General features: G+C 74.2%; 59 protein-coding genes (1 of these 59 only partly in view). 10 read left to right on the top strand and 49 right to left on the bottom strand.

Annotated features, from left to right (window positions below; all coding sequences use genetic code 11):
• Nucleotides 1-928, top strand: the 3' portion of a protein-coding gene (locus VGL20_07260; protein HEY2703473.1) for a lysylphosphatidylglycerol synthase transmembrane domain-containing protein. 131 nt of this gene lie to the left of the window's left edge; only the last 928 of its 1,059 coding nucleotides appear in the window; the start codon falls outside the window, past its left edge; its stop codon occupies nucleotides 926-928.
• Here the strand turns inward: VGL20_07260 and VGL20_07255 are convergent.
• The 27 genes from VGL20_07255 to VGL20_07125 form a co-directional block, all read right to left on the bottom strand.
• On the bottom strand, nucleotides 877-1,809 hold the full coding sequence (locus VGL20_07255) for a lysylphosphatidylglycerol synthase transmembrane domain-containing protein (GenBank protein ID HEY2703472.1): 933 nt from the start codon (nucleotides 1,807-1,809) through the stop codon (nucleotides 877-879). The genes VGL20_07260 and VGL20_07255 overlap by 52 nt on opposite strands.
• A 53-nt stretch (nucleotides 1,810-1,862) precedes the next feature.
• Nucleotides 1,863-2,531, bottom strand: coding sequence for a glycerol-3-phosphate acyltransferase (locus tag VGL20_07250; GenBank protein ID HEY2703471.1), 669 nt, complete (start codon nucleotides 2,529-2,531; stop codon nucleotides 1,863-1,865).
• Nucleotides 2,531-3,415: a DegV family protein gene (locus VGL20_07245; protein ID HEY2703470.1), complete on the bottom strand. Its 885-nt coding sequence runs from the start codon at nucleotides 3,413-3,415 to the stop codon at nucleotides 2,531-2,533. Before VGL20_07245 ends, VGL20_07250 begins: the two co-directional genes overlap by 1 nt.
• Nucleotides 3,412-4,545, bottom strand: a complete 1,134-nt coding sequence (locus VGL20_07240) for a glycosyltransferase family 4 protein (GenBank protein ID HEY2703469.1) — start codon at nucleotides 4,543-4,545, stop codon at nucleotides 3,412-3,414. The genes VGL20_07245 and VGL20_07240 overlap by 4 nt, the downstream gene beginning before the upstream one ends.
• A gap of 135 nt (nucleotides 4,546-4,680) precedes the next feature.
• Nucleotides 4,681-5,490 carry a lysophospholipid acyltransferase family protein gene (locus VGL20_07235; GenBank protein HEY2703468.1) on the bottom strand — a complete coding sequence of 270 codons (810 nt, stop codon included), beginning with the start codon at nucleotides 5,488-5,490 and terminating at the stop codon, nucleotides 4,681-4,683.
• Nucleotides 5,491-5,543: 53 nt separating this feature from the next.
• Nucleotides 5,544-6,995: an NADH-quinone oxidoreductase subunit N gene (locus VGL20_07230; protein HEY2703467.1), complete on the bottom strand. Its 1,452-nt coding sequence runs from the start codon at nucleotides 6,993-6,995 to the stop codon at nucleotides 5,544-5,546.
• Nucleotides 6,996-6,998: 3 nt separating this feature from the next.
• Nucleotides 6,999-8,594, bottom strand: a complete 1,596-nt coding sequence (locus VGL20_07225; protein ID HEY2703466.1) for an NADH-quinone oxidoreductase subunit M — start codon at nucleotides 8,592-8,594, stop codon at nucleotides 6,999-7,001.
• Nucleotides 8,591-10,618 (bottom strand): proton-conducting transporter membrane subunit, encoded by a 2,028-nt coding sequence (locus VGL20_07220; protein ID HEY2703465.1) that lies wholly within the window; start codon nucleotides 10,616-10,618, stop codon nucleotides 8,591-8,593. Before VGL20_07220 ends, VGL20_07225 begins: the two co-directional genes overlap by 4 nt.
• A gap of 9 nt (nucleotides 10,619-10,627) precedes the next feature.
• Nucleotides 10,628-10,945 (bottom strand): NADH-quinone oxidoreductase subunit NuoK, encoded by a 318-nt coding sequence (nuoK, locus tag VGL20_07215; GenBank protein HEY2703464.1) that lies wholly within the window; start codon nucleotides 10,943-10,945, stop codon nucleotides 10,628-10,630.
• The gene (locus VGL20_07210; GenBank protein ID HEY2703463.1) at nucleotides 10,942-11,634 is read right to left on the bottom strand and encodes an NADH-quinone oxidoreductase subunit J; all 693 of its coding nucleotides are present in this window, start codon (nucleotides 11,632-11,634) and stop codon (nucleotides 10,942-10,944) included. Before VGL20_07210 ends, nuoK begins: the two co-directional genes overlap by 4 nt.
• 4 nt (nucleotides 11,635-11,638) lie before the next feature.
• The gene (locus tag VGL20_07205; protein ID HEY2703462.1) at nucleotides 11,639-11,941 is read right to left on the bottom strand and encodes a hypothetical protein; all 303 of its coding nucleotides are present in this window, start codon (nucleotides 11,939-11,941) and stop codon (nucleotides 11,639-11,641) included.
• Between the two features lie 50 nt (nucleotides 11,942-11,991).
• Nucleotides 11,992-12,402, bottom strand: coding sequence for a hypothetical protein (locus VGL20_07200; GenBank protein ID HEY2703461.1), 411 nt, complete (start codon nucleotides 12,400-12,402; stop codon nucleotides 11,992-11,994).
• An 18-nt stretch (nucleotides 12,403-12,420) separates the two neighbouring features.
• Complete coding sequence (mnmA, locus tag VGL20_07195; protein ID HEY2703460.1) at nucleotides 12,421-13,563, bottom strand: tRNA 2-thiouridine(34) synthase MnmA; 1,143 nt, start codon at nucleotides 13,561-13,563, stop codon at nucleotides 12,421-12,423.
• Nucleotides 13,560-13,799, bottom strand: coding sequence for an NIL domain-containing protein (locus tag VGL20_07190; GenBank protein ID HEY2703459.1), 240 nt, complete (start codon nucleotides 13,797-13,799; stop codon nucleotides 13,560-13,562). The genes mnmA and VGL20_07190 overlap by 4 nt, the downstream gene beginning before the upstream one ends.
• Nucleotides 13,800-13,806: 7 nt before the next feature.
• The gene (locus VGL20_07185) at nucleotides 13,807-14,097 is read right to left on the bottom strand and encodes a MoaD/ThiS family protein (protein HEY2703458.1); all 291 of its coding nucleotides are present in this window, start codon (nucleotides 14,095-14,097) and stop codon (nucleotides 13,807-13,809) included.
• A gap of 75 nt (nucleotides 14,098-14,172) precedes the next feature.
• A complete protein-coding gene (gene thrC / locus VGL20_07180) occupies nucleotides 14,173-15,471 on the bottom strand; it encodes a threonine synthase (GenBank protein HEY2703457.1) in 1,299 nt (432 codons plus the stop codon).
• A 43-nt stretch (nucleotides 15,472-15,514) separates the two neighbouring features.
• Nucleotides 15,515-16,213 (bottom strand): hypothetical protein, encoded by a 699-nt coding sequence (locus tag VGL20_07175; GenBank protein ID HEY2703456.1) that lies wholly within the window; start codon nucleotides 16,211-16,213, stop codon nucleotides 15,515-15,517.
• Nucleotides 16,214-16,270: 57 nt separating this feature from the next.
• A complete protein-coding gene (locus tag VGL20_07170) occupies nucleotides 16,271-17,302 on the bottom strand; it encodes a hypothetical protein (GenBank protein HEY2703455.1) in 1,032 nt (343 codons plus the stop codon).
• 96 nt (nucleotides 17,303-17,398) lie between these two features.
• Nucleotides 17,399-19,024: a citramalate synthase gene (cimA, locus tag VGL20_07165; GenBank protein HEY2703454.1), complete on the bottom strand. Its 1,626-nt coding sequence runs from the start codon at nucleotides 19,022-19,024 to the stop codon at nucleotides 17,399-17,401.
• On the bottom strand, nucleotides 19,021-20,157 hold the full coding sequence (leuB, locus tag VGL20_07160) for a 3-isopropylmalate dehydrogenase (GenBank protein HEY2703453.1): 1,137 nt from the start codon (nucleotides 20,155-20,157) through the stop codon (nucleotides 19,021-19,023). The genes cimA and leuB overlap by 4 nt, the downstream gene beginning before the upstream one ends.
• A complete protein-coding gene (locus tag VGL20_07155) occupies nucleotides 20,154-21,728 on the bottom strand; it encodes a 2-isopropylmalate synthase (GenBank protein ID HEY2703452.1) in 1,575 nt (524 codons plus the stop codon). Before VGL20_07155 ends, leuB begins: the two co-directional genes overlap by 4 nt.
• Nucleotides 21,728-21,928, bottom strand: a complete 201-nt coding sequence (locus tag VGL20_07150; protein HEY2703451.1) for a hypothetical protein — start codon at nucleotides 21,926-21,928, stop codon at nucleotides 21,728-21,730. Before VGL20_07150 ends, VGL20_07155 begins: the two co-directional genes overlap by 1 nt.
• 2 nt (nucleotides 21,929-21,930) lie before the next feature.
• Nucleotides 21,931-22,524 (bottom strand): acetolactate synthase small subunit, encoded by a 594-nt coding sequence (ilvN, locus tag VGL20_07145; GenBank protein HEY2703450.1) that lies wholly within the window; start codon nucleotides 22,522-22,524, stop codon nucleotides 21,931-21,933.
• Nucleotides 22,521-24,293, bottom strand: a complete 1,773-nt coding sequence (ilvB, locus tag VGL20_07140; protein ID HEY2703449.1) for a biosynthetic-type acetolactate synthase large subunit — start codon at nucleotides 24,291-24,293, stop codon at nucleotides 22,521-22,523. The genes ilvN and ilvB overlap by 4 nt, the downstream gene beginning before the upstream one ends.
• Before the next feature lie 446 nt (nucleotides 24,294-24,739).
• On the bottom strand, nucleotides 24,740-26,407 hold the full coding sequence (gene ilvD, locus VGL20_07135) for a dihydroxy-acid dehydratase (protein HEY2703448.1): 1,668 nt from the start codon (nucleotides 26,405-26,407) through the stop codon (nucleotides 24,740-24,742).
• Between the two features lie 133 nt (nucleotides 26,408-26,540).
• Nucleotides 26,541-27,011, bottom strand: a complete 471-nt coding sequence (locus tag VGL20_07130) for a hypothetical protein (protein ID HEY2703447.1) — start codon at nucleotides 27,009-27,011, stop codon at nucleotides 26,541-26,543.
• Between the two features lie 175 nt (nucleotides 27,012-27,186).
• On the bottom strand, nucleotides 27,187-28,446 hold the full coding sequence (locus VGL20_07125) for a hypothetical protein (protein HEY2703446.1): 1,260 nt from the start codon (nucleotides 28,444-28,446) through the stop codon (nucleotides 27,187-27,189).
• Between the two features lie 229 nt (nucleotides 28,447-28,675).
• Here VGL20_07125 and VGL20_07120 point away from each other — a divergent pair, with 229 nt between their 5' ends.
• Nucleotides 28,676-29,086, top strand: a complete 411-nt coding sequence (locus VGL20_07120; GenBank protein HEY2703445.1) for a helix-turn-helix domain-containing protein — start codon at nucleotides 28,676-28,678, stop codon at nucleotides 29,084-29,086.
• A gap of 21 nt (nucleotides 29,087-29,107) precedes the next feature.
• Here VGL20_07120 and leuD read toward each other — a convergent pair whose 3' ends face one another.
• Genes leuD through VGL20_07100 form a run of 4 tightly spaced genes read right to left on the bottom strand, consistent with a single transcriptional unit; the run spans nucleotide 29,108 to nucleotide 33,359 of the window.
• Nucleotides 29,108-29,728: a 3-isopropylmalate dehydratase small subunit gene (leuD, locus tag VGL20_07115; GenBank protein HEY2703444.1), complete on the bottom strand. Its 621-nt coding sequence runs from the start codon at nucleotides 29,726-29,728 to the stop codon at nucleotides 29,108-29,110.
• A gap of 2 nt (nucleotides 29,729-29,730) precedes the next feature.
• Complete coding sequence (gene leuC / locus VGL20_07110; protein HEY2703443.1) at nucleotides 29,731-31,152, bottom strand: 3-isopropylmalate dehydratase large subunit; 1,422 nt, start codon at nucleotides 31,150-31,152, stop codon at nucleotides 29,731-29,733.
• 29 nt (nucleotides 31,153-31,181) lie between these two features.
• A complete protein-coding gene (locus tag VGL20_07105) occupies nucleotides 31,182-31,970 on the bottom strand; it encodes a hypothetical protein (GenBank protein ID HEY2703442.1) in 789 nt (262 codons plus the stop codon).
• A gap of 45 nt (nucleotides 31,971-32,015) precedes the next feature.
• Nucleotides 32,016-33,359, bottom strand: coding sequence for a GAF domain-containing sensor histidine kinase (locus VGL20_07100; protein ID HEY2703441.1), 1,344 nt, complete (start codon nucleotides 33,357-33,359; stop codon nucleotides 32,016-32,018).
• A 123-nt stretch (nucleotides 33,360-33,482) separates the two neighbouring features.
• Here VGL20_07100 and VGL20_07095 point away from each other — a divergent pair, with 123 nt between their 5' ends.
• Nucleotides 33,483-33,941: a hypothetical protein gene (locus VGL20_07095; protein ID HEY2703440.1), complete on the top strand. Its 459-nt coding sequence runs from the start codon at nucleotides 33,483-33,485 to the stop codon at nucleotides 33,939-33,941.
• A 3-nt stretch (nucleotides 33,942-33,944) separates the two neighbouring features.
• Here VGL20_07095 and aroA read toward each other — a convergent pair whose 3' ends face one another.
• From aroA to VGL20_07030, 13 genes are all read right to left on the bottom strand, one after another.
• Nucleotides 33,945-35,258, bottom strand: coding sequence for a 3-phosphoshikimate 1-carboxyvinyltransferase (gene aroA / locus VGL20_07090; GenBank protein ID HEY2703439.1), 1,314 nt, complete (start codon nucleotides 35,256-35,258; stop codon nucleotides 33,945-33,947).
• Complete coding sequence (locus VGL20_07085) at nucleotides 35,255-36,145, bottom strand: prephenate dehydrogenase/arogenate dehydrogenase family protein (GenBank protein ID HEY2703438.1); 891 nt, start codon at nucleotides 36,143-36,145, stop codon at nucleotides 35,255-35,257. Before VGL20_07085 ends, aroA begins: the two co-directional genes overlap by 4 nt.
• Before the next feature lie 27 nt (nucleotides 36,146-36,172).
• A complete protein-coding gene (gene aroF, locus VGL20_07080) occupies nucleotides 36,173-37,219 on the bottom strand; it encodes a 3-deoxy-7-phosphoheptulonate synthase (protein HEY2703437.1) in 1,047 nt (348 codons plus the stop codon).
• A gap of 8 nt (nucleotides 37,220-37,227) precedes the next feature.
• Nucleotides 37,228-37,674: a chorismate mutase gene (aroH, locus tag VGL20_07075; protein ID HEY2703436.1), complete on the bottom strand. Its 447-nt coding sequence runs from the start codon at nucleotides 37,672-37,674 to the stop codon at nucleotides 37,228-37,230.
• Nucleotides 37,671-38,480, bottom strand: a complete 810-nt coding sequence (gene trpA / locus VGL20_07070) for a tryptophan synthase subunit alpha (GenBank protein HEY2703435.1) — start codon at nucleotides 38,478-38,480, stop codon at nucleotides 37,671-37,673. Before trpA ends, aroH begins: the two co-directional genes overlap by 4 nt.
• Nucleotides 38,477-39,676: a tryptophan synthase subunit beta gene (gene trpB, locus VGL20_07065; protein ID HEY2703434.1), complete on the bottom strand. Its 1,200-nt coding sequence runs from the start codon at nucleotides 39,674-39,676 to the stop codon at nucleotides 38,477-38,479. The genes trpA and trpB overlap by 4 nt, the downstream gene beginning before the upstream one ends.
• Nucleotides 39,673-40,335 (bottom strand): phosphoribosylanthranilate isomerase, encoded by a 663-nt coding sequence (locus tag VGL20_07060; GenBank protein ID HEY2703433.1) that lies wholly within the window; start codon nucleotides 40,333-40,335, stop codon nucleotides 39,673-39,675. Before VGL20_07060 ends, trpB begins: the two co-directional genes overlap by 4 nt.
• Nucleotides 40,332-41,138 (bottom strand): indole-3-glycerol phosphate synthase TrpC, encoded by an 807-nt coding sequence (locus tag VGL20_07055; protein ID HEY2703432.1) that lies wholly within the window; start codon nucleotides 41,136-41,138, stop codon nucleotides 40,332-40,334. The genes VGL20_07060 and VGL20_07055 overlap by 4 nt, the downstream gene beginning before the upstream one ends.
• Entirely contained in the window at nucleotides 41,135-41,755 is a 621-nt protein-coding gene (locus VGL20_07050; GenBank protein HEY2703431.1) for an aminodeoxychorismate/anthranilate synthase component II, read from the bottom strand. Before VGL20_07050 ends, VGL20_07055 begins: the two co-directional genes overlap by 4 nt.
• On the bottom strand, nucleotides 41,752-43,275 hold the full coding sequence (trpE, locus tag VGL20_07045; GenBank protein HEY2703430.1) for an anthranilate synthase component I: 1,524 nt from the start codon (nucleotides 43,273-43,275) through the stop codon (nucleotides 41,752-41,754). Before trpE ends, VGL20_07050 begins: the two co-directional genes overlap by 4 nt.
• A 10-nt stretch (nucleotides 43,276-43,285) precedes the next feature.
• A complete protein-coding gene (locus VGL20_07040; GenBank protein ID HEY2703429.1) occupies nucleotides 43,286-44,476 on the bottom strand; it encodes a pyridoxal phosphate-dependent aminotransferase in 1,191 nt (396 codons plus the stop codon).
• On the bottom strand, nucleotides 44,473-44,757 hold the full coding sequence (locus VGL20_07035) for an acylphosphatase (GenBank protein HEY2703428.1): 285 nt from the start codon (nucleotides 44,755-44,757) through the stop codon (nucleotides 44,473-44,475). The genes VGL20_07040 and VGL20_07035 overlap by 4 nt, the downstream gene beginning before the upstream one ends.
• A gap of 68 nt (nucleotides 44,758-44,825) precedes the next feature.
• Nucleotides 44,826-45,620: a ferritin-like domain-containing protein gene (locus tag VGL20_07030; protein ID HEY2703427.1), complete on the bottom strand. Its 795-nt coding sequence runs from the start codon at nucleotides 45,618-45,620 to the stop codon at nucleotides 44,826-44,828.
• Between the two features lie 96 nt (nucleotides 45,621-45,716).
• Here VGL20_07030 and VGL20_07025 point away from each other — a divergent pair, with 96 nt between their 5' ends.
• A complete protein-coding gene (locus tag VGL20_07025) occupies nucleotides 45,717-46,916 on the top strand; it encodes a helix-turn-helix domain-containing protein (GenBank protein HEY2703426.1) in 1,200 nt (399 codons plus the stop codon).
• Between the two features lie 27 nt (nucleotides 46,917-46,943).
• On the opposite strand, the gene VGL20_07020 is transcribed toward VGL20_07025, so the two are convergent.
• The 4 genes from VGL20_07020 to VGL20_07005 all read right to left on the bottom strand — a co-directional run bounded on the left by VGL20_07020 (nucleotide 46,944) and on the right by VGL20_07005 (nucleotide 50,677).
• Entirely contained in the window at nucleotides 46,944-48,044 is a 1,101-nt protein-coding gene (locus tag VGL20_07020) for an aldo/keto reductase (protein ID HEY2703425.1), read from the bottom strand.
• Nucleotides 48,041-48,583, bottom strand: a complete 543-nt coding sequence (locus VGL20_07015) for a cob(I)yrinic acid a,c-diamide adenosyltransferase (GenBank protein ID HEY2703424.1) — start codon at nucleotides 48,581-48,583, stop codon at nucleotides 48,041-48,043. The genes VGL20_07020 and VGL20_07015 overlap by 4 nt, the downstream gene beginning before the upstream one ends.
• Nucleotides 48,580-49,596 carry a thioredoxin-disulfide reductase gene (trxB, locus tag VGL20_07010; GenBank protein HEY2703423.1) on the bottom strand — a complete coding sequence of 339 codons (1,017 nt, stop codon included), beginning with the start codon at nucleotides 49,594-49,596 and terminating at the stop codon, nucleotides 48,580-48,582. Before trxB ends, VGL20_07015 begins: the two co-directional genes overlap by 4 nt.
• Nucleotides 49,597-49,699: 103 nt before the next feature.
• On the bottom strand, nucleotides 49,700-50,677 hold the full coding sequence (locus tag VGL20_07005; GenBank protein ID HEY2703422.1) for a serine protease: 978 nt from the start codon (nucleotides 50,675-50,677) through the stop codon (nucleotides 49,700-49,702).
• A gap of 87 nt (nucleotides 50,678-50,764) precedes the next feature.
• On the opposite strand from VGL20_07005, the gene rph reads away from it, so the two are divergent.
• From rph to VGL20_06975, 6 genes are all read left to right on the top strand, one after another.
• The gene (gene rph, locus VGL20_07000) at nucleotides 50,765-51,490 is read left to right on the top strand and encodes a ribonuclease PH (GenBank protein HEY2703421.1); all 726 of its coding nucleotides are present in this window, start codon (nucleotides 50,765-50,767) and stop codon (nucleotides 51,488-51,490) included.
• Between the two features lie 17 nt (nucleotides 51,491-51,507).
• Complete coding sequence (locus tag VGL20_06995; protein ID HEY2703420.1) at nucleotides 51,508-52,119, top strand: non-canonical purine NTP pyrophosphatase; 612 nt, start codon at nucleotides 51,508-51,510, stop codon at nucleotides 52,117-52,119.
• 54 nt (nucleotides 52,120-52,173) lie between these two features.
• A complete protein-coding gene (locus VGL20_06990) occupies nucleotides 52,174-52,710 on the top strand; it encodes an RNA polymerase sigma factor (GenBank protein ID HEY2703419.1) in 537 nt (178 codons plus the stop codon).
• Entirely contained in the window at nucleotides 52,707-53,360 is a 654-nt protein-coding gene (locus VGL20_06985) for a Rieske (2Fe-2S) protein (GenBank protein HEY2703418.1), read from the top strand. The genes VGL20_06990 and VGL20_06985 overlap by 4 nt, the downstream gene beginning before the upstream one ends.
• Complete coding sequence (locus tag VGL20_06980) at nucleotides 53,357-53,746, top strand: cupredoxin domain-containing protein (protein ID HEY2703417.1); 390 nt, start codon at nucleotides 53,357-53,359, stop codon at nucleotides 53,744-53,746. The genes VGL20_06985 and VGL20_06980 overlap by 4 nt, the downstream gene beginning before the upstream one ends.
• 109 nt (nucleotides 53,747-53,855) lie before the next feature.
• Nucleotides 53,856-54,728 carry a hypothetical protein gene (locus VGL20_06975; GenBank protein ID HEY2703416.1) on the top strand — a complete coding sequence of 291 codons (873 nt, stop codon included), beginning with the start codon at nucleotides 53,856-53,858 and terminating at the stop codon, nucleotides 54,726-54,728.
• On the opposite strand, the gene tatC is transcribed toward VGL20_06975, so the two are convergent.
• Nucleotides 54,718-55,452, bottom strand: coding sequence for a twin-arginine translocase subunit TatC (gene tatC, locus VGL20_06970; GenBank protein ID HEY2703415.1), 735 nt, complete (start codon nucleotides 55,450-55,452; stop codon nucleotides 54,718-54,720). The two genes, VGL20_06975 and tatC, sit on opposite strands and share 11 nt — an antisense overlap.
• Nucleotides 55,453-55,521: the final 69 nt, after the last annotated feature.

The following is a 55,521-nucleotide window of genomic DNA, read 5'->3' as shown; positions in this document are numbered from 1 at the left end:
CCACGTCTCGCCCTGGTGGACGCTGCTCGCGGTGGCCCTCGCCGCCATGTCGGTGATCTCGAGCGTGCTCGAGTGGGGGGTGCTGCTGCGCGGCACCGGCCACGGGCTCGACTGGCCGTTCCTCGGCTCCTGGTACCTCAAGGGCCTGTTCGTGAGCCAGGTGCTGCCCGCCGGGGTGGGCGGCGACGCGATGCGGGCGCTGCGCATCGGCCGGATCACCGGCCACGGGCCGATGGTCGCCTCGCTGATCGGCGGCCGGATGGCCGGGACCCTGGGGATGTCGCTCTGGGCGCTCGCCGCGGCGGTGCTCCTCCGCGATCTCCTCCACGTGCCGGTGTTCGCCGGCTTCATCGCCTTCGCCGCCTTCATGCTGGTGGCCTGGGTGCTGGCCCTGCTCGCCGAGCACGTCCGCTGCCGGATCCCCGAGAACCGGCGGGTCGCCCACGCCGTGGGCCGCTTCCTCGGCCCCTTCACCCGCACCTTCGCGAGCTATCGCAACCGCCCCCGGGTGCTCGCCCAGAGCATCGCGGCCGGCGCCGTCGGCTGGGGGCTGAACCTCTTCTCGATGGAGGCCTTCGCCATCGCGCTGGGGCGCGACGTGGCCTGGTCGGTGTTCGCCGTCGCCCTGCCGATCTCGCTGCTCGCCACCTTCGTGCCGATCTCCGCCAACGGCCTCGGGGTGCGCGAGGGGATGGTCTTCGCGCTCCTGGTCCACGCCCATGTGAGCCCGGCGATGGCGGCCGCGCTCAGCCTGTTCGTCGACCTGCAGATGATCCCCTTCGCCGTCCTCGGCGGCCTCGTCCTCCTGCTCGAGCACCGCCTGCCGGCCCGGCCGGCGCGGCTGATGGGGCGGCTCGACCTGGTGCCGGTCCCGGCCTACCCCGACGCCGCCGGGTGGCGGAACAGGTCGCGACCCCCGAACGAGTAGCGGCGCCGGGCGAAGACGAAGGCGATCAGCCCGGCGAGCGTCGCCAGCCCCTTGTCGGCGGCGCGCTGCACCAGTGCGGCCGCCGCGGCGGTGCCCGGGTCGGCGCCCACGGCGATGAGCAGGCCGGCGACGCTCGCCTCGAACCCGCCGAGCCCGCCCGGGCTCAGGGTGATCGCCCCGACGATGTGGGAGACCGCGTAGACGAAGGCGGCGTCCTGCCAGCTGAGGAACCCCGGCCGGAGGCTGTCGACCACCAGCCAGAAGAGGGTGATCGCCACGATCGCGCCGGCGAGGCTGAGCAGCGACCACACCCAGGTGTCCCAGCGCCGCAGCAGCACCACGGTGTCGCGCTGCAGCTCCTCGGCCTGGGGGACGATCCCGCGCACCACGGGGATGCGGCGGACCAGGCCGATCACCCTCCGGAAGAGGGCGCGGTTGGTGAGGATGAGGAGCACCACGACCGTCCCCACCAGGGCGGCGATGATGCCCCCGGCGGCGGCGCGATGGCCGAGCGCGCCGGGCACCGCCGCGGCGACGATGATCAGGGTGTAGACCAGCTCCTGCACGGTGATGGTCGCGACCACCGCCCCGAACTCGCCCCCGGTCGCCTCGCTCACCAGCACCGCCCGGGTGAGCTCGCCGAGGGGGAGCAGGCCGGTCGACTGGCCCGCCAGGTTGAGCAGCAGGGTCCGGCCGAGGGGAAGCCGCACCCCGACCGCCCGCAGCAGCGGCTGCCAGCGCAGCCCCTGGAGCAGGTAGTAGAGCATCGACAGGCCGATGATCCCGGGGATCGACCAGAGCCGGAACCCGGCCACCGACCGCGCCAGCTGGGCCGGGTTGAGGGCCACGATCAGGGTGACGATCGCCGCCACGCCGAGCACCGCCGGGATCAGCGACTGCGGCCGGCGCCACCGCGGCGGCCGGGGCCGGGCGGCTACCCGTCCGTCCTCCGGCCCACCAGCGGCCGCCCCGGGCGCTGGTCGCGAGTGAGCCGCAGCGCCAGCATCCGCCAGGGGTCGCCCTCGCGGCGGGCGTCGGTGAGCGCCCCCTCGAGGCGCCGGAGCAGCACCAGCACCAGCAGCGCGGCGAAGGCGGTCGCCTGCGCCCGGCCCGCCAGCAGCGCCCCCACCGGCGGGAGCAGCAGGAACCCGGCGAGCACCCCGACGGCGATCTGGCGGCTGAGCGCGCCGAGGGCGAAGCAGGCGAGCAGCGCGGCCAGCCCGGCGAGGCTCATCGCCGCCACCGCGCCGGTGGCGACGGCGATGCCCCGACCCCCGTGGAAGTGGGCGTAGACCGGCCAGCCGTTGCCGATCACCGAGCACACCGCGGTGAGGCCGACCACCGCGAGGGGAAAGCCGGCGCGGGTGGCGAGCCACACCGGCAGCAGCCCCTGGAGGAACTGCAGCGGCCCCACCGCGATCGCCAGCCCCGCGTCGACGTTGCGGTAGATGTTGGAGGTGCCGATGTTCCCGCTGCCGAGGGTGCGGACGTCCACCCCGGGACGGGTGATCCGCACCAGCAGCAGACCGACGGGGATGCCCCCGACCAGGTAGGCGAGCAACCCCATCGCCGCCACCGTCCAGGTCGTCACCGGCGCATGCATCAGGGGACGCCCTCGGCCTCGAGGCCCCGCAACGGCATCGCCGCGAACCCGGTCATCCCCGGCCCGGTGTAGGCGCCCATCACCGGGGTGAGCGACGCCACCTCGCTGCGGCCCACCGGCAGCACCTGGTGGAGGGCGTCGCGGAGCAGGGCGGCCGCCTCGGCGGCGGCGGCGTGGACCACGAGCAGCCACACCGGCGCGGTGCTCTCGCCGTGCTGCTCGAGGGCGAGCCGCTGGAAGGTGCGCAGCATCATCCGCTGGCCCCGGACCAGGGCGGCACGGCGTGCCTGGCCGTCACGGAGCTCGAAGATCGGCCGCACCCCGATGAGGTCGGAGATCCCCGCCGCGATCGACGGGACCCGGCCGCTGCGGGCGAGATGCTGGAGGGTGCTGAGGGTGCCGTACATCCGCACCTCCCGCCCCGCCTGGAGCACCCGCTCGCGCACCGCCTCCGAGGACGCCCCGGCGGCGCAGAGGAGGGCCGCCGCCCGGGCCACCAGCCCGTGACCGGCGGCGGCGTTGCCGGTGTCGATGACCTCGACGCTGCAGCCCCTCTGCTCGTCGGCGAGCAGGCGGGCGGCGAGGCTGGCCGAGTCGTGCATCGCGCTCAGCGAGGCCGGGATGGTCAGGCAGACGACGTGGTCGGCCTCCGCCGCCCGGAAGGCCTCGAGGTACTCACCGGGGCTGGGCGTCGAGGTGGTCGGGGTCTCGCCCCCGGCGAGGCGGGCGTAGAACTCCTCGGAGGTCATGTCGACGCCGTCGTGGAAGGCCCGATCGCCGAAGACGATGCGCAGCGGCACCACGTGGACCCCCTGGGCCGGCATCGCCGGGATCACCGCGCCGCTGTCCACCACCAGGGCGCAGCGGCGGCGCGGGGATGTCACGCTGCCGCCCGGGCGGCGCGCAGCCGGGTGTAGAGGTCGACGAGCCGGTCGACACCGGTGCTGAGCGCGTAGTGGTCCAGCACCCGGGCGCGAGCCCGGGCCCCCAGCTCGGCGCGCAGCCCGGGATCGTCGCGCAGCCGGCACAGCGCGTTGCCGAGATGGGGCTCGAGCGGGGTCACCGGGAGGCGGATGCCGGCGTCGCCGAGGGCGGGACCGTCCTCCCCCGCCTCGGTGGCGACCACCGCGCAGCCCGCCGCCATCGCCTCGAGCATGCTCAGGGCCAGCCCCTCGGCGGTCGACGGGAGCACGTAGACGTCGGCGGCGCGGAGCAGCTCGAGGCGCAGCGCCGGGTCGGTGACCACCCCGAGGATGCGCACGTTGGGACGGTCGCCGACCAGCCGGCGCAGCCGCCGGAGGTGGACGCCGCCACCGGCGATCACCAGCACGTGGTCGTCGGGCCAGCCGAGGTCGAGGAAGCTGCGGACCAGCGCGGGGATGCGCTTCTCGGGATCGAGGCGGCCCATGTAGGCGACCACGAACGCGGCGCCGAGCCGCCGCCTGAGGTCGGACTCGCCGGGGCTGATCGCTGCGGTGTCGACGGCGTTGTGGACGACCGTGACCCGGTCGGCGGGGTAGCCGGCGGTGGTGATGAGCTGGCGCTGGTCCTCGCTGAGGGCGACGCAGTGGTCGTAGGCGGAGAGGTTGCGCACGTGCCAGCGGTAGAGGCCGCGGAGCACCCGCCCCCGGGCGCTCCGGGGCTCGGCGTAGGGCAGGTGGAAGGTGGCCACGGTGGCCGCCCCGGCGGCCCGCGCCATCCGGGCGATCTCGCCGTCGAGGTGGGAGAAGCTCCAGGAGCAGTGGACGATGTCGGGGCGCAGCTCCGCGAGCACCCTTTCGATCCGCTCCCGCGACCCGGGGAGCGACACCGTGAGGGTCTTCACCCGCACCGCGCGGAGCCGCACCGACGGGGCCGGGACCACGTCGCCGTCGACGTCGTGGGAGATGAAGCGGACCTCGAGCCCGCGGGCGGCGAGCGCCCCGACCTGCTCGCGGCTGTACGTCGACAGACCGTCGGCGCGGCGCCCCTCGGCGTGCCCGAACCACGCCACCCGCAGCCCCGCGGCGCTCACCCGGCGCGGTCCGGACGCGATGCGGCGCCGTGAGTCGGGGACGAGAGGGCGACGACCATCCCCCGACGAGGATACTCCAGCGTCCCATGGGCAGGTCCGGACGCGCCAAACGGTGCCGCCGGCCCGGGCCGGCGCTCACGCCGGATCAGCGTAGACCTCGCCGAACGGGTACCACTGCTCGGGATGGCGGCGCACCGCGACCTCGAGCGTGGACGCCACCCGCTGCATCACCTCGGCGTCGTCATCCCCTCGCCCCACCGCCATCGGGGGGTGGATCTCGAGCTCGTATCCCCCCTCCGCCCTCCGGCAGACGGCGGGCAGGAGCGGAGCCCCGGACACCCGGGCCAGCCGGGCGGGGGCGGCGGTGAATTCCACCGGGCCGCCGCAGTAGTCGACCACCACCGTGGGCCCGCCGCCGGGGATGTCGCACAGCAGGCAGAGGAAGCGCCCGCGGCGCAGCGCCCGGAGCAGCCCGCGGGCGGCGCTCTCGGGGGTGAACACCTCGAGCTGGTTGCCCTCGCGGGCCCAGAGCACCAGGTCGGTGATCGCCGGCGGGCCGACCGGCGCCATCACCGTGGTCAGCCCGACCCCGTAGGCCACCGCCACGTTGGCGGCCATGTCCCAGCTGCCGTAGTGGCCGAGAACGAGGATGCCTCCGCGACCCTGCTCGTGCAGCGAGAGGACGTTCGAGGCGCCCACGATCCGGGTGTGGCGCGACACCCTCGCACTGTCGAGCTGGAGGGCCCAGAGAAAGTCGGCGATGGTGCGTCCATACTCGCGATAGGACCGGCGGGCGCGGCGCCTGGCCTCGCGCTCGTCGATGCCGGGGTCGTTGCGGCGGTGGTTGGCCGCGACCTGCCGGCGCTGTCCGCGCGCCGAGGCCCAGGCGCAGAGCCCGACGGCGTCGGCGACGGCGTACCGGGCGGGACCGAGCGCACGCGCCAGCGAGGTGGTGAGCCGCAGGCCACCGCGCAGCAGCGGATGGGGAAGAGCCCTGCTCAGTGGATCGACCCGGCGCCACCTGAGGCGAGGCTGAAGAGCGGCTGGGCGGCGGCCCCGAGGAGCACCGTGCCGAGCGCGCAGAGGCCGATGACGGCACGCACCATCCCGCCGGCCGAGGGCAGCGGAGCGGCCCCCTCCGCGGGCTGGTCCACGAACATCAGCCGCAGCAGCCGCGCCGCCGAGACCGCGCCGATCACCGAGGCCACGAGGGCGATCAGCACCAGCCAGGCGTAGCCGGCGAGGACCGCCGACTCGAGCAGGAAGAGCTTGGCGAAGAAGCCGATCATCGGCGGCGCGCCGACCAGCGACACCACTCCGAGGGCGAGCATGGCGGCGGCCAGCGGGCTGCGACGGCCGAGGCCGCGGAGGCTGCCCAGGTCGTCGTCGACGACCCCCTCGAGCACGGCGAGCACGGCGAACATCCCGGCGACGGTGAGGCCGCCGGTGGCGAGCGCGAAGATCAGCGCGGCGACCCCCTTCTGGTCGGGGGCGGAGCCGAGCAGCCCGAGCAGCAGGAACCCGGTCTGTCCCGCGGCCAGCAGGCCGATCAGCCGGCGCAGGCTGCCCTGGGTGAGCGCGGCGAGGTTGCCGTAGAGGAGGCTGACCGCCGCCACCAGCGCCACCAGCGCCGTCCAGGTCGAGGTGAGGTCGACGAAGGTGGCGGTCACCACCCGCGCCAGCGACCCCGCGACCGCGGTGCCGCCCACCCCCAGGGTGAGCGCGGCCACCGGGGCGGGCGCTCCCCGGAGGCCGTCGGGCAGCCACTGATGGAAGGGGACGGCGCCGAGCTTGGTGAGCAGGGCGCAGACCACCAGCCCCATCCCCAGCGCCGCCGCCGGCGAGGCGTGGCGGATGCCGCTGGCCACGTCGACGAGCACCGTGCTCCCGCCGACGCCGTAGAGGAGCGCGAAGCCGTAGAGGAGGACGGCGCTGGCGGCGGCGCCGATCACCAGCTGCTTGACCGCCGCCTCGCTGCCGCGGCGGTCGGTCTTGACCATCGCCACCAGCACCGCGAGGCAGACCGAGAGCAGCTCCAGGGCCACCCAGAGCGCCGCCATCTCGCGCGCCGCCACCAGCAGGGAGCCGCCGAGGACCGCGAGAAGGATCAGCGCGTGGTACTCGGCGACGTGGGTGGCGATGCGCGACAGCAGCGGCCCCGAGGTGGCCACCGCGAGGAGCGCGAGGAAGCACATCACCGGCACCAGGAAGGTGGTGTAGCGGTCGACGACCAGCCCGTCGGAGTAGGCGCGGTAGCCGGCGTCGGGCATGCCCCGAAGGTAGGTGAGCTGGATCGCCCCCGCGGCCAGCAGGGCCACGACGGTGATCAGCCGCACCGGCCGCGGCCGCGCCGCGCGGCGCAGCGCGAGGGAGCCGAGGAGCAGCGCGCCGAGCAGCAGGATGCCCTCGGGGATGAGGTCGACGGCGAGGCGGAGCGACGATCCGTGCATCCCTCAGCCTCCGGTGAAGCGTGCGACGACCGACTGCACGCCGTTGTTGATCACCGGGAGGACGCGCCCCGGCAGCAGGCCGAGGATGACCACCGCGATGGCCAGGGGCAGCAGGTAGGTCAGCTCCAGGGTGCTGGCGTCCCGCAGCCGGGTGAACGCCTCGCGGCTGGGGCCGAAGAAGACCCGCTGCATCGTCCAGAGCACCCAGCCGGTGGTGACCAGCGTGCCCGCCATCACGATGACCGTGGCCGCGCGGTGCACCGGGAAGCTGCCGGTGAAGATCATCAGCTCGGCGACGAAGCCGGCGAGGAAGGGCAGCCCGATCACGGTGAGGCCGCCCAGCACCCAGAGGGCGGCGAGCTTCGGCATCTGCCCGGCGAGCCCGCCCAGGCGGGCGATGCTCCGGGTGCGGGTGCGCTCCTGCACCGCACCGGCGAGCAGCAGCAGGAGCGCGCCGGCGAGGCCGTCGGCGACCAGCATGAGCACGGCGCCGTTGAGGGCGATCGCCGAGGCGCTGGCGATGGCGAGGAGCACCATCCCCATCTGACCCACCGCCCCGTATGCGAGCAGCCGGCGCAGGTCGTCCTGGCCGAGGGCGGCGACCGCCCCCCAGAGCGCGGTGATCACCGCCACCACGACCATCACCAGGCCGAAGCGGTGGGAGGCGTCGGGGAAGGCGGTGAGGGTGACGCGCATCAGACCGTAGCCGCCGAGGGTCATCACCGTGCCCCGCAGCAGCACCGCCACCGGGGTGGTGGCCTCGGCGAGGGCGTCGCGCGCCCAGGTGTGGAACGGCACCACCGGCAGCACCAGGGCGAAGCCGAGGAAGCTGAGCCAGAACCCCAGGGAGCCGATGCCCGCGCTCAGCTTCACGGTGTTGTCACGGACGAAGTCGAAGCTGGGCGGGCTGGCGTTCACCTTGGCGGCGAGCAGCAGCGCGGTGGCCGCCAGCAGCGCCAGCCCCACGGTGGCGAAGCCGAGCTGGCGCCAGGCGGCGCGGGTCCGCTGCGCTCCCCCGCCCATGGCGACGAGCAGGAAGGCGGGGAGCACCTGCATCCCCCAGAAGAGCACCAGCACGAGGTAGTCCATCGAGCAGAGCACGCCGTTGACGCCGGTCTCCATCAGCAGCATGAGGACGAGGTAGAGACGCAGCTGGGCGACCACCCGCCAGGAGGCGATCATCGCGATCACGAAGAGCAGGGTGCTGAGCAGCAGCAGGGGCAGCGAGATGCCGTCGACGCCGAGGTGGTAGTTGCTCACCACCGGCAGCGCGGTCAGCCAGGGGCGCTGCTCCTCGAACGAGGTGGTGCCGCCGATGAAGTCCTGCCCGATCTGATAGTTGAGGCCGAAGGTGGCCAGAAGCAGGGGGATGGCCGCGCCCGCCAGGGCGACGAGGCGGAGGCGGCCGCGCTGCTCGTCGGTGCGTTCGGGCAGGAACAGGAGCACGAGCATCGTGGCCGCGGTGGTCCAGATCAGCGCGCTGAGCAGGACGGTGGGGAACTCGCCGGCGGTGGTGGCGGTGCCGGTGCCCGTCCCGGTGCCGGTGCCGGTCGCCCCGGTGGCGCCGGTGGCGGCGAGCACCAGGTGGAGCGCGTTCACCGGGACGCCCCCACGCCGGGGAGGTGCCCGGTGGCGGCGAGGGTCACCCCGAGGGCGAGCAGCGCGGTGGCGGCGACCGCGGTCAGCAGGTAGCTGCTGAGCCTGCCGGTCTGCAGCCGGCGGGCGCCGCCGGCGGCGACCTCCAGGCCGTCGGCGACGGCGTCGGTGACCGGGTCGACGACCCTGCGCTCCAGCAGCGGCGGCAGCGCGGCCGGGCGGGTGATCAGCAGCTCGGCGGCCCGCGCCCGCAGCGGCTCGAGGGCGGCGGCGGCGGCACCGAGCGGCACCGCGGCGGCCACCCGCGCCGCCAGCCCGGCGGCGGCCTGGTCGCGCCGCGCCCAGATCTGCCAGCCGACGGCGGCGCCACCCGTGCCCAGCAGCGCGGTGAGCAGCAGCGCCACCACCGAGAAGGGCTCGTGCTGGGGCGTCGCCCCGGCGAAGACCACGTTCCCGAAGGTGGCGCGGATCCCGGGGATGCCGGCGAGGCCGACCACCACGCTGATCCCGCCGAGGACGATCAGGGGCGTCCGCATGCCCCGGGGCGCCTCCCGGACCTTCTCCGGCTGGAAGCCCCGGCGCCGTGCCGGCGCGCCGAGCATGGCGACGCCGAACATGCGGACCAGGGCGAGCGCGCCCAGCCCCATCGCGGCGAGGACGGCGATCAGCAGGAGCGCCTGGATCACCCCGGGGGCGGAGGCGCCGTTGGGCAGCCGGTTGCGGAGCACCCCGCCGACCACGCCGTCGAGCGACCAGAAGCCGGAGAGCAGCACCACCCCCGCCGAGCTGGCGCAGCCGGCGAGCATGGCGCGGGAGGTCCAGGGCATCCGCTCCCAGACCCCGCCCAGCTGGCGGATGTCGCGGGTGCCGTAGGCGCGGGCGACGTTGGCGGCGGCGAGCACCAGCAGCGCCACCGCCCACGCCTGGGTGAACAGGTGGAACACCCCGGCGCTCAGCGCGCCCACCCCCAGCCCCACGAACGCGAGGCCGAGGTGGCTGGAGGTGGCGTAGGCGATGATCCGCTGCATGTCGGTGTGGCCCAGCGCCATCACCGCGCCGGCCACCGCGCTGAGCGCGCCCAGCACCGCGAGGCCGGCCAGCACCTGCGGCACCTCGAGGAACAGCGGGTAGGCGCGCGCCACCAGGAACACCCCCATGGTGGCGACGGTCGCGGACTGGATCAGCGCCGCCGCCGGCGGGGGGGCCTCGGCGGTGCCGGCGAGCCAGCTCTGCACCGGCAGCTGGGCCGACGTGACCGCGGCCGCGAGCAGCAGCAGCAGGGCGGTGATCACCAGGGTGCGCGGGCCCACGCCGGCGACGGCGCCGAGGTGTCCCCGGTGCCACTCCTGGCCGAGCACGGTGAAGCTCAGCGGGTCGTTGAGGTCCTGGCCGGGGGGGTTCGGCAGCAGGGCGACGTTGGAGGCGAACTTGACGTAGGTGACCACGAGCGCGAGCAGCAGCGCGACGTCGCCCACGCGGGTGACGAGGAAGGCCCGCCGGGCGGCGCGCAGCACCTCCGGCCGGTCCCACCAGTGGCCGATCAGCAGCCAGGAGCAGACCGCCACCAGCTCCCACATCACGTAGAGGTGGAAGTAGTTGGGGCTGGAGACGAAGGCCAGCATCGCGAAGGTGCTGAGGGTGAGGAGCGCGAAGTAGCGGCGCAGCCCGGCGTCGCCCCGCATCGACACCACCGAGTGGATCTGCACCAGCAGGCTGATCAGCGCCACCACCGGCATCATCACCGCGCTCAGCCCGTCGACGCGGATGCCCAGCTGGGGATGGAAGTCGCCCACCACCCCGCCGCCGAGGTCCTGGTTGGGGGCGAAGGTGATGAACGTGATCACCGACTGGTAGGGCGCGGCGTTGTTGTGCCCGAGCCGGTAGACGAGCAGCACCAGGGAGAGGAGCAGGGTCACCCCGGTGCCGGCGATGCAGAACAGGGCGGCGCGCCGTGGCACCTCGGGCAGGTAGCTCAGGATGCAGGCCGCGAGGGGCACCAGCACCACCGCCCACGCCAGGTTGTACATGCGCGACTCCTATCCGGAGAGCTCGTCGAGCTCGTCGACCTGGACGGTGCGGTGCCGGCGGTAGGCGAGCAGCACCAGGGCGACGGCCACCACCACCTCGGCGGCGCCGCCGAGGATGGCGAGGAAGGCGAGGGCCATGCCGTCGAGGGGCTGGGCCGAGGCGTCGCCGAAGCGGGCGAAGCCGACCATGGCGATCTCGGCCCCGGCGAGCATCAGCTGCAGCGCCAGCAGCACCCCGAACAGGCTGCGCCGCGCCAGCACCCCGTAGACGCCGGCGCCGAAGACGAGCGCGCTCACCACCACCAGGTGGGTGATGCCGATGGTCACCCGCCGTCCCCCTCGGCGGGCAGCGCCGCGGCCACGCCGGGGTCGCCGGGGCGGCGGCCCTCGCGGGCGCGGATGCGGTCCTCGCGGCGGCGGCGCACCCGTTCCTCGCGCTCGGCGCGCTCGCGCTCGGCACGGTCCATGTCCCGCTCCATCCGGTCGCGGCGGGCGATCACGGTGGCGCCGACGGCGGCGGCGAGGAGGAGGACGCCGATCCCCTCGAAGGGGAGCGCGTAGCTGTTCAGCAGCACCCGCCCCAGGGTGGCGGTGGTGCCGTGGTCGATCAGCTCGGAGGGATAGGCCCCGGTGACCCAGTCGCCGCGGCTGGCGGCGGCGGCGGCGATGATCAGGGCGGAGAACCCGGCGCCGAGGCCGAGGGCGATCGGCCAGCGCTTGAGCACCGCGCTGAGCATCGGCCGGCGAGGTGACTCGGCGTCGTCGCCGGGCCCGGGCGGGTCGGTGGTGAGCACCATCCCGGTGAGCACCACCGCGGGCACCACCCCGGTGCAGACCAGCACGGCCAGCCCCGCCACCAGGTCGGCGCCGACCACCAGGAGCAGCAGGCCCAGCCCGAGGCCGAAGCCGGCGAAGGCGAGCACGGCGGTGCGCAGGTCCTTGACCGTCACCACGGCGATCGCACCGGCCAGGGCCGCGGCGGCGCCGAGGTAGAACAGGGGGCCGTTCACGCTCACCGGCTCATCCCCAGCCGCGGGAGCCGGCGCGGGCCACGTAGAGGGCGGCGGCGCCGAGCAGCGCGGCGAACAGGAGCATCTCCGCCACCGCGTAGCCGTGGTCCAGCCCTCCCAGCGCGACCACGAAGGGCACGAGGCAGAAGAGGAGCACGGCTCCGAGGGTCAGCTGGAGGAGCCGGGGCAGCTCCGGGACGGCTCCGCGCGCCTCGGACGCCACCCCCCCGAGGGCACGCGCACCCGCCAGGAGGCCGAGCGGCAGGACGATCCCCACGACGATGGAGATGGCCACGGCGGAGAGGGACGGCACGGCGCGCCAGTATAGAGAGCACCGCGGTGGCCCACTCGGTGGACCGGCGATCAGACCGCGTCGTCGTCCTCGAGGCGGGGCAGGGGCTGGGCTCGCGACCCCGGGGCGGCGGGAGGGGCCTCGAAGAAGAGCACCAGCGAGGTGCCCGCGACCGAGAGCAGGAGCCCGGCCAGGGTGACCGGGGTGACGTGGAGCCCGAGCACCGGGATGCCCACCCCGGCGTCCCAGGGGCCGGGCACCTGGCGGGCGGCCTCGTCCCTCCCCACCCGGCTGACCGCGTCGGCGGTGGGAAAGCTCCGCTGCCCGACCACGCCGAGGACCACCAGCAGGCAGCCGGTGGCGCAGATCAGCCAGAGCCGGCCGCCGCGGCGGAGCCCGGCGCGCAGGGCGTAGGCCCCGGCGGCGCAGGCGAGGACCACGGTGGCGGTGCCGATCAGGATCTCGGCGGCGCTCGGCTGCATGGCGCGGAAGCCTACAGACTAGGCGGAGCCTGAGATCGTCCCTCCGCCGAGCACCTCGTCGCCGCGGTAGAGCACCACCGGCTGGCCGGACGCGACCTGGGAGGCGGGGGGGTCGAGGCGGATCCGCAGGCTGGAGGCGCCGGCCTCCTCCACCCGCGCCGGATGGGCCTCGCCGTGGGCGCGCAGCTGGGCGGTGCACCCCTCCCCCACCGCCGGGGGATCGCCCACCCAGGAGCAGGCGGTGGCCACCACGGCATGGCGAAGGAGTGCCCGCCGGGGGCCCACCACCACGGTGTTGCTGGCTGCGTCGAGGGCGATCACGTGCAGCGGGGTGGCATCGGCGCGGCGGGGCGCGATCCCGAGCCCGGAGCGCTGGCCCACGGTGTAGAAGGGCAGGCCGCGGTGCTCGCCGAGGGTGCCGCCGTCGAGGTCGACGATCGGCCCGGGCTGGAAGCGGCCGGCCAGCCGCCGCTCCAGCTCCTCGCGGATGCCCTCGTCGACGAAGCACAGCTCCTGGGAGTCGGGCTTGGCGGCGACCCCCAGCCCGAGGTGGCCCGCCTGCTCGCGCACCGCCTGCTTGCTGGCGCTCGCGCCCACCGGGAACACCGCCTGCCCCAGCCGGTCCTGGCCGAGCTGGTACAGGGTGTAGGCCTGGTCCTTGCGGGGATCGGCGCCCCGGTGCAGGGTCCAGGAGCCCCCGCGGCGGCCGACCCGGGCGTAGTGCCCGGTGGCGAGGTGCCCGGCGCCGAGAGCGAGGGCGCGCTCGAGGAGCACCCCGAACTTCACCCGCTGGTTGCAGCGCACGCAGGGGTTGGGGGTGCGCCCGGCGGCGTACTCCGCCTCGAAGTCGGCGATCACCGCGGCCTCGAACTCCTCCTCGAGGTTCCAGACGTAGTGGGGGATGCCGAGGCGGGCGGCGGTGCGGCGGGCGTCGGTCACGGCGTCGACGCCGCAGCAGCCGCGGTCGCGGGTGACCTCGGGCCGCCGCGGCCACATCGCCAGGGTGATGCCGACCACGTCGAGGCCGCGGGCCACGCAGCGGGCGGCGGCGACCCCGGAGTCGACCCCGCCGGACATCGCCACCGCGACGGTGGCGCCGTGGGGGACCAGGTCGAGCGGGTCGTCCGGGACCAGGGGCGCGGCCGCCGGCGCCGGCCTCATGTGGCCAGCTCGCCCTCCACCGGGTCGACCCGCACGCCGAGGCCGGAGCACCAGGCGAGGCCGCGCTCGACGTCGTCGGGCTCGCCCTCGACCTCGAGCACCACCCAGCCCTCGTCACGGGTGACGTCGGCACGGCGGATGTTGGTGACCACGGCGAACCGGCTGCCCAGCTGATGGATCACGGGCTCGGTCACCAGCCGAGGGCTGAAGGTGAGCCGGACCCGTCGACGCGCCACCTCGCCGCTAGCCGGCGCTGGAGAGCCCCCCGGCGACCGCGGGAACGATCGAGAGGTCGTCGTTCTCGCCGACCGGGGTGTCGAGGCCCTGCCCGAAGCGGATGTCGGCGTCGTTGAGGTAGATGTTGATGAACTGCCGCAGCTGGCCCTCGGGGCCGTAGAGGCGGTCGTTGAACCCCGGGTAGCGCGCGTCGAGGTCGCGCAGCACCTCGGACACGGTGCCGCCGTCGACCTCGACCTCGGGCTTGCCGTCGGTGAGCCGGCGAAGCGGCCCGGGGACGCGGATGGTGACTGCCATGTGTCGTGCTGACCTCCTGCGGCGGATGCCGGACCGCCTCTGAGTATACCGGCGCCCGTTTGCCCGGGCGTCCGCTCAGGCGGGGGCGGCGGTGGCGGTGGTGACCCGCCGGCCGGCGAGCGCGGGGTCGTCGGCGGCCGCCCCGAACCGGTCCCGGAAGGCCCGCACCGAGGGCGGGATCGCGTCCTCGAGAACGGAGCGACCGTTCAGCACCTCGGCGGTCTTCAGCCCGTGCCCCGTGATGTACGCGACCACGGTCTCGTCGCCGCGCCAGCGCCCGGCGCGGGCGAGCTTGGCGAGCACCCCGACGGTGACGCCGCCGGCGGTCTCGGTGAAGATCCCCTCGGTGCGGGCGAGCAGCTCCATCCCCTCGAGTATCTCCTCCTCGGTGACGGTGTCGACCACCCCACCGGTGCGGCGGGCGATCTGGACCACGTAGCCGCCGTCGGAGGGGTTGCCGATGGCGATGGACTTGGCGATGGTGTCAGGCCTGACCGGAACCACGTGCCCGTCGGCGCGCTGGAAGGCGGCGGCGACCGGCGAGCAGCCCAGCGCCTGGGCGCCGGTGAGCCGTGGCATCGCGGCGCCGGAGCCGGTCACGAGGCCGAGATCGATGAGCTCGCGCGCGGCGCGGTTGTGCTTGACGAACTGGCAGCCGGAGGCGATCGGGATGATGATCTCGTCGGGCAGCCGCCAGCCCAGCTGCTCGGCGGTCTCGTAGGTGAGGGTCTTGCTCCCCTCGCTGTAGAACGGCCGGATGTTGATGTTGCAGAAGGCCCAGTCGAGGAGGTCGACCAGCTCGGTGCAGAGCCGGTTGACCTCGTCGTAGTTTCCGTCGATGCGCACCATCGTCGGCTTGAACACCGCCGTGGTGGCGACCTTCGCCTCCTCGAGGTTGGCGGGGATGAAGACGTAGCCGCGCAGCCCGGCGCGGGCGGCGTAGGCGGCGACCGCGTTGGCGAGGTTGCCGGTGCTGGCGCAGGCGATGGTCTCGAAGCCCTGCCGGCGCGCCCACGACACCGCGACGCTGACCACCCTGTCCTTGAAGGAGTTGGTGGGGTTCATGGTGTCGTTCTTGATGTAGAGGTTCTTCAGCCCCAGCACCTCGCCGAGGTTGGGGGCGTGGACCAGGGGGGTGAAGCCCTCGCCGAGGGTGACCGGCTCGTCGTCGTCGAGCTCGACGGGGAGCAGGTCCCGGTACCGCCAGATGCTCGGCGGCCCGGCGCTGATCGACTCCCGCGAGACCCGGCGGGCCACCTCGGCGTAGTCGTAGCGGACGTCGAGCGGCCCGAAGCACAGGTCGCAGACGTGCGTCGGCGACACCGGGATCTCGGTGCCGCACTCGCGGCATTGCAGTGACAGGATGCGGGACAAGGCTCGATCAGTCTAGCAGGGGCCCCATTCTCGGCCCCCGTCCCTAGGGGGCCGCCTCCAGCTCCACCACCAGCGGGCTGCGCTCGGCACGGTCGGGCGCGCCGGCGACGAGGTCGTCGTAGGCGAGCTGCGACCACGACTCCATGTTCAGGTAATGGCGGCGCATCGCCTCGAGGCCGAGCACCTCGCCCTCGAGCTTCTCGGTCTCGCGCACGGTCACCCTCCCGGCGCGGGGCTCGACCAGGAAGACCAGGCCGAGGTGCACCTGCGACACCGGGGTGGTGTCGTCGTTGAGCAGGGCCACCAGCCGCGCGGTGGCGGGGCTGGGGCAGCACACCTCCTCGCGCCACTCGCGTCGCAGGCCGCCGATCACCGGGTCGCCGGCGACGCCGTCACCCGGGTTGATATGGCCGCCGGCGCCGAGCGAGTAGAGGTGGTGCAGCCGGCTCTCGGTGGAGCTGCGCAGCCGGCGGGTGAGCAGGTAGGTGCCGTCGTCGTGGCGGACGATGCAGTAGGGGATCACCTGCTGCTGGGTGGGATCGTCCTCGACCAGACCACGGGGCCGGTACTGGGCGGCGGCCCGGATCGTGCGCAGCACCCGCTCCAGCCCGGTGGTCACCAGACCGTGCCAGGCGCCGTCGGGGAAGATGGTGCGGCGGGGGATGCAGAGCACCTCCTCGCCGTGGCGCCCGCCGGCGGCGCCGGTGGCGCGGGTGCCGGTGCGGACCGATGTGGTGGCCACCTGTCACCTCTGAGCGCTGGCGTCGACCCCAAGTCTACCGAGCGGAGCGATCATCCCTCAGCTGCTCTCCGCCGCCCCCCGGCCGGAGCTGGTCAGCTGGAGCGCCCGGTCGATGCCCGGCTCGTCGGGCACCAGCCCCGCCCCGGTGGCGCTGCCGTCGTCGAAGAAGCAGAAGGAGAGGGGCACGCCGGCGGCGATCTGGACGATGCCGCAGTCGTACTGGACGCCGTTGCGGCTGCGGTGCTGGAAGTCGCCGGTGTTGAAGCCGACCTGCGAGGCTCCCTTGATGAAGCCCTTCTCGAAGTTGCCGAGGCCGTTGCCGCGCGACCTCACCACCACGAAGATGAAGGCGGGGACCTGGTCGCGCCCGTAGACCCCCACGAGCATGCCCTCGCCGTCGGCGCCGGCGTTGCGGCGCGCCTGCTGGGCGAGGGCGTCGACGGTGGCGCCGTGGATCTGGGGCAGCCCTTCGACCGAGGCCGGGGTGGTCAGCGCCTGGGAGTCACGCCCCCGGAGGACGAGGATCAGCACCGCCACCAGGACGATGAGAACGACCACCGCCACCACCAGGATCCGGGTGGTGGGCAGCGGCTTCGACGCCGACGGGGCCGGGCCGGGCGGGGGCGCCGGTCTCGACGGCGGTGGCTGCGCCGGCTGGGAGGCGCCGGTCGACGGGGTCGACCAGGCGGCCGAGCCGGCGCCGACCGCGGGCGGCGAGTAGGCAGCCGGGGTGGGCGCCGGCGGCGGTGTCGCCGGGATCGCCGGCGGCGAGGAGGCGGAGGGTGCGGGCAGGGACGGCGCCGGGGCGGCGGCGGCGGGTGCCGGGGCCTGCCAGTCCGAGGGCGGGGCGGTCCACGGGGCGATCGGCTCCGACCACGAGGGCGCCGTGGGCTTGGCGGGCACCGCGCCCGCCGGGTCCCAGGCTCCCGCCCCGCCGGGGGCCTGCGCCGCCGCGGAGGGCCCGGCCGCCGTCGCCGGGGGCGCCGGCGCCGCGGGCGGCGCGGCGCTGCCGGGACCGGCGGACCCGCACTTCCAGCAGGCCACGGCGGCGTTCTTCGAGCCACAGCTCTCGCAGGTCCACAGCTCCATGCGTGAATTCTCCCCGGCTGGCCGCCGGCCCGCCCGGCCGCGTCCTGGCCCCCGTGCCGCGCAAGGCTACTCCACGCTGTGGGGGCTCGGTGAGCGCTACACCGCGAGCTTGAGCAGGGCGTACTCCATCGAGTCGGCGAGCGCGGCCCAGGAGGCCTCGATGATGTTCGGCGAGCAGCCGACCGTGCTCCAGCGCCGCCCGTCCCGGATGTCGCCGGACTCGATGAGCACCCGGGTCACCGCGTGGGTGCCGGCCGCCTCGTCGAGGATGCGCACCTTGTAGTCGTGGAGGCGGACGTGGGCGATCTGCGGGAAGCTGGGCACCAGGGCCTTGCGCAGCGCCAGGTCGAGGGCGTTCACGGGGCCGTTGCCCTCGGCGGCGGTGTGGTGCACCTCGTCGCCGATGCGGACCTTGATGGTGCCCTCGCTGATCACCGCCCCGTTGCCGTGGCGGCGCTCGGTCAGGGCGATGAAGTCGAGGAGGGTGAAGGGCGCGGCGTAGCCCTCGCGCATCCGCCGGATCACCATCTCGAAGGACGCGTCGGCGCCCTCGAACGAGTAGCCGTGGTGCTCCAGGTCCTTGAGCTGGCGGACCAGCCTCCTGGTCATGGGGTCGTCGCGATCGACATCGACGCCGAACTCGCGCGCCTTGTACAGGACGTTGCCGCGGCCGCCGAGGTCGCTGACCAGAACCCGGGCGTGATTGCCCACCAGGCTCGGGTCGATGTGCTGGTAGGCGTCCTGGTTGCGCATCACCGCGGCCACGTGCTGCCCGCCCTTGTGGGCGAAGGCGCCCTCGCCCACGAACGGCTGCTGCGGCGAGGGGGTGCGGTTCGAGATCTCGGCGACGAACTGCGAGGTCTCGGTGAGGTGGCGCAGCCCGTCGTCGCTCATCGTGTCCATCGCCAGCTTGATGCGGAGGTTGGGCACCACGCTGCACAGGTTGGCGTTGCCGCAGCGCTCGCCGATGCCGTTGATCGTGCCCTGCACCATGTCGGCGCCGGCCTCGACCGCCGCCAGGGTGTTGGCCACGGCGAGGTCGCAGTCGTTGTGGCAGTGGATGCCGACCCGGACGCCACCGCCGCCCTCGCCCAGGTCGCCGAGCCGCTCGAGCAGGGCGTCGACGCCGCGCACCACCTCGTGGGGCATCCGCCCCCCGTTGGTGTCGCAGGCGACGACCCAGCTCGCCCCCGCATCGGCGGCGGCGGCGCAGGTGGCGAGCGCGTAGGCGCCGTCGGCGTCGAAGCCGTCGAAGAAGTGCTCGGCGTCGAAGACCACCTCGCGCCCGTGCTCGCGGAGGAACCGGACCGAGTCGCGGATCATCGCCAGGTTCTCGTCGCGGCTGCAGCGCAGCACCTCGCGCACCTGCCAGGCGCTCGACTTGCCCACCAGGGTGCACACCGGGGCGCCGCTGGCGAGCAGCTCGCGGAGGTTCTCGTCCTCGGCGGCGGCGATGTGGGCCCGGCGGGTGGCGCCGAAGGCGGCCAGCCGGGCCCGCTGCAGCGGCGCCTCGCGGAGCGCGGCGAAGAGCTCGGTGTCCTTGGGGTTGCTCCCCGGCCAGCCGCCCTCGACGACGTCGACCCCGAGGGCGTCGAGGCGCCGGGCGATCTTCAGCTTGTCGGAGGCGCTGAAGGCGATGCCCGGGCCCTGGGCGCCGTCACGGAGGGTGGTGTCGTAGACCACCACCCGGCGACGCGGATCTCCCTTCCCGTTGCCGTTCATCGGTGCGCGGGGTAGGGCAGCAGGTCCAGGACCCGTTCGGTCATCTCCGCGGTGCCCAGGGCGCGGTCGTCGTCGGCGCCGAGGTCGCGGGTGCGCGCCCCCAGGCCGATGGCCTGGTCGACGGCGTGCTCCACCGCCTCGGCGGCCTCGGACTCGCCGAGCGAGACCCGCAGCATCAGGGCGGCGCTGAGGATCGCCGCGAGCGGGTTCACCACCCCCCTGCCGGCGATGTCCGGGGCGCTGCCGTGCACCGGCTCGTAGAGCCCGAAGCGCCGGCCGCCGCCGCCCGCCTCGCCCTCGCCCAGCGACGCCGACGGCAGCATCCCCATCGACCCGGCGATCATCGCCGCCTCGTCGCTGAGGATGTCGCCGAAGAGGTTCTCGGTGAGCAGCACGTCGAACTGGCGGGGGTCGCGCACCAGCTGCATCGCCGCGGTGTCGACCAGCTGGTGGGTGAGCACCACGTCCGGGTAGTCGCGGCCGATCTCGGTGACCACCTCGCGCCAGAGCCGGCTGGTGGCGAGCACGTTCTGCTTGTCGACGCTGCAGACCCGCCGGCGGCGGCCGCGGGCGAGCTCGAAGGCGACCCGGGCGACCCGCTCGACCTCGGCCTCGGTGTAGACGCAGGTGTCGACCGCGCGGCGGTCGGGGGGCTCGCCCTCGCGACCCTGCGGCTGCCCGAAGTAGAGGCCGCCGGTGAGCTCGCGGACGGTGATGAAGTCGGTGCCGAGGATGACCTCCTCGCGCAGCGTCGAGAACTGCGCGAGGGCGTCGTAGACCCGCACCGGGCGGAGGTTGGCGTAGAGGCCGAGGCCCTTGCGCAGTCCCAGCAGGCCCTGCTCGGGACGCACCGCGGCCCGGGGGTCGTCCCAGCGCGGGCCGCCCACGGCGCCGAGCAGCACCGCGTCGGCGGCGCGGCAGGCCTCGAGCACCCCGTCGGGGAGGGCGGTGCCGGTGGCGTCGATGGCGGCGCCGCCGATCAGCGCCTCGGTGGTCTCGACCCGGAATCCGTAGCGGAGCCCCGCCTCCTCGAGCACGGTGAGCGCCGCGGCGGTCACCTCGGGGCCGACGCCGTCGCCGCCGAGGACGGCGACGCGGTGGACCGCGCCGGCCTCGGTGTCCTCGCCGCTCACACGCCGGACCCCGCCGGGAGCGACACCGCCGGGCGCTCCGCGGCCACCTTGTTCAGCGCGCTGCAGTAGGCCTTGGCGCTGGCGACGATGATGTCGGTGTCGGCGCCGTGGCCGCTGAAGATGCGGTCCTGGTGGCGGACGCGCACGCTGGCCTCGCCCATCGCGTCGAGGCCGCCGGTGACGGCGCGGACGGTGAAGTCGACAAGCTCGGTGGGCATGTCCACGAGCCGGGCGATGGCGTTGCAGACGGCGTCGACGGGACCGTCGCCGATGGCCGCGTCCTCGAGGATGCGGTCGGGCCGCTCGCTGTCGTGCAGCCGCACCGTCGCGCTCGGCCGTCCCGAGGTGCCGCACGAGACCTGCACCAGCTCGAGGTTGAACCGCTCGGGGACGGTGCGGGCCTCGTCGGCGACCAGCGCCTGGAGGTCGCGGTCGGTGACCTCCTTCTTCTTGTCGGCGAGCACGAGGAACGCCTCCCAGGCGCGGGCGAAGGCATCGTCGGCGAGCGCGTAGCCGAGCTCCTGGAGGCGGTGGCGGAAGGCGTGGCGGCCGCTGCGCGGCGACAGCACGATCCGGGTGTCGGCGACGCCGACGTCCTCGGGGCTCATGATCTCGTAGGTCAGCTTGTCCTTGAGCACGCCGTCCTGGTGGATGCCGCTGGCATGGGCGAAGGCGTTGGCGCCGACGATCGCCTTGTTGGCCTGGACGTGCATCCCGGTGCGCGCCTGGACCAGCTGGCTGGTGGGGGCGAGCAGCCGGGTGTTGACGCCGGTGTGCAGCCCGAGGAGCTTCTCGCGGGTCCGCAGGATCATCACCAGCTCCTCGAGCGAGGCGTTGCCCGCCCGCTCGCCGATGCCGTTGATGGTGCACTCGACCCGGCGGGCGCCGTTGTCGATGGCCGCGAGGCTGTTGGCCACCGCCAGGCCGAGGTCGTTGTGGCAGTGGACGCTCACGATGGCGTTGCCGACGTTGCGCACGTGGCGCATCAGGTCGCCGATCATCCCGCCGAACTCGTGAGGCAGGGTGTACCCGGTGGTGTCGGGGACGTTGATCACGGTGGCGCCGGCCTCGATCATCGCCTCCACGGTCTCGTAGAGGTAGGCGCGGTCGGCACGGCCGGCGTCCTCGGGCGAGTACTCGACGTGATCGCAGAACTGGCGCGCGTACTCGATCGCGGCGATGCCCTTCTCGAGCACCTGCTGGCGGGTGCCCAGCCCCTTCTTCTCGATGTGGATGTCGCTGACGCTGAGCACGATGTGGATCTGCTTGCGCGGCGCGTCCTTGATCGCCTCCCAGACCGCGTCGATGTCCTTGGGCACGGCGCGGGCGAGCGCGGTGATCACCGGCGCGCCGTCGAGGGTGCCGACCTCGCGGGCGATCCGCTGGCAGGCGGCGAAGTCGCCGGGGCTGCTGATCGGGAACCCGGCCTCGATCACGTCGACGCCGAGCCTCGCCAGCTGATGGGCGATCTCCACCTTCTCCTCAACGTTGAGCGCGAACCCTGGCGCCTGCTCACCGTCCCGGAGGGTGGTGTCGAAGATGTAGACGCGGTTGGGATCAGCGGGTGCCATCACGGATTCTCCATCGTGGGGTTGTGCATCTCGACGAGAGCGTCGAGGAGGGAGTGGTCCACTCGGCCGACCAGCTCGACCTCGCCCTGCGGCGGGGACGGCGGCGCGGTCTCGGAGGGCGGGGACGCCGGGGTGTGCTCGGCGAGCTCCTCGGGGGTCTCGATCGGGGCGTCGTAGCGCGGCGGCGCGGTGGGCGACATCGTCAGTCCCCCACCAGCACGCCGGCGGAGCGGCGCTTGCGCTCGGCGGCCTCGAGGTCGGGCTGGGCGGCGGCGTTGCGCGCCTGGTGCTTGCTGCTGAGCCGCAGGCCGTCGCGGCCGCGGGCCATCGCCACCGTGCCGCTGCGGGCGATCTCACGGATGCCGAAGGGGCGCACCAGCTCGAGGAAGGTGTCGACCTGGTCCTCGGAGCCGCTCATCTCGAGCACCATCGACTCGACGCCGACGTCGGCGATCTTGCCCTTGAAGATGTCGACGATCTGGAGCAGCTCGCTGCGATCGCCGCGCGAGGCGGCGACCTTGACCAGCACCAGCTCGCGGTCGACGATCGGGTCCTCGGTGATGTCGCTGATCTTCACCACCTCGATCAGCTTGTAGAGCTGCTTCACCGCCTGGTCGGCGGTGGCCCGGCCGACGTCGACGGCGATCGTCATCCGCGACACCGAGTCGTCGTCGGTCTCGCCCACGGTCAGCGAGGTGATGTTCATCCCCCGCCGGCGGATCATGCTCGAGACCTTGTTCAGGACGCCGGGATGGTTCTCGACGAGCAGCGAGAGCAGTCGGTGGCGCGAGCTCACATCCCCTCCTCCATGATCTCTTCCACGAAGTCGGGGAGGCCGGCGCCGAGGGGCACGATCGGCCGAACGTTCGCCTCGGGGTCGATGATGAACTCGGCCAGGCACGGGCCCTGGTGCGCCTGCATCTCGCGGAGGATGCGGGGCACCTCGTCGAGCCGGTCGGTGCGCCAGCCGGGGATGCCGTAGGCGTCGGCGAGCTTGACGAAGTCGGGGGCGCCGTGGAGGTCGATGGCGCTGCGCACGCCCTCGTAGTAGTCGTCCTGGAACTGGCGCACCATCCCCAGGCAGTAGTTGTTGAGGATGATGATCTTGACGTCCAGGTTCTCGTGGACCGCGGTGGCCAGCTCCTGCATCGTCATCACGAAGCCGCCCTCGCCGGCGATGCACCACACCGCCTTGTCGGGACGGGCCCGGCGCGCTCCCAGCGCCGCGGGGAACGAGAAGCCCATGGTGCCGGCGCCGCCGCTGTTGAGGTAGAGGCCGCTCTGGCGGTAGTCCCACCACAGCGCGCCCCAGATCTGGTTCTGGCCCACGTCAGCGACCACGATCGCATCGCTGTCGCAGAGCTTGTACATCTCCTTGAGCACGTCCTGCGGCTGCAGCACCCCGGTGGTGGTGCGGTAGCGGATCGGGTGCTCCTCCTTCCAGCGGTCGATCTGGGTGATCCAGGAGTCGAGCCGCTTGGGCTGCACCAGCTTGGCGATCTCGCCGAGCACGTGCTTGGCGTCGCCGACGATGGGCAGGGTGGGCCGCACGTTCTTGCCGATCTCGGCAGGATCGATGTCGATGTGGATGATGTTCTCGACCTGGGGCGCGAAGGAGTCCAGCTTGGTGGTGACCCGGTCGTCGGCGCGCATCCCCACCATGATCAGCAGGTCGCAGCCGAGCACCGCCTTGTTGGTGTAGCCGGCGCCCATGAAGCCGACCATGTGCAGGCTGAGCTCGTCGCCGACCGGATAGGTGCCGGTGCCGAGCAGGGTCCAGCCCACCGGCACGCAGGCCCGGCGGGAGACCTCGAGCAGCTCCTCCTCGGCCTGGCTGATGAGCACGCCACGGCCGGCGAGCAGGCACGGGCGCTTGGCCTCGTCGATCAGCTGCGCGGCGCGGCGGATCTGGAGCGGGTTGCCCTTGAGGGTGGGGTTGTAGGAGCGCAGCCGCACCGGCTCGGAGGGCCAGTGGAACGCGTGCCTCTGGTTCTGGATGTCCTTGGGGAGGTCGATCACCACCACCCCGGGGCGCCCGGTGGTGGCGATGTGGAAGGCCTCGCGCACGATCCGGGGGAGGCTCTCGATGTCCTGGACCAGGTAGGAGTGCTTGACGATCGACATGGTCACGCCGATGACGTCGGACTCCTGGAAGGCGTCGGTGCCGACGGCGACGGTGGCCACCTGGCCGGTGATCACCACCAGCGGGGTGGAGTCGTACTGCGCGGTGGCGATGCCGGTGACGCAGTTGAGCGCTCCGGGCCCGCTGGTGGCGAAGACGACGCCGGCGCTGCCCCGCTTGGCCCGGGCGTAGCCGTCGGCCATGTGGGTGGCGCCCTGCTCGTGACGGACGAGGATGTGGTGGAGGTCGGGGAACTTCGGCAGGTGCCGGTAGATCCAGAGGTTGGCTCCGCCGGGATAGCCGAAGATCGTGTCGACCCTCTCCCGCCGCAGGCACTCGAGGAGGATCTCGGCGCCGGTCACCACGTCCCCCTCGTTGATGACCACCGGCTCCACCGGCTCGAGCCCGTTCTGGGCCGTCGTGCTCGTCACCGACACCGTCATGCCTGTCCTCCTCCGCAACAAAAAATCCCTGCGTCCACAGCTTCTGCGCTGGGACGAGGGATTTCCCCCGCGGTACCACCCGGCTTGGCCGGCTCGCGTACCGCCTACCTCGACGGAGGGAGGGACAGTCAACGAGCGACCCACTCGTCGGCGTTGATATCGGACGCCACTCCGGCCCGGTCTACTGACCCCGTGGTGGGTAGGCCACGCGGGTGGTTCGACGCTCCCCGCACCGGGTCACGGCACGGGTCGGACGGCTCGGGGGCGAGTTCGGGATCGCGCTGGCGGCCGGCTCTCACCATCTCCGGCTCGCTGGTTCGCCTGTCGGACGAACCCTACTACTCCCCGTCGGAGCCATATTCAGTTGTAATTGTTCCCGAGACTACCAGTCCCCGGCCCCGCTCGCAACCGGCGCGACCCCGATGTCGCGATGGCGTGACCCGGTGTTACGAGGTGACCGCACCCTGCGAGGCGGAGCCCACCGTCGCCGCGTACTTCCCGAAGACGCCCCGAGCATAGCGCGGCGCGGGCGGCGCCCAGCCGGCGAGGCGCTCGGCGATCTCGTCGGCGGAGAGGGCGACGTCGAGGCGGCGGCCGTCGATGTCGACGGTGATCTCGTCACCCTCGCGCAGCGCCGCGATCGGGCCGCCGGCCGCCGCCTCGGGGGCGACGTGCCCGGCCATCAGCCCGTGGGTGGCGCCGCTGAAGCGCCCGTCGGTGAGCAGCGCCACCTCCGACCCCAGCCCCTGGCCGACGAGCGCCGCGGTGACGCCGAGCATCTCGCGCATCCCCGGCCCCCCGCGAGGGCCCTCGTAGCGGATCACCACCACGTCGCCGGGCTGGATCCGCCGCGCCGACACCGCCTCCATGGCGTCCTCCTCGCGGTCGAAGACCCGCGCGGGTCCGCGATGGAGGGTGCGCTCCTCGCCCGCCACCTTGACCACGCAGCCCTCGGGGGCGAGGTTGCCGCGGAGGATGACCAGTCCACCGGTGGCCTTGAGCGGCTGCTCCACCGAGGTCACCACCTCCTGGCCGGGGGTCTCCTCGGCGGCGGCGGCCTCGTCGGCGAGGCTGCGACCGGTCACCGTCGCGGCCGACCCGTCGAGCAGCCCGGCCTCGATCAGCCGGCGCGCCACCAGCTGCACCCCGCCGGCGCGGCCGAGGTCGACCGCGCTGAAGCGGCCACCGGGCTTGAGGTCGGCGATGATCGGGGTGCGGGCGCTGACCCGGTCGAAGTCGTCGATCTCCAGCGGGATGTCGAGCTCGTGGGCGATGGCGAGCAGGTGCAGCACGCCGTTGGTGGAGCCGCCGGTGGCGGCGACCCCGGCGATGCCGTTCTCGAGCGACGTGCGGGTGACCACGCCGCGGGCGCTCCTCCCGGCGTGGAGCATCTCCATCACCAGGCGGCCTGCGGCCTCACCCACCGCCGGCTTGGCGGGGTCGAGGGCGGCGACGCTCGCCGAGCCCATCGGCGAGAGGCCGATGAACTCCATCACCAGCGCCATCGTGTTGGCGGTGTACTGGCTGCCACAGGCACCGGCCCCGGGGCAGGCGACGTCCTCGAGCTCGCGCAGGTCGGCCTCGGTGATCTTCCCCGCCTCGAGCGCGCCGATGGCCTCGAAGACGTCCTTGACATCGACGTCGCGGCCGCGGAAGCGGCCCTGGGCGATCGAGCCGCCATAGAGCATCAGCCCGGGGACGTCCAGCCGCAGCAGCCCCATGGCGGCGCCGGGGATGGTCTTGTCGCAGCCGACCAGGCAGATCATCGCGTCGAAGAAGTGGCCGCGGCCGAGCAGCTCGACCGAGTCGGCGATGACCTCGCGGCTGACCAGCGAGGCCTTCATCCCCTCGGTGCCCATGGTCACGCCATCGCTCACCGCGATGGTGTTGAACTCCATCGGCGTGCCCCCGGCGGCGCGCACCCCGCGCTTGACGTGCTCGGCGAGGCGGCGCAGGTCGAGGTTGCAGGGCATGGTCTCGACCCAGGTGTTGGCGATGCCCACCAGGGGCTGGCGCAGCTCCGCGTCGCTGTAGCCGGTGCCCTTGAGCATCGCCCGTGCGGCGGCGCGGGCGGGACCGTCGAGGAGGACATGGCTGTGGTGACGGGGATCCATGATGGGCTCCGCTCTGGGATCGGGTGGGAGCCACCCACCATAGCGTCCCGTCCCGGAGCGACGTCGTCACCGGGAACGGCGCAGCCCGGGCAATGCTTCTGCCCGAGCTGCGCCGGGGGGTACCCGTCCAGGGTCAGAGCGCCAGCGTCACCGGGTCGGCCTTCGCGGACACGCCGTTGGTCACGTCGGTGAGGGTGACCGCCCTGACCGTCAGCGACGACGCCGGATCGCACCCCCTGGGCATGAGCGGCGGCGAGAACGCCATCTTGCTCAGCGACCCCGTGATGGTGCCGGCGACCATCGCCGTCTTGCTGTCGAACGGAGCGGCGAGGCGCTCGGAACGCACCACCTTCTCCGTCTCCCCCTCCTTGCCGGCACAGCTGAACGTCCAGGTGAGGACGGCGTTCACGGCGTAGGTCACCCTGCCCTTGGAGGTGGTGTCGGCTGTCAACCCGGTCTCGGTCCAGTCGACGGAGACCACCGGGCCTGCGGCGGCCTTGACGGTGAGCCCCTCGATCGCCGGCTTCCCGGTGTGGGCGAGGGCCCTGGTGCTCCCGAGACCGAGAACCCCGACCGCCACCACCACCACGCCGCCTCTGGCCATGACCACACGTCGTCGCATGCATGCACTCCGCCAATTCGCGGACGGGGCCGCCCCGGCGGCCCGCCCGCGCCCAGTCCAACCTGGCGGGTTGACACCCGCCAGCAGGTTGAGGATAGACGTGTCGTCAACAACCGTCAATATCTCGCCCGGCCGGCGCGGCCGGGCCGGTCGGCGCTCAGCCCGCCGCGGCGCCGGTCCGGGGCAGCGGCAGCCCGCGGGGGTCGAGCCGCATCGTGAAGCGGCGGCTGGAGGCGTCGGAGAGCAGCGCGGCCCCGGTCGCGGGCAGGGCGGTCCCGGAGATCTCGACCGCCCCGGTGTCGTCGACGGTGACCTCCCCGGGTCCCGCGGTGCCCTCGCCGCCGAGGAAGGTGCGGTAGGCGACCCGGCCGGCGCGGTCGAGCTTGAGCACGGCGACGTCGGTGGTGACCGGGCCGCCGGCGGCGGCCGGGGGCGACGGCGTGCCGGTCACCACGTAGGCGGCGCCGGCCTCGTCCACGGTGGAGACGAAGCTGTCGTCGAGGCCGCCGCCGATCGCCGGCGACCAGGTCACCACCGGGTCGATGACCAGCGGCCGGGCGCGGTCGTAGGCGCCGAGGGTGAGGTGCAGCTCGCCGTTGCGGCCGAGCACGTAGCCGCCGCCCACCGGCACCGGCGCCGGCGTCGACGGCGCGCCGCTGCGGCGGTGCCCCGCCGGCTGGGGCGGCGCCGGTCGGGCGGTGACGGCCGGGCGCGGCCGCGCCGGGGGTGTTGCCGGCGGAGCCTGGAACGCGACCGGCGGATGCTGCACCGCGGTGCCGCCGGGGAGGGCGAGCGCCACCTCGCCGGCGCTGCCGAGCGCCGGGGGCGCGCCGTCGACGCGGATCCGGATCTGCTGCGGGTCGGCGCCGGGGGCGACCACGAAGTCGTACTCGAGGCTGCCCTGGAGGCCGTGGTAGACGAGGTCGATGCCCGGGTAGACGCCGTGGTACTCGATCCGCGTGTAGTCGGGGACGGCGGCGCGCCAGTGGCTGGTGTCGCTGCCGAGGAAGGAGCCGGTGGTGCCCGCGGGCGCACCCAGCCGGACCGGGGCGCGGACGTCGGCGCCGATCAGCTCGATCCGCATCACCTCGAGGGCGGGGTCGGTCGCCGCCGCCGGCCGCGGTCCCGACCGGCCCCGGCGAGCCCCCGGGGTGAACGCCAGGGTGGCCCCGCGGGCGCCGACCAGGAAGGCGTAGCCGCTGCCCCGGGCGACGAAGCCGGCGTCGGGTCCGACCTGGCCGCGGTCGGCCTCGAAGGCGAGCGGGAGGGCGGCGTAGACGCGGCGGACCGCGGCGGTGTCGAGGCCGGCCGGGGCCGCCCGGGACGGTCCGGAGGCGGCGCCGAGCAGCATCTGACCGGGGACGGCGAGAACGGCGAACGCCGCCACGGCGACGATGCTCCAGGTCTCCCGCCTCATCGCCCATCCCTTCCGCGTGACCGGGGCCGCCGGATCCGACCGGGCGAGTCGGGCCCGGTGCGAAACCCCAGCGACGCTGTGACGTTCGACAGGGTGAGAGCAGGGTACGGCCGACGTCAACAACTGTCAATAATAGTTGCGAACCAGCCCAAACGCTCCAAGAGGGGCGTGCGGTGTGCGACGATTCGGTCTGGCGGGCATGGAGCAGGAGGTCAGTCGAGAGATGCCGATGACCATCGCCGAACCGGTTCGGACGGAGACACTGCGGGTTGCCCTTCCCCATGACCTCGCCGACTTCCTCCGAACCCTGGCCTCCGACCAGGGGTGCGGGGTGGGCGAGGTGATGGCGTCCCTGGTGGGCGACGAGGCCCGCCGCCGGGGTCGCCTGGGACACCAGCACCCCAAGAAGATGACCCCGGCGGTGCGCGCCGCCCTCTGCCGGCTGCTCCGCGAGGGCTACTCACGCACCGCGGCGGCGGAGCGCTGCGGGGTCTCCCGCCAGACCCTCTACTACTGGCTGCGCCACCACGACGACTTCGCCCACGCCCTCGAGGCCGCCGAGGCGGAGGAGGACCGGGTCGCCGCCGGCGCGATGCTGCGCCGCGCCCGCCGCACCACCAAGCCCCGCACCGCGGCCTGAGCCGCGGCGCCGGGCCGCCCCTCAGCCGCCGAGACCGGCGGTGGTGGGCAGCCGGCCCGGCCGCTGCGCCTCGAACCCGGCGATGGTGTCGGAGAGGCGCAGGCTGAGGGCGATGTCGTCGAGGCCGCCGATCATGCGCTCGCGGGCGTCCTCGTCGAGCTCGATCGGCAGCCGCTCGCCGTTGAACTCGACGTAGCCCTTCTCGAGGTCGGCGGTGGCCTCCAGCCCCGGCTCCTCGCGGGCCAGGTCCATCCAGCGGGTCACCACCTCCTCGGGGAGCTGGACCGGCAGCAGCCCGATCTTCAGCGCGTTGCTGCGGAAGATGTCGCTGAACGACGGGGCGATCACCACCCGCACCCCGTAGTCCTCGAGCGCCCAGGCGGCGTGCTCGCGCGACGAGCCGCAGCCGAAGTTGCGGCCGGCGAGCAGCACCGGGGCGTGCCTCCAGGGCTCGCGGTTGAGCTCGAACTCGGGGTTCTCGGTGACCCCGTCGCCCTGGTAGCGCCAGTCGTAGAAGAGGAAGGGGCCGTAGCCGCTGCGCTCGATCCGCTTCAGGAACTGCTTGGGGATGATCTGGTCGGTGTCGACGTTGGGACGGTCGAGCGGGGCGGCGACGCCGCGGACGCGGGTGAACGGCTGCACGGCTACGCGACCTCCGCGGGGCTGACCGGACCGAGCTCGCGGACGTCGGCGAGGTGCCCGGCGACGGCGGCGGCGGCGGCCATCTCCGGGCTGAGCAGGTGGGTGCGACCGCCCTTGCCCTGGCGACCCTCGAAGTTGCGGTTGGAGGTCGAGGCGCAGCGCTCGCCCTCGGCGAGCACGTCCGGGTTCATCCCCAGGCACATCGAGCAGCCCGGCTGGCGCCACTCGAAGCCGGCGTCGCGGAAGAGCTGGTCGAGCCCCTCGGCCTCGGCCTGCCGCTTCACCTTCATCGACCCGGGCACCACCATGGCGCGCACCGTGGACGCGACCCGGCGACCGCGCACCACCGCGGCGGCGGCGCGCAGGTCCTCGATGCGCCCGTTGGTGCAGGAGCCGATGAAGACCCGGTCGATGGCGATCTCCTGGAGGGGCGTCCCGGCCACCAGCCCCATGTACTCGAGCGAGCGGCGCACCGCGGCCCGGTCGCTGGGGTTCTCCCACTGGTCGGGGTCGGGGACGGCGCCGGAGATCGGCGCCACCTGCGCCGGGTTGGTGCCCCAGGTGGCGTGTGGCGCCACCGTCGCGGCGTCGATGCGGATGCTGCGGTCGAAGGCGGCGCCCTCGTCGCTGCGGAGCTCGCGCCAGGCGGCGACCGCCTCGTCCCAGGCGGCGCCCCGGGGCACCGCGGGCCGCTCGGCCAGGTAGGCCACGGTGGTGTCGTCGGGGGCGATCATCCCGGCCCGGGCACCGCCCTCGATCGACATGTTGCAGACCGTCATCCGCCCCTCCATGGAGAGGGCGCGGATCGCCTCGCCGGTGTACTCGATGACGTGGCCGACCGCGCCGTCGACTCCGATGGCGCCGATCACTCCGAGGATCAGGTCCTTGGCGGTCACCCCGAAGCCGCGCTCACCGTCGATCCGCACCTCCATGGTCTGGGGCCGGCGCTGGACCAGGGTCTGGGTGGCGAGCACGTGCTCGACCTCGCTGGTGCCGATCCCGAAGGCGAGGGCACCGAAGGCGCCGTGGGTGGCGGTGTGGGAGTCGCCGCAGACGATGGTCATGCCCGGCTGGGTGAGGCCGAGCTCGGGGCCGATGATGTGCACGATCCCCTGGCGCGGGTCGCCCATCCCGAAGCAGGGGATGCCGAACTCGCGGCAGTTGGCCAGCAGCGTGTCCATCTGGCGCTTCGCGGTGAGGTCCGCCACCGGAAGCGACGGGTCCGTGGTGGGGACGTTGTGGTCCATGGTCGCCACCGTCAGGTCGGGGCGCCGCACCCGCCGGCCGGCCATCCGCAGCGACTCGAAGGCCTGCGGGGAGGTGACCTCGTGGACGAGGTGGAGGTCGACGTAGAGGAGGGCGGTGCCCCGGTCCTCGTGAACCAGGTGGCGGCTCCAGATCCTGTCGAAGAGGGTGGTTGCCATGGGTGTTTCCTACTGGGCGTGCGGAGGCGTCATTCTACGGTCGAGGGCGGAATCCGCCCCGGTGGAGGCGGCAGCGACGAACGGCCGAGGAGGCTGCGGCGCCGGCTCCGGGCGGCGCTGACCCAGTTGCGCAGCTCGTCCACCTCGCGATCGAGGTCGGCGGCGCGCGCCTCGGCGCGGCTCCGGGCGGCGGCCTCGCCCTGGATGCGCTCGACCAGCGCCGCACGCTCCGCGGCGGCGGTGTCGCGCTCGGCGCCGAGCCGCTCCCGCTCGAGGAGGTGGCCCCGGCTCAGCTCGGCGCGGCGCTCCTCCGCCGCCTCGACGACGTCGGCGACCTCGCGCTCGTGGCGCTTGCGCTGCTCCTCCATCGCGGCCTCGAGGCCGTCGCGGAGGGTCGCGAGCATGATCCGCGCCTCGCGCTCCTCGGCGAGGGCGGTGGCGAGGGTGTCGCCGCGCACGTCGGCGGCCTCCAGCTCGGCGAGGCGGGCGCGGAGCTGGTCGAGCTCGCGCCGCTCGGCGCTCAGCTCCTCGGCGAGCAGGCCCACCCGGAGCTCGGCCTCGGCGGCGCGGGTCTCCGCGTCGGCGACCGGGTCGCGCTCCCCATCCCCGGTCTCGGGGACGCCGACGAGCTCGCGGGTCGGAAGCGCCGCGCCGGCGTCGTCGTCGAGCTCGCCGCGCAGCCGGGCCAGCTCGAGCCGCAGCCGCGCCACCGTGGCGGCGAGCCGGCGCTGCTCGGCATCGGCGGCGGGGGCGCGCTCCTCGACGATCGCAGGGCCCACCTCACGGCGGCCCAGGCGGCGCGGTCCCGGCGTGTTCATGAAAGGAGAATGTAGCGTCGCACGGGCGCCGGGGTCAGGCCGCCCTCAGCGAGAGGGGCGGGAGAGGGCGGGGAGCTCGCCGTAGTCGGCCGCCGGCGGGAAGTAGACCCACTGGGGCAGCCGGACCCGGAAGCTGCTGCCCCGACCCGGCTCGGACTCGAAGGTGATGCTGCCGCCGTGGAGGTCGACCAGGCCCTTGACGATGGACAGGCCGACGCCGGCGCCGGTGATGCCCCGGGTCTCGGGCGTGGCCACCCGGTAGAAGCGCTCGAACACCCGCGACTGCGAGTCGACGGGGATGCCGATGCCCTCGTCGTCGACGCCGACCTCGACCCTCCCGCCCTCGGCGGGGCGGGCCCACACCCGGACGCGTCCGCCCATGGGGCTGTACTTCACCGCGTTGCTGACCAGGTTGAACGCGATCTGGGTCAGCCGGTCGGCGTCGCCGCGCACCGACGGCAGGTCGGCGGGGACGTCGTTGACCAGCTGGTGGGTGCCCCGGGTCATCGGCGCGAAGGAGCGGAGCACCCGGTCGGCGAGCGGCCGCAGCCGGACCTCGCGGAGCTCGAGGTTGACGCTGCCGCGCTCCACCGCGTCCTCGGAGAGGATGCCGCAGACGTAGCGGCCCAGCCGCACCGCGTTGTCGTGGATCTCGGAGGCGAAGTCGCGCACCTCGTCGCCGTCGACGTCGCCGTCGCGGATCATCCGTGCGAAGCCCTGGATGCCCATCAGCGGGGTGCGCAGCTCGTGGGAGACGGTGCTCACCACCGAGCTGTACACCCGGTCGTGCCGCTCCAGCTGCTCGACCAGGCGACGCTCCTGGGCGTAGAGCTGGTTGAGCTCCTCGAGGCGCAGCCGCAGCGCCCGCTCCTGCTCGTGGAGCCGGGCGTTCTCGAGGGCCAGCGCGGCGCTGTTCGCGATCGTCGCCACCAGGGTCGTGTCGGTCTCGGCGAAGGGGGCCACCGGCTGCCGGCGGACCAGGCAGAGGGAGCCGAGCACGCGCTCGCCCACGGCCAGCGGGACGGCGAGCAGCGAGCGCGGGGTGCGCCCGTCGAAGGCCTCGAAGCGGCCGTCGCGCTCGGAGTCGCGCACCAGCGCCGGGGTGCGGTTGGCGACCACCCAGCCGACCACGCCCGACCCCACCGGGAACACCCGCGGGTCCTGGCCGTCGAGCTCGTAGCCGAGCGCGGCGCAGATCCGCAGGTGGCCGTCGCGGTCGAGGAGGAAGAGGCTGGCGGTGTCGAAGGGCAGCACCAGCACCATGGCGCGGAGGACGGCGTCCATGGTCGCGTCCATGTCGGGCGAGGCGCCGAGGACGCTGCTGACCCGATGGAGCAGCTCCAGATGATCGCTGTCGCTCTCGGCGCGTCGGGGCGGGAGGATGGCCATCTCGAGGGCATCGTATTCCCCCCCGCCGGGTGCCACGCCCGCCGTTACAGCGAAGGAGGAGGGCTGTCATCGTTCGTGTCGGGAGACAGGGCACGCCTGCCTCGCCGGTTAAGATCACCAGCGATGACCGCCTCGCGGGCCGACCTCGACCGTGCCCTGTGGGCGCTGCGTGGGTACAACATCGCCACCCTGGCGACGACGCTTCCGGGCGGGCCCCACGCCGCCGGGGTCTTCTTCGCCACCCTCCTCGACGGCGACCGCATCCGCCTGGTGCTCACCCTCTTCCGGGAGACCCGCCTCCACCGGGGGATCACCGCCGACCCCAGGGTCGCGTTCATGTGCTCGCCGGGCAACCCCTCGCGCTGGATCCAGGGCACCGGCCTGGCCCACGTGGTCGAGGATCCCGAGCGCCGCACCGAGCTGATCGACCGCATCGCCCTCCACGCCCCGGCGGCCAGGACCTTCGTCGAGGCGGCCGGCTCGGTGCCGGTGCTGCTCGACGTGGTCGAGCTCAAGATCGTCGAGGACCTCGCCTCCCCGGCGCTGCTCCTCCACCTGGGGCCACCCGCGGCCGCGGCCTGAGGGTCACCCCTCGCCACAGCCTCCGGTCAGCCGGCCGAGGTCCTCGAAGAAGCGCGGATAGGAGACGGCGACGCACTCGGCGCCGGCGATGGTGGTGACCCCGCCCTCGCCGGCGAGGCAGGCGGCGACCGCCCAGGCCATGGCGAGGCGGTGGTCGCCGTGGGCGTCGAGGGCGGCGGCGCGCAGCCGCACCGGGCCCTGGACGGCGAGTCCGTCGGGCGCCTCCTCGCACCCGGCGCCGAGGGCGCGCAGGCCGGCGGCGACCAGCGCGATGCGGTCGCTCTCCTTGGCGCGCAGCTCCGCCGCGTCGCGGATCACCGTGGTGCCCTCCGCCTGGGTGGCGAGCACCGCGAGCACCGGCAGCTCGTCGATGAGCCGGGGGACGAGGTCGCCGGCGATGGTCACCGCCCGCAGCGGCGCCCCGCGCACCTCGACGTCGCCCACCGGCTCGACCCCGCCGGCGTCGGGCCCGGGCTCGACGCCCACCTCCGCGCCCATCGCCCGCAGCACCTCGAGCACACCGGTGCGGCCGGGGTTGAGGGTGACCCCGGGACAGCGCACCCGCCAGCCGGGGCGGGCCGCCGCCAGCGCCAGCAGGAAGGCGGCGGAGCTGAGGTCGCCGGGCACGCGCAGGCCGAAGGGCTGGAGCGGTGCGGGGGTGACCGTCACCCGCCCGCCCTCGACCGCCACCGGCACCTCGCAGAGCCGGAGCAGCCGCTCGGTGTGGTCGCGGCTCGGCGCCGGCTCGACCACGGTGGTGGGCCCGTCGGCGGCGAGGCCGGCCAGCAGCACCGCCGACTTCAGCTGGGCGCTCGCCACCGGCAGCTCGTAGACGACCGGGCGCAGCGGGAAGCGACCGCGCACCCGCAGCGGGGCGGTGCCCCCGGCGGAGGGCTCGACCGCCGCGCCCATCAGCTCCAGGGGCACCGCCACCCGGCGCATCGGCCGCCGCCGCAGCGAGGCGTCGCCGTCGAGCACCGCCTCCAGGGGGTGCCCGGCGAGCAGCCCGCTGAGCAGCCGCATCGTGGTGCCGGAGTTGCCGCAGTCGAGGTCGGCCTCGGGGGTGCGGAGGGTGCGGCCCACCCCGGCGCCGTCGAGCACCCACTTCCCGTCGTCGAAGAGGCGCAGCCAGGCGCCGCAGGCGGCGAGGCAGCTCGCGGTGCTGGCCACGTCGGCCGCCGGGGAGAGGTTGCCGAGGAAGCTGCGGCCCGAGGCGACGGCCCCGAGCAGCAGGACCCGATGGCTGATCGACTTGTCGCCGGGCACGGTGATCTCGCCGCCGACGTGCCGGGCCGGCTCCAGGCGCACCACGGTCACCGGACCGGCCTGCCCGCGGCCGCCCGCCCGGCGAGCCATCCGGCGCGGAGCTCGCGAGCGGCGGCGAACCACTCCTGGCCGCCCTCGCCGCTCTCCAGCACCCCCCGGAGCGTTCCCAGCTCGGCGAGGAGCAGGTCGAGGACCCCGAGCATCGCCGCCGGGTTGGTGCGGGCGATCGCCGCGTACATCGCCGGGTCGCCGCCCGCCAGCCGGGCCATGTCGCGGAAGCCGCTCGCCGCCAGCCGCTGCGCCGCGGGCCACGCCGGGCCGGTGGCGGCGGCGTGGACCAGGGCGGCGCTGAGGGCGAGGGGCAGGTGGGAGATGGCGGCGACGGCGGCGTCGTGGGTGGCGGCGTCGAGCACCTCGAGGTGGGCGCCGAGCGCCTCCACGACCGCCAGCCAGGGGGCGAACCCGTCGAGGTCGGCCTCGCGGCGAGGGGTCACCACCCAGGTGCAGCCGGCGAAGAGCCCGGCCTCGGCGGCCTCGTAGCCGCTGCTCTCCCGCCCCGCCATGGGGTGGCCGCCGAGGAACCGGCCCTCGCCGAGAAGCGCCGCACCCCGCTCGCACACCCACGCCTTGGTGCTGCCGCAGTCGGTGACCAGGGCCTCCGGCGCGATGTCGGCGCAGCGTCGCAGCCAGCCGTCCATGGCGTCGACGGGGGTGCAGAGCACCACCACCTCGGCGCCGCCGAGCAGTTCGGCCCCGATGCCGGCGGCGTCGCAGAGGCCGTCGTCGAGGGCGCGGCGGGCGGTCTCGGCGCGCCGGGCCACGCCGATGCGGCGCACCCCGGGCAGCCGCTCGCGGAGCGCGGCGAGCAGCGAGCCGCCGATCAGCCCCAGCCCCACCACCGCGACGCTGCCCGGCGGCGGAGCCGCGTCCGCGGTCACCGTGGGGCCCTCCCCCACCGCCCGGGCCTACCCGGCAACGGCGGTGTCGGCGCCGGTCCGCACCGGCTCGGCGAGCCGCTTCCCCACCGCCGCCGCCACCCGGCGCAGCTGCGGCACCAGCGCGGCGAAGTTCTGCGGGGTGAGCGACTGGGGGCCGTCGGAGAGCGCCTCGTCGGGACGCGGGTGGACCTCGATCATCACCCCGTCGGCGCCGGCGGCGACCGCGGCGCGGGCGCAGGCGGCCACCATCGACCAGCGGCCGGTGCCGTGGGAGGGGTCGATGATCACCGGCAGGTGGCTGAGCTCCTCGAGCAGCGGCACGCAGGCGATGTCCAGGGTGTTGCGGGTCATGGTCTCGAAGGTGCGGATGCCCCGCTCGCAGAGGATGACGTTGTAGTTCCCCTGGGAGAGCACGTACTCGGCGCTGAGCAGCCACTCCTCGATGGTGTTGCTGAGGCCGCGCTTGAGCAGCACCGGGCGGGTGTGGCGGCCGACCTCGCGGAGCAGGTCGAAGTTCTGCATGTTGCGGGCGCCGATCTGGACGATGTCGGCGATCTCGGCGACCCACTCCACCTCGCTCGGGGTCATCACCTCGGTGACCACCGGCAGCCCGGTCTGGCGTCGCGCCTCGGCGAGGTGCTGCAGCCCGGCCCGTCCCAGGCCCTGGAAGGCGTAGGGGGAGGTCCGCGGTTTGAAGGCGCCGCCGCGGAGGATGTGGCCGCCGCCGTCGCGAACCGCGCGGGCGGTCTCCAGCAGCATCTCCTCGCTCTCGACGCTGCACGGGCCGGCCATGAGCACGACCTCGTCGCCGCCGATGGTGAGCCCGTTGGGCAGGGTGATCACGGTGTCGGCGCGGCGGAACTCGCGGCCGCTCAGCTTGTACGGCTTGGTGATGCGGACCACGTCCTCGACCGAGGGATCGTGGGTGAAGGCGTCCTTCACCGAGAACGGGTCGTGGCCGATCACGCCGATCACGGTGCGGTCCTCGCCCTCGCTGAGGTGGGTCTTGAGGCCCCGCGCCTCGACCTTTCCGCAGATGCGGTCGATGTCGGATCGGCTGGCGCCGGACTTCATGACGATGATCATCGATGGACCTCGGAGGGCCGCTGACCGTGGCTGGCGGTGGCGGGCTCGGGCAGCTGACCGGTGCGGGCGCGCTCCAGCTCCTCTTTGATGGCGCGCGCGCCGCGCAGGTAGACGTGGCGCACCTCGCGCTGGCCGCGCTCGGTGTTGACGAGGATGAGGACCCGCACGCAGCGGGGGATGCTGCGCGAGTTCGCGTAGGGGACGTCCATCTCCTGTCCGCAGATCAGGGGGACGTCGACCCAGCCGAGCTGGCGCGCGGCGACCGCAGGGAACTCGCTGTGCAGGTCGGGCGAGGTGGTGAACCAGGCGCCGGCCACCTGCTCCGGGTCGATGCGGTTGGCCTCGATGAGCTCGGCGAGCATCTCCCGGGTGGCCTCGACGATCGCCGCCGGATCGTCCGCCTCCACCGTGGTGGCCCCGCGGAGGCCGCGCACCGCCGTCATCGGCTCTCCCCCAGCATCTCGGCGAGGAAGCGCTCGGTGGCGGCCACCGGGGCGTTGGGCGTCTGGCCGATCCGATCGATCAGCGCCGAGGCCACCACCGCGGCCTCGGCGCGGCCGCGCAGGGCCCGCACGTGCTCGTGCCGGGAGAGGCCGAAGCCGAGGGCACGGGGCAGGGTGGTGACGGTCCGGACGCGCGCGAGCAGGTCGATCGCCTCCTGGGAGATGTGCGCCCGCGCCCCGGTGACGCCGGTGACGCTGACGCAGTAGACGAAGCCGGTCGCCCGGCGACAGGCGGCCTCGAGCCTGGCCGCGGTCGTGGTGGGCGCGACCAGCAAGATTAGGGCAAGCCCGGCCGCGTCCGCCGCGTCGCGCAGCTGCGCCGCCTCGTCGTCGGGGAGATCGGGGACGATCACCGCCTCCGCGCCCACCTCCGCCGCCGCGGCGCAGAAGCGCTCCAGGCCGTAGGCGAGCACCGGGTTGACGTAGGTCATGAACGCCACCGGGATGGTCAGCCCCCGGTCGCGGGCCTCGGCGACCGCCGCCAGCGCCCGGGACACGGTGACGCCGTTGGCGAGCGCCTGCTGCGAGGCGCGCTGGATCGTGGGCCCGTCGGCCAGGGGATCGCTGAAGGGGATGCCGACCTCGGCGGCGAGGCAGCCGGCGGCCTCGATGGCGGCGAGCAGCGCAGGGGTGTCGTCTCGGTTGGGGAACCCCGCGGTGACGAACGGGATCAGCCCGGGGAGGCTGTCGGGCTCGCGCCGGGCGAAGGCCGCGGCGAGCCGGGAGGCGGGGGTGGCCACGCTCACCGGATCATCTCGGTGCTCGAGTGCTCGCGCACGGTATCGATGTCCTTGTCGCCGCGGCCGCTGAGGCAGACCAGCACGATCCCGTCGGGAGGCATCGCCGCGGCGATCTTCCCCGCGGCGCTGAGGGCGTGGCTCGACTCCAGCGCCGGGAGGATGCCCTCGAGCCGGCAGAGCAGGTGGAAGGCGGCGAGCGCCTCGTCGTCGGTGGCGGAGCGATACTCGGCGCGGTCGGTGTCGCGCAGCCAGCTGTGCTCCGGTCCCACCCCCGGGTAGTCGAGGCCGGCGCTCACCGAGTGGGTGGCGATCACCTGGCCGTCGCCGTCCTGCATCAGGTAGCTGTAGGAGCCGTGGAGCACCCCGGGGCGCCCGGCGCTGAGCGGCGCCGCGTGCTCGCCGCTGTCGAGGCTGCGCCCCGCCGCCTCCACCCCGACCAGGCGCACCGCGGGCTCGTCGACGAAGGCGGTGAAGATGCCGATCGCGTTGCTGCCGCCGCCGACGCAGGCGACGACGGCGTCGGGCAGCCGTCCCCACCGCTCCATCGCCTGGGAACGGGCCTCGTCGCCGATCACCCGCTGGAGGTCGCGGACCAGGGTGGGATAGGGGTGCGGGCCCACCGCGCTGCCGATCACGTAGTGGGTGTCGCGCACGTTGGTCACCCAGTCGCGGATCGCCTCGTTGGTGGCGTCCTTGAGGGTGCGCGAGCCGGTGCGCACCTCGCGCACCTCGGCCCCGAGCAGCCGCATCTTGTAGACGTTGAGGGACTGCCGGCGCATGTCCTCCTCGCCCATGTACACGATGCAGTCGAGGCCGAAGCAGGCGCAGGCGGTGGCGGTGGCGAGGCCGTGCTGACCGGCGCCGGTCTCGGCGATGATCCGGCGCTTGCCCATGCGGCGGGCGAGCAGCACCTGCCCGAGCGCGTTGTTGAGCTTGTGGGCGCCGGTGTGGAGCAGGTCCTCGCGCTTCAGCCAGATGCCGGCACCGCCGTGGTGCCGGGTCAGCCGTCCCGCCTGGGTGAGCGGCGTCGGCCGGCCGCCGTAGTCGCGCAGCCAGCCGCGCAGGTCGTCGCGGAACTCGGGATCGGAGAGCGCCTCCTCCGAGGCCGCGGTCAGCTCCGCGAGGGCGGGCACCAGGGTCTCGGGCACGTAGGCGCCGCCGAAGCGGCCGAAGCGGCCCGGGGACGCCGACGGCTCCCTCACCGCCTCTCCCCCGCCGCCGCCGGCGCCGCCGCGAGCAGGTCGAACGCCGCCCGGGCGGTGCGCACGAAGGCGCGGACCAGCGCCGGGTCCTTCACCCCCGGGGCGCTCTCCAGGCCGCTGGAGGCGTCGACCCCGCGGGGTCTGACCGCGGCGATGGCGTCGGCGACGGTGTCCGGACGCAGCCCGCCGGCCAGGATCACCGGGCGGTGGCGGGCGACCTCGGCGGCCCACTCGGCGGGGAGGCGGCGGCCGGTGCCCCCGGGCAGCGCGGTGGCGTCCTCGGGCGCGGAGTCGAGGAGGAGCAGGGAGGCCGGCCACCACGGGTCGGTGTAGGCGTGGGCGGCGCTGCGGACGTTGAGGGCGCGGATCACCGGCACCGCGGTCTCGGCGACCAGCCCGGGATCGACCTCGCCGTGGACCTGCACCGCGGCGAGCCGGTGGCGGGCGGCGAGGTGGTCGCAGAGCGCCGCGGTGGGCTCGACCAGCACCCCGACGAGGTCGGCGCGCCCCGCCACCGCCTCGCGGACGGCGTCGGCGGCGCGGTCGTCGACGTGCCGCGGGCTGCGCTCGACGAACACCAGCCCGACCAGGCCGGCGCCGGCCTCGACGGCGGCCTCGGCGACCTCGGCGGTGCGGACCCCGCACACCTTCACGATCACAGGGGTGCACGCTCCAACGCCGCGGCGCGGGCGGCGGCGGCGAACTCGGAGCAGCGCCCGCCGGGCTCGCCGGCGCGCATCAGCGCCTCGCCGCAGAGCACCGCGTCGGCTCCGTCGGCCACCAGCCGGGCGGCGTCGGCGGCGTCCCTCACCCCCGACTCGGCGACGCAGAGGGTGCCCGGCGGCACCAGCGCGCGCAGCCGCGCGAAGGTGGCCAGGTCGGTGCGCAGGGTGCGGAGGTCGCGGTTGTTGATGCCCACCAGGGCGGCGTCGGCGGCGACGGCGATCGCAACCTCCTCGGCCTCGTGGGCCTCGACCAGGGCGGCGATCCGGCAGCGCGCCGCCGCCTCGAGGCACTCGTCGACGCCCGCGGGGCCGAGCACGGCGACGATCAGCAGCACCGCGTCGGCGCCGACCACCCGGGCCTCGACGACCTGGAGCGGGTCGACGACGAAGTCCTTGCGCAGCACCGGCAGCGCGGTGGCCCCGCGGGCGGCGACCAGGTCGTCGAGCGAGCCGCCGAAGCCGGGGCCGTCGGTCAACACCGAGAGCGCGGCGGCGCCGGCGGCCTCGTAGGCGCGGGCGGTCGCGGCGCAGTCGAGCTCGGGGCGGAGCGACCCCCCGCTCGGGGATCGGCGCTTCATCTCCGCGACGATCCTGCCGCCGCGCAGCGCCGCCTCCAGCGGGCGAACCGGCGGGGCCGCCTCGGCGAGCGCCCAGAGCTCGGCGGCGCGAGGGCGCAGCGCCGCCACCTCGGCGTGCTTGCGGGCCACGATCTCCTCGAGCGCGCCGAGCCGGCTCATGCCGGCGCCCCGGCGAGGCCGGGCATCCCGGCGCGGCGCAGGAAGCCGCGGAGCAGCTCGTGGCCGCAGCGGGTGGCGATGGACTCGGGGTGGAACTGCACCCCCTCGACCGGGTGCTCACGGTGGCGGAGCCCCATCACCAGGCCGTCGGCGGTCCAGGCGGTGACCTCGAGGCAGGCGGGCAGGGATGCCCGCTCCACCACCAGGGAGTGATAGCGGGTGGCGGCGAAGGGCCGGGGCAGGCCCTCGAGGATTCCGGCACCGTCGTGATGGATCTCGCTCACCTTCCCGTGCATCACCTGGGGGGCGCGCACCACCCGCCCACCATACGCCTGCCCCACCGCCTGGTGGCCGAGGCAGACGCCGAGCAGCGGCGTGGTCGCGCCCATCCTGGCCACCACCTCGAGCGAGATCCCCGCCTGGTCGGGGTCGCAGGGCCCGGGGGAGATCACCACCGCGGCCGGCTCCATCGCGGCCAGGGCCTCGACGGCCACGGCGTCGTTGCGGAACACCGCGGTGGGGGCGCCCAGCTCGCCCAGGTACTGCACCAGGTTGTAGGTGAAGGAGTCGTAGTTGTCGACCACGGCCACAACCCCGCGCAGCGAACCCGCGCTCACCGGCCCAGCCCCTGGTTGGCGCGCTCGACCGCCGCCAGCAGCGCCGCCACCTTGTTGTCGATCTCCAGCGCCTCCTCGTGGGGCTCGGAGTCGGCGACGATGCCCGCCGAGGCCTGGGCGTAGGCGACGCCGTCGCGCACCACCAGGGTGCGCAGCGCGATCGCGGTGTCGAGATTGCCCCCGAAGGCGAGGTAGCCCACCGCCCCGGCGTAGACGCCACGGGTCTCGGGCTCCTGCTCGGCGATGATCTCCATCGCCCGGAGCTTGGGGGCGCCGGTGACCGTGCCCGCTGGGAAGCAGGCGCGCAGCGCGTCGAGCGCGGTGGTCCCCTCGCGCAGCGTCCCGGTGATGGTGCTGACCAGGTGCATGACGTGGGAGTAGCGCTCCACCTCCATGTACTCGGTCACCTGCACGCTGCCGGTGGCGCACACCCGCCCGAGGTCGTTGCGCCCGAGGTCGACGAGCATCAGGTGCTCGGCGCGCTCCTTCTCGCTCTCGCGCAGCTGGCGCTCGAGCTCGAGGTCGCGCTCCGGGGTGGAGCCGCGGCGGCGGGTGCCGGCGATCGGGTGGTACTCGACGTCGCGGCCGGTGACCCGCACCAGCATCTCCGGCGACGCTCCCACCACCGCGCACGACGGCGTGGGCAGGAAGAACATGTACGGGCTGGGGTTGATCGAGCGGAGCGCCCGGTAGAGGTCGAACGGCGCCACCCGCAGCGGCAGCGCGAAGCGGCGGCCGATCTGCACCTGGAAGATGTCGCCGGCGAGGATGTACTCGCTGCAGCGGCGGACGCTGCGGACGAAGTCGTCGCGGCTGAGGTTGGCCAGCTCCTCGCGATCGGGGACCACCGCCGGCTCGGCGGGCATCGGCGCGGGCGGTGGCAGCGGTCGCCGCAGGCGGTCGCGCAGCTCGCCGAGCCGGCGCACCGCGTCGGCGTAGGCGGCGTCGACGTCGGCCCCCTCCCCGGTGTGCGCATGGGTGATGAGCAGCATGCGGTGGAGGGCGTGGTCGAAGACGATCACGGTGTCGACCACCGCGAACCACCCGTGGGGGATGCCGAGCCGGTCGTGGGCGGCCACCGGCACCCGCTCGAATCGGGTCGCCGCCTCGTAGGAGAGGAAGCCGACGGCGCCGCCGCGGAAGGGGACGTCGAGGCCCTCGAGCGGGGCCACCCGCAGCCGCGAGACCGCGCGCTCGACCACCTCCAGGGGGTCGGTGTAGGACTCGGTGCGGATCCCCCCGGGGCCGGTGACCGTCGCGGTGCCCTCGTGCAGGGCGATCGTCGACAGCGGCGTGGCGGCGAGGAAGGAGTAGCGGGCCAGGCGCTCGCCGCCCTCCACCGACTCGAGCAGGAATGCCCCCTCCTCCTCCAGCCGCAGGAAGGCGCTCACCGGGGTGTCGAGATCGGCGAGCAGCTCGCTGACCACGGGCACCAGGTCGTGGTCGGCGGCGAGCGCGCGCACCCCGTCGAGCGAGGGCCGGCAGCTGGGCGCGGTGGTCACCGCCGGAGGCGAGCACACGGCCGGCCGCCTACGACGCCGCGGGCTGGGCGGTGGCCAGGTGGACGGCGATGCGCTCGAGGGCGCACTCCAGGTTGGCCACCGAGTTGGCGTAGGAGAGCCGCAGGAAGCCGGCGCCGTGGGCCCCGAAGGCGGTGCCGGGGAGCAGGGCGACCCCCGCCTCGTGGAGCAGGGAGTGAGCCAGCTGGCGCTCGCCCCAGCCGGTGCCGGTGATGTTGGGGAAGACGTAGAAGGCGCCGGCGGGACGGTGGCAGCGAACCCCCGGGATGCGGTTCAGGCCCTCGACGAGGAGGTCGCGCCGGGTGCGGAACTCCTCGCGCATCGCGTCGACGGCGGCGTCGGAGTGGGGCGAGTGGAGCGCCTCCACCGCGGCCAGCTGGGTGAAGGAGGCGGCGCACGACGAGGTGTTGATCATCAGCGTGTCCATCCGCCGGGCCAGCTCGACCGGCATCACCCCCATCCCCAGCCGCCAGCCGCACATCGCCCAGGCCTTGCTGAGACCGTCGATGAGCACGGTGCGCTCGGCCATGCCGGGGATGGCGTAGGGCGAGACGTGCTCGCCCTCGTAGATCAGCCGCCAGTAGAGCTCGTCGCTCAGCACCACCAGGTCGCGCTCCATCGCCAGCTCGGCGATGGCGACGACGTCGGCGGGCTCGAGGCAGCCCCCGGTGGGGTTCGCCGGGGTGTTGATGATGATCATCCGGGTGCGATCGGTCACCAGTTGCCGCAACTCGTCGACGTCGAGCCGGAAGCCGTGCTCCTCGCGCATCGGCACCGACACCGGCACCGCGCCGACGAAGTTGGTCAGCGACGCGTAGTTGGGGTACCCGGGGTCGGGGACGAGCACCTCGTCGCCCGGGGACACCAGGCTCAGCAGCGCGAAGTGGATGATGTTCTTGCTGCCCGGGGTCAGCACCACGTTGAGCGGCGAGGTCTCGACGCCGGTGCTCTCGCTCACCGAGCGGGCCACCGCCTCGCGGACCTCCATGATCCCGCTCGCCGGGGTGTAGTGGGTGTGGCCGCCGCGCATCGCCGCCACCGCCGCGTCGACGATGTTGGGCGGGGTCTCGAAGTCGGGCTCGCCGATCTCCAGGTGGATGACGTCGCGGCCCTGGGCCTCGAGCACCCGGGCCTGGGCGAGCACCTCGAAGGCCCCCTCGGTGCCCAGCCGCGACATCCGCTCGGCGAATCTGAGGGTCACGCGGTCACCCGCATCGGCACGCCCTCGCCCCGGGGCTCCTCGGGGCGCACCTCGAGGGCCTCGACCCGGGCGCCGAGCGGCCCCCGGCGGAGCCGCTCGACCAGCGACTCGACCGCGGACGGGCTGCCCTCGGCGACGCACTCGACGGTGCCGTCGGGACGGTTGGCGACGGTGCCGCCGAGCCCCAGCGCCTGGGCGTGGTGGAGGACGAAGGCGCGGAAGCCGACCGCCTGGACCCGTCCGCGCACCAGGGCGCGAACGCGGACGCGGGGCTCGGTCATGGGCCGATTATAGGAGCGGCCCGGATCTGCCCCGACCGGCCGAGGCCCTCGCGGGCCCCGGCTCAGGCTCAGGCGACCTGGGCGCCGCGGATCAGCGGCAGCAGGTCCTTGACCTTCTCGATGCGCTCGCCGGCGAGCTCCGACATCACCGCCAGCACCCGGCGCTGCACCGGCGCCTCGTGGTCACGGCCGGGCAGGTACAGGTTGAGCATCCGCTGCACGTACTCCGGGTCCTCGAGCTTCGAGACCACCGAGGGCACGGTGATGGCGGTGGGGTGCTTGGGGGCGTCGTTGGTGCTGCGCAGCATCCAGAGGGTCATCCGGAGGATGTCGGGCAGGACCTCGGGGCGGTTCTTGACGGCCTTGCGCAGGTAGCTGGCGTAGCAGGCGGCATGGCGCAGCTCGTCGGCGGCGAGGGTCTTGAAGATCAGCCCCAGCACCGGCTCGGGAGCCTCGCGGCTGAACGCCGTGTACCAGTGGGCGAGGCGCTGCTCGCCGCAGAAGTGCATGGTGAGGGTCTCGATCGCGGGCCCCTCGGCGAAGGTCAGGCGCAGCCGGGGCAGCTCGACCTCGTCGTCGAACTCCTGGCCGAAGTGCTCGAGGTAGCGCCGCAGCGTGAGGTAGTGCTTCATCTCCTCGTAGAACCAGATGGAGACGAAGCTGCAGAAGTCGATGTCCGCGTAGAAGTCCCGGAGGAACATCTCGGTCGCGTACAGCGCGCTCAACTCGGTGAGGCAGACCTGGCGCAGGTCGTGGATCCACTGATCGCTCACCTTGGAGCGATCGATCTCGTGGAACGGGATGTCGGTGCGCAGCTGCCACCGGGCCCGCTCGAGGCGGTCGAAGAGTTCTCCATACAGCATTGTCAGTATGTTCGCTCCTACAGCCCGGCCAAGTCATCGGCCCGGCCCCACCGCTCGCTGGCGGAAATTTGGCCACCGTGACCATATGATTGCCGGATGACGATCACCGAGGCGCCCCGGCTGCCGGCCGAGGTCAGCGCCACCCTGCTCGCCGGGTCCGACGAGATCGCCCGCCGCCTCGCCCGCCGGCTCAGCGAGGAGCTGGAGCTGCCCCCCGAGTTCAGCCGGATGCGCTACCTCCGGTCGATCGTCGCCGCCTGCCGAGACGGCCTCCACGCCCTCCTCCGCCAGCTCCACGACGGCCGCCGGCCGCATCCCGACGAGCTCGCCACCCTGGGCCTGGCCGGCGCGCAGCAGGCCGAGCTCGGCGTGCCCCTGGAGGTGCTGCTGCGCGGCTACCGGCTCGCCGCCAAGGTGGTGTGGCGCGAGGTCGTCGACGCCGCCACCCGGATGGGCGGGCTGCCCCCGGAGACGGTGGTGGCGCTCAGCGAGCAGGTGCTGGAGTACCTGGACGAGATCAGTGGGGCGGTCGGGAGCGCCTACCTCGAGACCCGCGAGCGGCTGGTGCGCCAGCGCGACCGGGAGCGCGACCGGGTCCTCGGCCGGCTCCTCGCCGGCGACGTCTCCCCCGAGCTGCGCCGGCTCGCGGCCGCCTGCGACCTCGAGCTCCGGCCGCCCTACCGGCTGCTCGCCTGCGCCGTCGCCCCCGGCGTCGACGCCGACCGGCTGCTCGGCGCCGCCTGGCGCTCCGCCCGGGGCCTGCTGGTGGTCGGCGACCGCGGGGTGTGGACCGCCCTGGTGGACGGCGGGGCCGGGGTCGACCGCCTCCTCCGCGACGGGATGCGGGCGATGTCGCCCGGCGTCGGCGCCGCCCTGGTGATCGGGGTGGGGCCGGTGGCGGCGACCCTGGAGGAGGTGGCCGCCGCGGCGCGCCGCGCCCACCGCGCCCTCGACGTGGGCCGCCGGCTGCGGCCCGGCGAGCTTCTCCACGAGGACGTCGAGCTCGGCGTCTTCGCCGCCCTCGACGCCGACCACGACGCCCTGCGCGCCCACGTCGAGCGCCTCCTCGGCGGCATGGTCGACCGCAGCGCCCGCAGCACCGAGCAGCTCCGCACCCTCGAGGCGGTGCTGGAGTCGCGCAGCCTCGGCGACGCCGCGGCGCAGCTCGGCATCCACCGGCACACCGTCGTCTACCGGCTGGAGCGGATCGCCACCCGCCTCGCGGTCGACCTCGACGACCCCGGGGTCCGCCACCGCCTCTGGTTCGCGATCCAGGCGCAGCGGCTGCTCACCTGATCCGGGCGCCGCTCCGGCGGCGCCGGCTCAGCGGAGGATCGAGGCGAAGGCGTCGGCGCTCAACGGCGGCCGCGCCGCCACCGCCAGGTTCTCCTCGACGTGCTCGACCCGGCTCATCCCCACCAGCGCGGTGGTCAGCCCCGGCGCCGAACGGGTGAACTGGATCGCGCTCTGGGCGTCGGTGGGGCCGCCGAGCACCTCGCGGAGAGCCGCGGGGAGCCGGCCGATCACCCGCGACTGGAGCAGCGACGCGCTCGCCATCACGGTCATGCGGTGGTCGGCGGCGGCGGCGAGCAGCGGGACCGCGCCGGCGGCGGTGGCCTGGGTGGGCTTCGCCGCGGCCTCGGGCATGGCCAGGTTCAGGGGCAGCTGGAGGGCGCGGAAGTGGTGGCCGTCGCCGGCGACCTCGACGGCGCAGCCCACCAGCTCCTCCAGGGAGAGATGTCCGGGCGAGCCCGGCTCGGCGCGGAGGCCGTCCCAGGTGGCCACCCCGTAGACGCCCACCTCGCCGGCGTCGACCGCGGCCTCGAGGGTGGCGAAGGCGTCGCGGATGCGCCGGAGGAACTCCGGACGGGGCACCTCGGCGAGCTGGGTCTCGGGGTTGTGGAGGTAGTGGATGTCGACGCACTCGACGTTGAGGTTGCGCCGGCTGGTGGCCAGCTGGTGGCGGAGGTACGCCGGGGTCATGCAGTGGCAGCCGGCGACGATGTCCTCGGCGGCGATCACCCCGGGATCGAGGAGCGCCTCGACGACCCACCCCCGCATCCCCCCGGGGTGGCCGCTCTCGCCGCTGAGGAAGCCGCCCTTGCTGGCCACGACCACGGCGCCGCGCTCGACCCGGCCGGCCTCGACCAGGGCGGCGAGGGTGGCGCCGACGATCCGCTCGCTGCGCTGGTACCGGTAGTTCACCGCGGTGTCGACGACGTTGCAGCCGAGCTCCAGCGCCCGGGTCATCGCGGCGGCGTAGCCGGCGTCGGTGGCGTCGTCGTCGCCTCCGAGGTAGGTGCCCAGGCCCACCGACGAGAGGGTGAGGCCGCCGATCTCACGCCAGTGGCCGGGGGCGGCGGGCCGGGCCGCCGCGTGTGCGGCGGTGGCCTCGGCGGAGGCGCGGCCGGGGAGCGCCTTCACTTCTGGGTGATGGCCCCCTGCTCGGCCTCGCGGGCGAGCATGAAGAGCAGGTCGGAGCAGCGGTTGAGGTAGCGGAGCACCTCGGCGTTCTCGAGCTCGCCGGCGCGGTGGAGCGCCACCGCACGCCGCTCGGCGCGGCGCACCAGGGTGCGGGCCATGTCCACCGCCGCCGCCGCCGCGGTGCCGCCGGGGATGACGAAGGCGCGGGGCAGCGGCACCCGCTCCTCGAGGGCGTGGGTCTCGCGCTCGAGCTCGTCGACCATCGCGGCATCGACGGTGGGGAAGTGCTTCTCGAGCAGGTGACGTTCGCCCCTGCCGGTGGCGAGCTCGGCACCGACGGTGAAGAGCTGGCGCTGGAGGGCGAGCAGCCGCCCGGCCCGCGCCGGGTCGGTCTCGGTGGCCCGGGCCAGCCCGAGCGCGGAGATGGCCTCGTCGAGGGCGCCGTAGGCCTCGGTGTGGAGGTCGTCCTTGGGCACCCGCCCGCCGTAGAGGAGGCTGGTCTCACCGCCGTCCCCGCCGCGGGTGACGATGCTGCTCACCCGACCCAGCCCCCCTCCCGCGAGGCGCTCATGAAGGTCCCGAAGGGGTCGGGGTTGCCCTTGGCCCGCTCCTCCACCCACTTGGTCGCGGCGAGCGCGGCGGTGGTGGCGTCGCCGACCGCGGTGGTGATCTGGCGGGTCAGCTGGGCGCGCACGTCACCGGCGGCGAAGATCCCCGGGACGCTGGTCATCATCGAGTAGGGGTCGGTCAGGTAGTAGCCGCCGGCGTCGTGCGCGACGTGCCGGTCGACCAGGCCGGTGTTGGGCAGGAACCCGACGAAGATGAAGACGCCGCCGACGTCCAGGGTGCCCTTCTCGCCGGTGTTGACGTCCCGGATGTGGAGGTGGGTCACCTTGCCGGAGTGGTCGGCGGTGTGCACCGGGGTGCCCTCGATGCTCTCCACCACGGTGTCGAGGAGCAGCTCGAGCTTGGGGTCCTCCCTCGCCTCGTTGACCAGGATCGGCGAGGCCCGGAGCTGGTCGCGGCGGTGGATGAGGGTCACCCTGCTGGCGTAGCGGGTGAGGAACATCGCCTCCTCGACGGCGGCGTCACCCCCGCCGATGACCGCGAGGTGCTCGCCCTTGAAGAAGGCGCCGTCGCAGACCGCGCAGTAGGAGACGCCGCGGCCGGCGTACTCCTCCTCGCCGGGCACCTCGAGCTTGCGGGGATTGCCGCCCGAGGTGACGATCACCGCCGCGGCGCGGTACTCGCCGTCGTGGGTCTCGACCACCTTGCTGCCGTCGTCCTCGACGCGGATCCGCTCCACCGGCGAGTAGACCATCTCGGCGCCGAAGCGGGTGGCCTGCTCGATCATCTGGCTGGCGAGCTCGTGGCCGAGGATGCTGACGAAGCCGGGGTAGTCCTCGATCAGCTCGGTGTTCAGCAGCTGGCCGCCGGGCGCCTTGCCCTCGATGACCACGGTCCGGACCAGGCTGCGGCCCGCGTACAGGGCCGCGGCGAGCCCGGCGGGGCCGGCGCCGATCACGGCGATGTCGAAGGTGCGGTCGTCCACGGGAGCTCCCGGATGGTGCGCGGAGGGCGCGGGTCGGTGGCGGTACTCAGACTATCGCCCGGGCCCCAGGGTCCCAAACCCGGTCCATTCTTCCAGTTGCGCCCTAGGAGGCGGGGGTGCTCCGGGCCGCGTAGCCGTGAAGCTGGCCGGCGACCCGCGAGATCGGGATCGCGAAGGCCTGCGGGGTCGACTGGCTCGCGAGGGTGATGATCCCGACCACCCTCCCGTAGGCGTCGAGCACCGGGCCGCCGCTGTTGCCCCGGTAGATCTGCTCGCCGTGGAGCACCATCATGTCCTCGTAGGTGGTGCCTCCCGCACCCGGCGTCCCCGGCTGGCCGTCGCCCTGGACCGGGATCGACTGGTGGAGCAGGGCCAGCGTCTCCACGGTGAGGGGGTGGTGGTTGGTCGCCTTGGTCGACGCCAGCACCACCACCTGCTCGGGGTGGGGGGCGTCGCCGTCGGTGGCCAGGGGCAGCGGCTCGCCGGGCAGCGGCGAGGCCGCCTGGTCGAGGGAGCGGATCACGGCGATGTCCTGGGCACGGTCGAAGCCGATCACGGTGCCGGCATGGATGTGCTTGGTGCTGTCGACCAGCCGGATCACCGAGCCGCCCTCGATGACGTGGTTGTTGGTGACCACGTCGCCGCGGGCGTCGAAGACCCAGCCGGTGCCGAACTCCTCGCCGGTGCTGGTCACCACCTGCACCGTGACCACCCGGCTGAGCGCCCGGTCGGCCACCACCGCGAGCGGCTGGGCGACCAGCGAGGACGCGGGGGTGGCGAAGGGCCCCGGGATGAAGCGGGCGACCGCCTGCGGGGCCAGGCTGGCGGAGCGGTAGCCGACCGCGAAGGCCACCCCGAGGATGGCGACCAGGGCCAGCGCCGTGGCCCCGACGGTGGCGGCCAGGGAACGCTGGCGGCGCCGCGGCAGGGCCGGCGGGGGAAGCCCCCAGGCGGCGCGCTGCTGGACCGACGGCCACCCCGGCAGCTCCGGGGCGGCGCGCTCGACCGGCTGCGCACGCCCGCAGGCGGCGCAGAAGCGGTGGTCGGCGAGCAGCGGCTCTCCGCAGAGGCAGATCGGCACGTGCTAGGCATTGTGCCAGCAGCCCGGTGCGGGAGCGCACCTGACTACACTCCCGGCGGCTCCAATTTCGTCCTGAGGTGGAAACCTGTGCGTCCCGACGGCCGGCGTCCCGATCAGCTGCGCCCCACCACCATCGAGACCGGGGCCGTGCCCTACGCCGAGGGCAGCGCGCTCATCACCGTCGGGGAGACCAGGGTGCTCTGCGCCGCCAGCATCGAGGAGCGGGTGCCCCCGTACCGCAAGGGCGGCGGGCTGGGCTGGGTGACCGCCGAGTACGCGATGCTTCCCCGGGCCACGCTCACCCGCAGCGACCGCGACTCCCGGAAGGGACGCATCGACGGGCGGGTCCAGGAGATCCAGCGGCTGATCGGCCGCGCCCTGCGCATCGCCGTCGACTTCCGCGCCCTCGGCGAGCGCACCATCATCCTCGACTGCGACGTGCTCGTCGCCGACGGCGGCACCCGCACCGCCTCGATCACCGGCGCCTGGGTGGCCCTCGCCCTCGCCGCCGCGCGCCTGGGTGAGGCCGGCCTGCTCGTCACCGACCCGCTGCGCCACCAGGTGGCCGCGGTCAGCGTCGGCATCGTCGGCGGCTCGCCGCGGCTCGACCTCGACTACCTCGAGGACTCCGCCGCCGAGACCGACATGAACTGCGTGGGCACCGAGGACGGGCGCTACGTCGAGATCCAGGGCACCGCCGAGCGCGAGCCCTTCGACCGCGACCAGGCCGACGCCCTGCTCGGGCTCGCCCGGATCGGCCTCGACGAGCTCTTCCTGATCCAGCGCGAGGCGGTGGAGCGGGGCCGCGGCTGATGGCGGGACCCCGGCTGATGCCCCGGACGCCCCTGGTGGTGGCCACCCGCAACCCGGGCAAGCTGGTGGAGTTCCGGCGGCTGCTCCGCGACCACCCGTGGACCCTGCTCAGCCTCGACGACGCCGGCTTCGCCGGTGACGTCGACGAGCCCGGGCCCGGGTACGAGGACAACGCCCGCGCCAAGGCGGTGGAGGTCTCCCAGGCGACCGGGCTGTGCGCCCTCGGCGACGACAGCGGCATCGAGGTGGAGGCGCTCCGGGGCTGGCCGGGGCCGCGGTCGAGCCGCTGGCTCGGCGAGGCGGCGAGCGACGCCGACCGGCTCCGCGGCCTGCTCGACGAGGTGGAGCGGCGCACCCCCGGCGACCGCCGGGTGCGCTACGTCGCCGTGCTCGCCCTCGCCCGGCCCGGCGCCGACGTCATCATCGCCCGGGGCTCGTGCGACGGCGTGCTCGTCGAGCCGCGGGGAACGGGCGGCTTCGGCTACGACCCGGCCTTCCTCTCCACCGACCTGGGCCGCACCTTCGGCGAGGCCGGCGCCGAGGAGAAGGACACCGTCTCCCACCGGGGCCGCGCGGTCGCCCGGCTCGCCGAGTCCGGGGTGCTGCGGGGCACCCAGGGATACCTGTAACCACCGGGCGTAGGAGACTCCGACACGTCCCGTGGCGAAGGAGACCCGAGGTCGATGGAGCCAGGCAGCCCGGCATCGCGACTGCACGTGGTCGGTGGGGAGGACACCACCGGCTGGGAGGCGCTGTACCGCGCCCACGTGGTCCCGGTGTACCGCTTCGTCTTCGCCCGCTGCGGCAACCGCGCCGACGCCGAGGACCTCACCGCCACGGTGTTCCTGAAGGCGCTCCCCCGGCTCCGCCCCACCGCCTCCGAGGGCGAGGCGCGCGCCTACCTGCGGGCCACCGCCCGCAGCCTGCTCGCCGAGCACTGGGCCACCCACTACGGGGTGGTGATGGCCGAGTACGCCGAGGACCTGGTGCCGTCGCCGCTCCCCGCGAGCGGCGACGAGGGGGCCTCCAACCGCCGGCGGGTCGCCGCCCTGCTGGCCCGCCTCCCCGACCACTACCGGAGGGTGCTGGAGCTGCGCTTCCTGCGGGGGCTGTCGGTGCGCGAGACCGCCCGGGAGATGGACGTGAGCGAGGGCAACGCCAAGGTGCTGACCCACCGGGGCCTGAGGGCCGCCGCCCGGGTCGCGGAGGAGGCCCCGTGAGCCGCGGCGACCGCCGGGTCCGCCGCTTCGTCGACGCGCTGCTCCGCGATCGCCGGCCGCCGCGTTTCGAGGCCGACCCCGAGGACGCCCGGCTGCTCCAGGTCGCCGCCTCGCTGCGCGGCGCTCGCACCGCCACCGACCTGCCCTCCGCCGAGTTCGTCTCCGGGCTCGAGGCCGAGCTCCGCGAGCAGCTCGAGCCCGCCCCCGGCCGCCGCCGGGAGCCGAGCCGCCGCGGCTTCCTGATCGGGGGCGGGATCGCCGCCGCCGCCGCCGCGGGGGTGGCCGTCGACCTCGGCGTGCGCCGCACCGACCAGGACCGCGCCCAGGGCGAGCTGGTGCCCGCCACCGGCAGCTGGCACCCGGTCGCCACCCTCGCGGACCTCGCCGGCGGCCGGCCGCTGCGCTTCCGGGCGGGCTCGGTGGAGGGGGTGCTCGTGCCCCATCCCGACGGCGGCGTCCACGCGCTCTCGGCGGTCTGCACCCACATGGGATGCCTGCTCGAGGCGCGGGCCGACAGCCTGCGCTGCCCCTGCCACGGCGCCTCCTTCGACCTCCAGGGCGCCTCGGTCGACCGCGAGTACCTCACCACCCCGCTCCCCCGGCTGCGCTCGCGGGTGGTCGGAGACCGGGTCGAGGTGCTGGTGGTGTGACCGGTCGTGCCCCGGCCGCGGCGCTGCTCGGCCTCGGACTGGGGCTCGCCGCCGCGGGCTGCGGGACCACCGCCGGCCCCAATCCCGGCGGCGTGCAGCTCCGCATCACCGCCCGCGACCTCCGCTTCGACCCGGCCACCGCGGTGGTCCCGGCGGGATCCCTGGTCACCGTGACCCTGGTCAACGCGGGCGCGGTGGAGCACTCGTTCACCGCCGGCTCGGTGCACGCCAGCGCCGACGCCGACCCCGGCGAGCTCAACACCGCGCCCTTCACCACCCCGGACTCGGGGACGATCGCGTTCCACTGCCGCTACCACCCGCAGATGACCGGGACGATCACGGTGGTGCCACGCGGACCCTCCCCCACCCCGGCCCCCGGCTCCTGACCCTCGCTCGTCGCGCAAGGTTCGGCGTCCCGGGCACGTTGTAGATACGCGGAAGACGGCCTGCCCAGGCACGCGGCCGCGATGGAAGGGAGGACGGATGATGCGCTCGATGCGCCTGCGATTCGCTGTCGCCTCGATCTCACTGCTCGTCGCCGCGTGCGGCAGCGCCTTCGCCGCCGGGGCGGGCCCGGTGCAGGCGAGCACCCACCGATCGGGCGGGGGCGGCGGCGGGGTCTGGGTCCAGACCATGGACTCCTGCAAGCAGGCGCTGGGCGGCGCCGCCTACACCGTCGGCGGTGGCGGCGTGTCGATCACCGTGACCACTCCGACAGGCGGCACCGGATCGCTCGGCCCCTCGGCCGGATGCCCGCTCCAGCAGGGCAGCTGTGGCGCCGCCGGCAAGGGCTGCGCCAGCTTCGCGGCGCCCGGACCGGGGACGTACACCATCCGGCAGACGGTCACCCCGCCGGGCAACGCGACCAACCCCGAGGGCTACGCGCCCTGCGAGGGCGGCAGCGCCTGCCGCTCCGAGGAGGCCACCCTCACCGTCGGCTCCGGCGGATCGGTGAGCGCCATCGTCACCGCCGTCTACCCCGACGGCACCACCGTGACCTGGCCGTCGACGGGCAGCTACGCCGGCACCTCCTCGGACCCGATCGTCTTCCACGACTTCGGCCTGGCCGCGCCGGGCAGCGCCCACAACAGCCAGTGCGACGGCGACGGTGACGCCGACGACCACCTCACCGGCACCCCGAGCTCGCACTGCGCCTATCCCGAGGCCCAGGAGACCTCCGCCTGCCAGCCCTACCCCTGGAGCTGCGCGCTCGGCTCCGGCACCGCCGGCAGCCCCGGGACCGGCCACCCCGTGCGCCATCCCGTCGTCGGCGGCTCGCCGACCGGCGGCGGCTCGCCGAGGAGCAGGGTGTCGAGCGGCGGCCACTCCACCGCCGGCTCGTCGGGAGGGCGGCCGGTCAGCGCTTGAACACCTTGTCGAGGACCACGATGCTGGCCTCGAAGAGGATGATCAGGGGCAGGAAGAGCGCGGTCGGGGTGAAGGGATCGGCACCCGGGGTCACCACCAGGGCCACGAAGACGATCCCCACCCAGATCCCCTTGCGCCGGTTGCGCAGGAAGCGTGAGGAGACGATGCCGAGCAGGCCCAGGAGCAGGATGGCGATGGGCAGCTCGAAGGTCACCCCGAAGATGACGATGAGGATCGTGAAGAAGCTGAGGTAGGCGTTGAGGTCGGGGAGGAACTCGGCATTGGACCCGAGGAACCCGGCCAGGAAGTTGAGCCCGACCGGCATCACGAGGTAGGCGAAGCAGGCGCCCACGGCGAAGAGGAGCACGGCCGAGACGATGAACGGCCAGGCGAACTTCCGCTCCGCCTTGCGCAGCCCCGGTGAGACGAAGGTCCACACCTGCCAGAGGATGATCGGCAGGGCGATCGCGAACCCCGCGATCGCGGAGACCTTGAGGGGGATGGTCAGCGGCTCGGTGGGGGTGGTGACGATCGGCGCGCGGACGAGGTGATTCCCCCTGCCGAGCACTTCCTTGAGCGGCTTCTCCAGCAGCGCGAGCAGCCGGTCGTGGAAGAAGAAGGCGCCGAAGGTGGCGACGACCCATGCGCCCATGGAGATCATCAGCACCTTCCGGAGCTCCTCGAGGTGCTCGATGATGGTCATCCGCCGGTCGTCGTTCACCACGCCCTGCACTGTCGGTTCTCACCCTGCTGAAGGCACGCGGGGTCGCCGCGCAGCGGATTGAAGCACCTC

Source organism: Candidatus Dormiibacterota bacterium (assembly GCA_036495095.1).
In the GTDB taxonomy this organism is placed as follows: Bacteria; Chloroflexota; Dormibacteria; order Aeolococcales; family Aeolococcaceae; genus CF-96.
The sequence above is the reverse complement of the archived record's forward strand: the minus strand, read 5'-3'. Positions and strand labels throughout refer to the sequence as shown.

What these genes read in the sequence shown, in the direction of transcription:
- VGL20_07130 (HEY2703447.1), bottom strand. Translation starts at nt 27,011, where the DNA reads ATGGCCAGAGGCGGCGTGGTGGTGGTGGCGGTCGGGGTTCTCGGTCTC.
- VGL20_07185 (HEY2703458.1), bottom strand. Translation starts at nt 14,097, where the DNA reads ATGGCAGTCACCATCCGCGTCCCCGGGCCGCTTCGCCGGCTCACCGAC.
- VGL20_07220 (HEY2703465.1), bottom strand. Translation starts at nt 10,618, where the DNA reads ATGTACAACCTGGCGTGGGCGGTGGTGCTGGTGCCCCTCGCGGCCTGC.
- VGL20_07170 (HEY2703455.1), bottom strand. Translation starts at nt 17,302, where the DNA reads ATGGAGCTGTGGACCTGCGAGAGCTGTGGCTCGAAGAACGCCGCCGTG.
- VGL20_07200 (HEY2703461.1), bottom strand. Translation starts at nt 12,402, where the DNA reads ATGCAGCCGAGCGCCGCCGAGATCCTGATCGGCACCGCCACCGTGGTC.
- ilvD (HEY2703448.1), bottom strand. Translation starts at nt 26,407, where the DNA reads ATGGATCCCCGTCACCACAGCCATGTCCTCCTCGACGGTCCCGCCCGC.
- VGL20_06995 (HEY2703420.1), top strand. Translation starts at nt 51,508, where the DNA reads ATGCCCCGGACGCCCCTGGTGGTGGCCACCCGCAACCCGGGCAAGCTG.
- ilvB (HEY2703449.1), bottom strand. Translation starts at nt 24,293, where the DNA reads ATGACGGTGTCGGTGACGAGCACGACGGCCCAGAACGGGCTCGAGCCG.
- VGL20_07100 (HEY2703441.1), bottom strand. Translation starts at nt 33,359, where the DNA reads ATGGCCATCCTCCCGCCCCGACGCGCCGAGAGCGACAGCGATCATCTG.
- leuC (HEY2703443.1), bottom strand. Translation starts at nt 31,152, where the DNA reads ATGGCAACCACCCTCTTCGACAGGATCTGGAGCCGCCACCTGGTTCAC.
- aroH (HEY2703436.1), bottom strand. Translation starts at nt 37,674, where the DNA reads ATGACGGCGGTGCGCGGCCTCCGCGGGGCCACCACGGTGGAGGCGGAC.
- VGL20_07150 (HEY2703451.1), bottom strand. Translation starts at nt 21,928, where the DNA reads ATGTCGCCCACCGCGCCGCCGCGCTACGACGCCCCGATCGAGACCCCC.
- cimA (HEY2703454.1), bottom strand. Translation starts at nt 19,024, where the DNA reads ATGAACGGCAACGGGAAGGGAGATCCGCGTCGCCGGGTGGTGGTCTAC.
- VGL20_07095 (HEY2703440.1), top strand. Translation starts at nt 33,483, where the DNA reads ATGACCGCCTCGCGGGCCGACCTCGACCGTGCCCTGTGGGCGCTGCGT.
- VGL20_07105 (HEY2703442.1), bottom strand. Translation starts at nt 31,970, where the DNA reads ATGAACACGCCGGGACCGCGCCGCCTGGGCCGCCGTGAGGTGGGCCCT.
- aroF (HEY2703437.1), bottom strand. Translation starts at nt 37,219, where the DNA reads ATGAAGTCCGGCGCCAGCCGATCCGACATCGACCGCATCTGCGGAAAG.
- VGL20_07055 (HEY2703432.1), bottom strand. Translation starts at nt 41,138, where the DNA reads ATGAGCCGGCTCGGCGCGCTCGAGGAGATCGTGGCCCGCAAGCACGCC.
- VGL20_06990 (HEY2703419.1), top strand. Translation starts at nt 52,174, where the DNA reads ATGGAGCCAGGCAGCCCGGCATCGCGACTGCACGTGGTCGGTGGGGAG.
- VGL20_07025 (HEY2703426.1), top strand. Translation starts at nt 45,717, where the DNA reads ATGACGATCACCGAGGCGCCCCGGCTGCCGGCCGAGGTCAGCGCCACC.
- VGL20_07155 (HEY2703452.1), bottom strand. Translation starts at nt 21,728, where the DNA reads ATGGCACCCGCTGATCCCAACCGCGTCTACATCTTCGACACCACCCTC.
- VGL20_07250 (HEY2703471.1), bottom strand. Translation starts at nt 2,531, where the DNA reads ATGCATGCGCCGGTGACGACCTGGACGGTGGCGGCGATGGGGTTGCTC.
- mnmA (HEY2703460.1), bottom strand. Translation starts at nt 13,563, where the DNA reads ATGAGGCCGGCGCCGGCGGCCGCGCCCCTGGTCCCGGACGACCCGCTC.
- VGL20_07125 (HEY2703446.1), bottom strand. Translation starts at nt 28,446, where the DNA reads ATGAGGCGGGAGACCTGGAGCATCGTCGCCGTGGCGGCGTTCGCCGTT.
- VGL20_06975 (HEY2703416.1), top strand. Translation starts at nt 53,856, where the DNA reads ATGCGCCTGCGATTCGCTGTCGCCTCGATCTCACTGCTCGTCGCCGCG.
- VGL20_07120 (HEY2703445.1), top strand. Translation starts at nt 28,676, where the DNA reads ATGACCATCGCCGAACCGGTTCGGACGGAGACACTGCGGGTTGCCCTT.
- VGL20_07035 (HEY2703428.1), bottom strand. Translation starts at nt 44,757, where the DNA reads ATGACCGAGCCCCGCGTCCGCGTTCGCGCCCTGGTGCGCGGACGGGTC.
- VGL20_07030 (HEY2703427.1), bottom strand. Translation starts at nt 45,620, where the DNA reads ATGCTGTATGGAGAACTCTTCGACCGCCTCGAGCGGGCCCGGTGGCAG.
- VGL20_07230 (HEY2703467.1), bottom strand. Translation starts at nt 6,995, where the DNA reads ATGCACGGATCGTCGCTCCGCCTCGCCGTCGACCTCATCCCCGAGGGC.